This window comes from Actinomadura sp. NPDC048955, assembly GCF_040649435.1.
In the GTDB taxonomy this organism is placed as follows: domain Bacteria; phylum Actinomycetota; class Actinomycetes; order Streptosporangiales; family Streptosporangiaceae; genus Spirillospora; species Spirillospora luteofluorescens.
The window spans coordinates 56,875-114,545 of record NZ_JBEZJI010000015.1 but is presented as its reverse complement, the minus strand read 5'-3'; the positions used below and the strand labels follow the sequence as shown (position 1 = coordinate 114,545).

The window sequence follows — 57,671 nt, the reverse complement described above, 5'->3', positions numbered from 1 at the left end:
GGACGATGAGGCCCAGCGGCGCCACCCACTCGGGCAGCGCGGGACCGGGGAGCGCGGCCGTGCACGCCTCCGCCAGCTCCGCGCCGCCGCCCACGCCGAACGCGGAGGCGCCGGCGCCCCGCACCCTGCGGGCCAGCGCGACGGTGCCGGGCAGCGTCGGGCCGGAGTCGGCGGCGACCAGCAGCGCCGGGGTCTGCGCGTCGACGACGGCGATCGGACCGTGCAGCAGGTCGGCGTACGACAGCCCCATGGCGTGCAGGTAGCACGCCTCCTTGATCTTCAGGGCCAGCTCCAGCGCGGTCCCGAACGCGATTCCGCGTCCGGAGACCACCGTACCCGGCACCTTCGCCAGCGCCTCGACGATCTCCGGCAGCGCGGGCGAGGCCTCGGTCAGCGCGATCATCCGGGCGACCTCGTCCGGGACGCGGCGCAGGTCGTCCTCGGCGACGCCCGCGCCGAGCCCGAGGCCGAGCACCGACAGCGCGGCGAGCTGCGTCGTGTAGGTCTTGGTGGCCGGCACCGCGATCTCCGCGCCCGCCTGGGTGATCAGCGCGACCTCGGCGGCCTCGGCGAGCGGCGACCCGGCGCCGTTGGTGACCGCGACCGTCCGGGCGCCGCAGTCGCGCGCCCAGTCGAGGGTCTCGACGATCTCCTCGGTCTTGCCGGACTGGCTGATCGCCACGGCCAGCACGCCGGACAGGTCCAGCCGGCGGCGGTAGGCGGTCGCGATGGACGGCGCGGCGAGTGTGGCCAGCCGGCCGGCGTGCGCCTCCACCAGGTAGCGCCCGTACACCGCGGCGTTGTCGGACGACCCGCGCGCGACGAACAGCACCTGCCGGGTCTCCCGCGCCAGTGCCGCGATGTCCGGCACGCGCGGGAGGAGCGCGTCGATCGTCCGGCGCAGCGCGTCCGGCTGCTCACCGATCTCGGCGCGCATCTGACTGGTCATGATCCCCCTCCGAAGACTTCCTGCCCGTTGACCCACGTCGCAAGCGCCCGGTGGTCCGGCCCCAGCCAGACCAGGTCGGCCGCGGCGCCGGGGGCGATCCTGCCGAGATCGGGCCGGCCGACGAGGTCGGCCGGGATCCGGGTCGCGGCGTCGACCGCGTCGGCGGGGTCGACGCCGAGCGCGACGGCGTTGCCGACCGCCTCGTCCAGCCGGAGGCCGGAACCGGCGATGGTGCCGTCGGCGCGCAGCGGCGGGCCCTGCTCGGGCATGGTGATGGGCTCGCCGCCGAGGTCGTAGGTGCCGGGCGGCATCCCGGCGGCCGAGGCCGCGTCGGTGACGAGCACGACCCGTCCCGCCGCGGCCCGCAGCACCAGCGTCGCCACCTCGGGGCCGACGTGGTGCAGGTCGAGGATGAGCCCGGGGCTCAGCCGCTCGTCGATGAGGGCCTGGACGGCCACGCCCGGGTCGCGGTGGTGGACGCCGGTCTGCGCGTTGAAGACGTGGGTGACCTTGCGGGCCCCGGCGCCGGCCGCGGCGGCGACCTGCGCGGCGGTGGCGTCGCTGTGCCCGACGCTGACCAGCACTCCGGCCGCGGTGAGGGTGCGGATCGCCTCCAGGGCGCCGTCCCGTTCGGGCGCGAGGGTGACGAGCTTGACCAGGCCCGTCTCCAGCAGGGTCGCGATGTCGCCGGGCGCCGGGTCGGTGAGGTGGGCGGCGTTGTGCGCGCCCTTGCGCTTCTCCGACAGGAACGGGCCTTCGAGGTGGACGCCGAGGACGCGGGCCCCTGGCGGCAGGTCCGGCAGGAGGTCTCGGGCGCGGCGGAGCGCCTCGGCCTGCGTGCTCACCGGGGCCGTGATGAAGGTGGGGAGGAAGGCGGTCACGCCGGTCTCGGGGAGGCGGGACACGACGGTGCGCCAGCCGTCCTCGGCGGCGTCCACCATGTCGTGGCCGTAGTAGCCGTTCACCTGAAGATCGACGAGCCCGGGCGCGAGCAGGCCGACCGGGAGGTCGACGTCGGGCACGTCGTCCGGTCGCCCCTCCCCGGCCTCGGTGATCACTCCGTCCGCGACGCGGACGTGTCCCGGGGACACGACGCGGTTGGGGCCGGCCGGCGGGGTAAGGATCATGCGGTCGGCTGTGATCAGCAGGGATGCCATGGGGGCGCGCTCTCTGTGACGCGATGATCGCGGATGAGTTCCTCCGGATACCAACTGGTCTAGTCCGGACTAGACCAGTACGCACCATACTCCACGAATCGGAGGGAGATGAAGATGCGGGGCGAAACTTCGTACGGCGACCGACCGCCACGGGAGTTCCGGCCGCCGGGGCGCGGGAGACGGGAGCCGGAAATGGTCATGACGACCCGATCGGAACCGGAGGCGCCGTCCGGCGCCCCGCCTGACCTGCGACTTTGTCGATCTTGACGTCGCCGCGGCGTGATCGGGCCGTTACGGATTCGTGCATTGACATGCCTTTCGATGCTGTGGTCTAGTCCGGCCTAGACCAGTACGAACCAAATCGAATACCGTCGAACAACCGACCAGCCCACCCATCCGTCGAAACCCGGCGAATCCCATCGATCCGGCCACCGGCCATCGAGGACACCCCCGTGACGACCATCGACCCGCACAGTCCGGTACCGAAGTACTTCCAGCTCCGCGCCATCCTGCTCGACCTCATCGAGAGCGCGGAGCTGCCCGTCGACGCCCCGATCCCCTCGGAGCGCGAGCTGTGCGTCCGGTACCGGCTGTCCCGCATGACCGTCCGGCAGGGCGTCGACCAGCTGGTGTCCGAGGGGCGGCTCTACCGCGTCCCCGGCAAGGGCACCTTCGTCGCCCGGCCCAAGATCGAGATGCCGCTGCGGCTCGTCTCGTTCACCGAGGACATGCTGGCCCGCGGGCTGCGGCCCGGCGCCGTCGACCTGGACCGGCGCACGGTCCCGGCGGACGCGCGCCTCGCCCGCATCTTCGACGTCGAGCCGGGCACGCAGATCCACGTCATCGAGCGGCTGCGCACCGCCGACGGCGAGCCCATGGCACTCGAACGCGCGCATATCCTGGCCTCGCTCGCGCCTGACCTGCTCGATCGCAGGCTGGCCGACCGCTCCCTGTACGGCGTCCTCGAAGCGGTCTACGGGCTCGTCTTCGACGCGGGCGACCAGACCATCGACGCCAGCCTGGCCGACGCCACCGACGCCAGGCACCTGCAGATCGCCCGGGGCAGTGCCGTGCTGCTCCTGCAAAGGCGCTCCTACACCGGAGGAGTGTGCGCCGAGCTGGGCGTGTCGACCTACAGGGCGGACCGGTACCAGATCCACACGGCCCTCGGAAATCCCCCGCCGCACTCCTGAAACCCCTGAGGAGGAACCTCGCGATGACTGCGACAACAGTGGACTCCGCGCCGGGCCGAGGGTCGAGCGCCCTCGCGGTGCTGCAGCGGATCGGCCGCAGCCTGATGCTGCCGATCGCCGTGCTGCCCGCCGCCGCGCTGCTGCTCCGGTTCGGCCAGCCCGACATGCTCGGTGAGGACGGCCTCGGCTGGAACCGCGTCGCCGAGGTCGTCGGCGGCGCCGGCCAGGCCCTGTTCAGCTACCTGCCGCTGCTGTTCGCGGTCGGCGTGGCGATCGGGTTCGCCCGCAAGTCCGACGGCTCCACCGCGCTCGCCGCCGTGGTCGGGTACCTGGTGTTCGACCAGGTCTCCAAGATCATGTTCTCGCACAGCGACGAGCTCAAGGGCAACGTGCTGATCACCAAGGTGGTGGACGGGGCGCCCAAGGAGGTCATCGACTTCGGGGCCAAGAACCCCACCGACGTCCTCGGCGGCATCCTCATCGGCGTCGTCGCCGCGCTGCTCTACCAGCGCTTCTACCGGGTGAAGCTGCCCACCTACCTGGCGTTCTTCGGCGGCCGGCGGTTCGTCCCGATCATCACGGCGCTCGCCGCCCTGGTGCTCGGCGTCCTGATCGGCTTCATCTGGCCGGTGTTCGGCAGCTGGCTGACCGACTTCGGCAACTGGATCACCGGCGCGGGCGCGGCCGGCGCCGGCATCTACGGCGTCATCAACCGCCTGCTGCTGCCGTTCGGCCTGCACCACATCCCGAACTCGCTGATCTGGTTCGTGTTCGGCTCCTACAACGGCCCCGACGGCACCGTGCACGGCGAGATCAACCGGTATCTGGCCGGCGACCCGCACGCGGGCGGCTTCCTCGCCGGGTTCTTCCCCGTCCTGATGTTCGGCCTGCCCGGCGCGGCGCTCGCCATCTGGCGCGCCGCTCCCCCGCACCGCCGTCCCGCGGTCGGCGGCATCATGATCTCCGCCGCGCTCACCGCGTTCGTCACCGGCGTCACCGAGCCGATCGAGTTCGCGTTCATGTTCGTCGCGCCCGTCCTGTACGGGGTGCACGTCGTCCTCACCGGCATCTCGATGGCGGTCCTGGAGGCGGCCGGCGCCCAGCTCGGCTTCGGCTTCTCCGCGGGCGGCATCGACCTGCTGCTGAACGCCTCGAAGGACAACACCAAGGGACTGTGGCTCATCCTCGGCATGGGCGTCCTGTACTTCTTCCTGTACTACTTCATCTTCAAGTTCCTGATCACGAAGTTCAACTTCGCGACCCCGGGCCGCGAACCCGAGGACGAGGAGTCGACGGCCGTCGACGCGGGCGCCGACCCCGAACTCGCGGGCGGCAAGAAGAAGAGGAACCGCAAGGGCACCGCCGAACCGCAGGACTCCCCGGCCGGCTGAGCCCTCCCGTGAGTCCCGGGCCCCGCACCCCGTGACTCGCTCCCGAAGGCGGCGGGACGCACTTCGCGTCCCGCCGCCTTTCCATTCCCGTTACGGGAGCGGCCGTATGCGGTCAGGACGTATTTTCCACAAGCTTCGTGACTCCTGTTTCAAAAAGCGATTCAGGAGGTTTCATGGTGCAGCCGGCCAGAACCGGGGCAGTTCGATTCGTTCAGTACCGCCCGGCGCCTCCCGTGAACGGAGCGCTGGCGTTGCGGCCCGCGGCGGGGCCCGCCCTACGAGGGCCGGGGCTGCGGCTCGTCCGTCCGGCGGCCGGGGAGGACGCGGAGGTCCAGGCCGTCGCGGAGGCGGCCGTGCGGCTCGCCGTGGAGGTGCTGGCCGGGGCGCGGCCCGCGCACCAGCTGTCGCTCGTCGCCGTCCCGGCCGTGTGCAGGGAGATCGCCGCGCAGCTCGGCCGGAGGGCGCGCGGCGGGCGGGTCGTCCCGCCGAAGGTGCTGTCGACGCGCTCGCAGCGTCCCGCGCCCGCGGTCGCCGAGGCGGTCGCGCTGGTGGTCATGGCGGGACGCGTCCACGCGCTGGCCCTGCGTCTGGAACACGCGCGGGGACGGTGGCGCTGCACGGCCCTGGAGACGACCGCGCCCTGATGCGCGGGAACGGGCCCTGATGCACGAGAGCGGGCCCGGCAGACGGAAAGGGGCCTGGCATGCGGAAGCGGCCTCCCGAGGCGTCGGGAGGCCGCTTCAGCGCGTTCCGTGCGTACTTCCGGGCGCCCTACTTCGCCTTGCTGCGCGGGTCGCCGTGGCAGCGCTTGAACTTCTTGCCGGAACCGCAGGGGCACGGGTCGTTGCGGTTGACGTCCGCGTACTCGTCCGCGGTCTCCTCGCTGTGCCGCTCGACGCCGCCCTCGCCGTCGACGGTCGGGGCCGAGTACTCCAGCTTCTTCGGACGCTTCGGCTCGTCGAGGCCCTTCGCCTTGATCGCGACGGCCTCCTCGGCCTCCTCGACCTCGTCCTCGCCGGCCTTGTCCATGTCCACCGCGGGGGCGGACTTGGCGACCGACACCGGCTCGGCGCCCACGACCGGGGTCTCCGGCTGGTCCTCGACCTCGACCTCGAGGTTGAAGAGGTAGCCGACCGACTCCTCCTTGATGCCGTCGAGCATCGCGTTGAACATGTCGTAGCCCTCGCGCTGGTACTCCACCAGCGGGTCGCGCTGCGCCATGGCCCGCAGGCCGATGCCCTCCTGGAGGTAGTCCATCTCGTAGAGGTGCTCGCGCCACTTGCGGTCCAGCACCGACAGCACGACGCGGCGCTCCAGCTCGCGCATGACCTCCGCGCCGAGCTCCTCCTCGCGCTTGTCGTAGGCCGCCAGGGCGTCCTCGCGGATCTTCTCGGCGAGGGTCTCGGCGTCCAGGCCGGAGATGTCGCCGCCGACGTCCTCGACCAGCTCGTCCACCGTGATCGAGATCGGATAGAGCTGCTTGAACGCCTTCCACAGCTTGTCGAGGTCCCACTCCTCGGCGAAGCCCTCGCCGGTGGCGCCCGCGACGTACCCGGCGACGACCTCGTCGATCATCCGGCGGACCTGCTCCTGCAGGTCCTCGCCCTCCAGCACCTTGCGGCGCTCGGCGTAGATGACCTTGCGCTGCCGGTTCAGCACCTCGTCGTACTTCAGGACGTTCTTACGCATCTCGAAGTTCTGCTGCTCGACCTGGCCCTGCGCCGACTTGATCGCATTGGAGACGATCTTGGACTCGATCGGCTGGTCGTCCGGGATGTTCAGCCGGGTCATGATCGCCTCGACGCGGGCCGAGTTGAACAGCCGCATCAGGTCGTCCTCGAGCGAGAGGTAGAACCGGGACTCGCCCGGGTCGCCCTGCCGGCCGGAGCGCCCGCGCAGCTGGTTGTCGATGCGCCGCGACTCGTGCCGCTCCGTCGCCAGCACGTACAGGCCGCCGGCGTCGACGACCTCCTCGTGCTCGCCCTTGACGTCCTCCTTGGCCTTCTCCAGCGCCTCGGGCCAGGCCGCCTCGTACTCCTCGGGCGTCTCCAGCGGCGACAGGCCGCGCTGGTGCAGCGCCAGGTCGGCGCGGAAGTCGGGGTTGCCGCCGAGCATGATGTCGGTGCCGCGCCCCGCCATGTTCGTCGCGACGGTGACGCCGCCCTTGCGGCCCGCCTCCGCGACGATCGCCGACTCCTTCTCGTGGTGCTTGGCGTTCAGCACCGCGTGCGGGATGCCGCGCCGCTTGAGCATCTTGCTCAGCCGCTCGGACTTCTCCACCGACGTCGTGCCGACCAGGACCGGCTGGCCCTTCTCGTGCCGCTCGGCGATGTCGTCGACCACGGCCTCGAACTTGGCCTGCTCGGTCTTGTAGACGACGTCCGCGACGTCCTGGCGGACCATCGGCTTGTTCGTCGGGATCGGCACCACGCCGATCTTGTAGGTCTTGTTGAACTCCGCGGCCTCGGTGTCGGCGGTGCCGGTCATGCCGGACAGCTTGCCGTAGAGGCGGAAGAAGTTCTGCAGGGTGATCGTGGCGAGCGTCTGGTTCTCGTCCTTGATCGCCACGCCCTCCTTGGCCTCGATGGCCTGGTGCATGCCCTCGTTGTAGCGGCGGCCGTGGAGGATGCGGCCGGTGAACTCGTCCACGATCAGGACCTCGCCGTTCATGACGACGTAGTCCTTGTCGCGCTTGTAGAGCTCCTTGGCCTTCAGGGCGTTGTTGAGGAAGCTCACCAGCGGCGTGTTCACCGAGTCGTAGAGGTTGTCGATGCCGAGCCAGTCCTCGACCTTCTCCACGCCGGACTCGGTGACGCCGACCGTGCGCTTCTTCTCGTTCACCTCGTAGTCGCCGGGCCCGTACTCGTCGACCTGCCCGGCCGTGCTGACCAGCTCGGCGCGCTTCAGCCGCGGGACGATCTTGGCGAACTCCGAGTACCACTTGGAGTTCTGCTCGGCCGGACCGGAGATGATCAGCGGCGTGCGGGCCTCGTCGATGAGGATCGAGTCGACCTCGTCCACGATCGCGAAGTTGTGGCCGCGCTGGACGCACTCCTCCAGGCTCCACGCCATGTTGTCGCGCAGGTAGTCGAAGCCGAACTCGTTGTTCGTCCCGTAGGTGATGTCGGCGTTGTAGGCCGCCCGGCGCTCGTCCGGGGTCATCTGCGGGAGGATGACGCCGACCTCGAGGCCGAGGAACTGGTGGATGCGGCCCATCCACTCGGCGTCGCGCTTGGCCAGGTAGTCGTTCACCGTGACCACGTGGACGCCCTCGCCCGCGAGGGCGTTGAGGTAGGCGGGGAGCACGCAGGTCAGGGTCTTGCCCTCACCCGTCTTCATCTCGGCGATGTTGCCGAGGTGCAGCGCCGCGCCGCCCATCACCTGGACGTCGTAGTGCCGCTGGCCGAGCACGCGCTTGGCGGCTTCGCGTGCGGTCGCGAACGCCTCGGGCAGCAGCTCGTCCAGGGTCTCGCCGTCGGCGAGGCGCTCCCGGTACTTGTCGGTCAGCTCGCGCAACTCGGCGTCGCTCATCTCGAGGAAGTCCTCCTCGATCGAGTTGACCTGATCCGCGAGCTTCTTGAGCTTGCGCAGAGTTTTTCCCTCGCCCGCACGAAGGATCTTGTCGATGACTGGCGGCACTCTCGAAGGCTCCTTGCAGATCGTGGGTCACCGCTCCAGGCGGCGCGCACACCACACGTACGATGCCCATCGTAGGCGAGACCCAGAATGGTCTAGGTCACTCCGGAGCGCAATCCACAGAGCGCCCCGTTTGACTGTCAGGGCCCCGGAGAAGATGTCTCACACCTCAGGAGGGAGCCGCTATGTCTGAAGAATCGCACGGTTCGCACGCCGGCCGGCCGAGTTCGTGGATCGCCGTCACCGTCATCTTCATCGGTTTCGTGGTCGGCGGCGTCGGGCTCTGCCTGGGCCCCATGTGGATCATGTTCTGGGTCGGCGCGGGCATCGTCGTGCTCGGCATGCTCGTCAGCTGGGCCGTCCACCTGTTCTCCGACGTCGTCGTGGACGCGCCCCGCGTCATCCCCGAGATCGTCGACTACTCGCTGTTCGGATCCCACTCCGACAAGCGACGCGGCGGCGACGCCGGCGAGGTCCTGGACGTCCCCGTGGCCACCGACACCCAACAGGCCCCCCACGGCTGACCGTCCCCACGGCCACCCCACCACAAGCCCCCGCCCCCACGGGGGCTCCCTACTTTTGGCAACTCCACCCCCCGCCTCACCTCAAAGCCAGGCCCCGACCCCACCGAACGCCAGACAGGCGAGACGCCGGACAGGCCGGACGTCGAAAAGACCGGGCCTCCGACGGGCTGGACCTCAAACAGGCCGGACCTCAGACGGGCTGGACCTCAGACGGGCTGGACCTCAAACGGACCGGATGTCAGACGGGCCGGACCCCAGACCGGCCGGGCCTTAGACGGGGGCCGTAGTGGTGAGGGCGGTTTTGAGTAGGTCGGCGGGCAGGGTGGTGCGCTCTACGCGGACATCGTCGCAGCCCACCCACTCCGCGGCGCGCCACAGGGCGGTGGCGAGAGCCGTCGCCGACGATTCCGTGCGGGCGGCGGTGCGGGTCGCCCACGGCTCCATGGACACCTGGCGGGCGATGAGCGTGCGGCCCTCCCGCGCGGGGTCGACGCGTCCGATGAGGCGCCCGCCGGCCAGGAGCGGCATCGCGAAGTAGCCGTGGACGCGCTTGTCCTTCGGGACGTACGCCTCCAGGCGGTGGTCGAAGCCGAAGACGCGCGAGGCGCGGGCGCGGTCCCAGACGAGGGAGTCGAAGGGCGAGAGCAGCACGGTGGCGTGCCTGCCCTTGGGCGCCGACTCCAGCGCGCCGGGGTCGGCCCAGGCCCGCTGGGTCCATCCGGCGACCTCGACGGGCACGAGCCCGGTCGCCTCGATCACGCGGTCGACCTGGTCCTGCTTGATCCGGTAGTAGTCGGCCAGGTCGCCGCGGGTGGCCACGCCGAGGGCCCGCCCCGCGCGGGCGACGAGGGCGGTGAGGCAGGCGTCGTCGTCGAGGTCCAGCGCGAGAAGGTCGCCGGGGACGGCGCGTTCGGCGAGGTCGTACACGCGGCGCCAGCCGACCCGTTCGACGCAGACGACCTCGCCGATGTCCAGCAGCCACTCGATGCCGATCTTGTGGTCGCTCCAGTCCCACCAGTCGGCGCTCGCCTTGGCGCCGCCGAGCTCCTTGGTGGTGAGGGGGCCGTCCGCGCCCAGCCGTGCGCGGATCTCGTCGCAGACGCCCTCGGGCACCTTGTGCCACCGCCAGCCGCGGCGCACGTAGGCACGGCGCCGGAACGCGAACAGCGGCCAGTCGGCCATCGGCAGGATGGACGCGGCATGCGCCCAGTACTCGAACGTCCCACCCGCACGCGAACCGCCCGAGACCACCCCAGCGCCCCCAGCGCTCAAGCCATCAGAAACCGAACCGCCGGGAGCCTGACCGCCGGAGGCGGTATCGCCGGAGGCCGGGCCGTTGGGGGCTGGGCGGTCATCGGTCGGCCCGGGGGTCGGCGCGGGCTTCGCGGAGCGGCGCGTTCCAGGCCTGGTGGCGCGGCGCGCGCCCCAGTAGGCGGCCTCGATCCTGTCGCGGCCGACCGCGCCGAGGCGGGCGTAGGGCACCAGCTCGTGGGATCGGGCCAGGACCGAGATCGTGTCGAGCTGGACGGCGCCGAGCCGTTCCAGCATCGCCGGCACGCCCCCCTTGGGGCGCGCCCCCAGGAATCCCTGGGCGCGCAACTGGATCCGCCGTGCCTCGTCCGCGCTGAGTTCCACCACGTCGGCGATGCTACGACACAACACCGACAAAACCGGATTGCCGGTTGCCTCGACTCAGGTGATCTCGAGGAGTTTTTCGCGGACGGCGTAGACGACGGCTTCCATCCGGGAGTGGAGCTGGAGCTTCTCCAGGATGTTGCGCACGTGGTTCTTCACCGTGTTCTCGGAGATGAACAGCTCGCGCGCGATCTCGCGGTTGCCGAGGCCGCGGGCGACGAGGCGCAGGACCTCCATCTCGCGCTCGGTGAGGCGGGGCGCGGGGACCTGCTGGGTGCGCTCCTCGCTGCGCTTGGCCAGCGAGGCGAACTCGGTGATGAGCTTGGACGCCATCGACGGGCTGATCAGCGACTGGCCGCCGTGCACGGCGCGGACGGCCTGCGGGACCTCGTCGATCGAGATCTCCTTGAGCAGGTAGCCGCTGGCGCCGGCCTTGATCGCCTCGAAGAGGTCCTCCTCCTCGTCGCTGATGGTCAGCATGACGATCTTCGCGCTGGGCGCGGCGTCCTTGATCGCGGTGCAGGCCTCGATGCCGCTGCGGCGCGGCATCCGGATGTCCATGAGGACGACGTCCGGCAGCAGGTCGCCGGCCATCTCCACGGCCTGCTGGCCGTCGCCGCCCTCGCCGATGACCTCGATGTCGTCCTCGCCCTGCAGGACCATCTCCAGGCCGCGGCGGAACAGCGCGTGGTCGTCGACGATGAGCACGCCGATGGGGTCTGCCGCTCCGGTCGGCGCCTTCGCCTCCCGGCCGGCGGGGGCGGTGCCGGCGCCGGACTGGCGGGGTACCGCCGCGGCGTCGCGAGTCTCGGGCTTCTCGCTCACCAGAGTCGCGGCGTGGAGGAGACGCCGCTTCCCCCCTTCACTATTCAGCGATATGGAACTGCCGGAGGGTCGTTCTCCTACGGGTCGTCCTGGGAACCTACGGGGTCCGGGGACGAACCCGGGGGATTTCGGACCGGGGTGTCTCCCGGTTAACCGCCGCGCGCCCCGGGAGGTTCCCGGGACGCGCCGCGTCGCGGTCGGCCGGTGCGCCTTTTCAGATCATGACATGGTTCGGGCGGTGACGTGACGCGAGTACCGCATCACTCTTCGACAAGCCTGATGACTCCGTAGTCCCAGCCTCGCCTCCGGTAGACGACCGAGGGGTGCCCCGTGGACTTGTCGCGGTACAGGAAGAAGTCGTGGCCGACGAGCTCCATCTCGAAGAGGGCCTGTTCGATGCCCATCGGCTCGGCCTGGTGGAACTTCTCGCGGACGACGAGGGGGCCGTCGCCGTCCATGGGGATGGGGACGAGGTTCTCCTCCGGCGAGACCGCCACGGCCTCGGCCTCCGCGGCCGGTGCGGGCTGCTCGGCGGGCTCGGGCGCGACGGCGGGGAGTGCCTCGGGGAGCGTCTCCATCGTGGCGAGCTTGGCGCGGCCCTTGCCGCCGTGGTTCTTGGCGCCGTGCCCCTTGCGCCGCTCCGAGTCGCGGCGGAGCCGCGACTCCAGCTTGTCCAGCGCCAGATCGAGGGCTCCGTAGCGGTCGTCGGCGGCGGCCTCGGCCCGGATCACCGGGCCGCGGGAGCGGATCGTGAGCTCCACTCGCTCGCGCTGGTCGGCAAGGCGCGGGTTGCGTTCCTCTGAGACCTCCACGTCCACGCGGATGACCTTCTGGTCGAGCCGCTCGATCTTGGCGAGTTTGTTGTCGACGTGCCGACGGAACCTGTCGTTGACGTCGGTGTGCCGGCCCCTCACGGTGATGTTCACGTGGGACCCCCCTTCTCCCGGTTACGTTTCCTGCCCGTTCCGGGGCCCCTGACGGCCCCGTACGGGTACCAAAGGACGGTGGGTCGCACCCGCCCGGCCGACCTGGTCTTCGTCCCCACATCCGCCTGCTGAGGGGCTCGCGGCGCTCTCGCCACTACTGCCCTTCTCCCGGTTCGGGGGATGTCGGATCCCTCGACGGGGCAGGACTTACCTCTAAGGCGCACCGTGATCGGTCGACGAGAAGTCGCCTTACGTGGGCCGTTTCGCCTGCGCCTGGCATCGGCTAGCCGGATCGTCTGCCGTGCCCCTGACGGGCACTGCGATCCAACGCAACCACGGACCCGGGCGGGTGCCATGTCAGGAACGCTAACCCCTTACGCCACGAATGTCAGGGGGGTGCGGCGAGGAAAAACTCACTGACCGTCATCGTTGACTGCCTCAGCGGGGTCTACCGCCGCCCCCGCGAGGGGCCGTCACGGACACGAAACCCTTGTGTGCAAGCCGCTCACAGGCCCAGCGCCCGCCCAGGTCAGGTGGGACTGACTCCCCGGTGAGTTTCCGAAATCTCTGCTGCCCCATGTCCCAATGTGACTCGATTAACTTCACACTGTCCCCCTACACCACACAGGTCCGACAACTTTCACTACGCGGAGTCACCAGAGCCGGTGCCGGGGCGTCGCCGCGATGGTCGCCGCTCCGGCCACGTCAGCGCCGGCGGCCCGCAGGGCCCGCGCGGCCTCGGCGAGGGACGCGCCCGTCGTGACCACGTCGTCGACCAGGACGACGCTGCGCCCGGCGACCTCGGCACGCACCTCGATGGCCCCCGCGACGTTGGCGGCGCGTTCCCTGGCGGAGAGCCCGGCCTGGTCGGCGACCCGCCCCCGCTGCCGAAGGGCGCCGAGCGAGGTCACGGGGACACCGCTCGCGCGGAGCCGCTGAACCGCGACGTCCACCGTCCCCCGCAGGGGGTCGTGGCCGCGTCGACGCACGGCCCCGCGCCCCGACGGCACCCACACCACCAGCGGCGGGTCGGGGCCGGACGGGAGGGCCGCATACACGGACGTCGCCAGAGCCTCCCCCAGAGGGACGGCGAGGGCCGCACGTCCGCGCTCCTTGTAGGAGGCCAGGATCGTGCGGAGCGGCCCCTCATAGGCCGCCACGGTCCACGGAGGGGGCAGCCCGGCGGGCGCCTGCCCAGCGGGGCGCGCATCCGCCCGCAAGGGCCGTGCGCACGCGTCGCACAGCAGCCCGGGCCGATGCCCGCACCCGGCGCAGCATTGCGGAAGAAGCAGGTCGATCAGATCAGCGAGAACACCCATGCCCCCGACGATGCCGGACGCCCCCGCCTCCCGCCCCGGCTCCCCGAACTGTGGATAACTCTCCGTGATCAAGGAGGCCCCGAGCGATCGGCGGACCGCCCCGACGCTTCGGCGTGTCGCGGACGTCCCGGGGACGGGTCAGCCGGGGTAGGAGGGGTCCTTGGCGGGGGTGGGGCAGATCCAGGCGCTGTAGGAGTTGCTCGGGGAGCGCTGGCGGCAGACCTGGTCCTTCCCGGAGGAGCGGGTGCCGATGAGGATCGGGGCGCCTGGCGCGGCGGCGATCGTGCGGGGTTCGCCGAGGGAGCCGACGCCCAGGGACGTGATGGCGCTGCCGCTGATCGGCATCAGGAACGGCAGGGTCTGCGAGTCGCGCTTGGCGCGGCCGAGGACGGCGAGGGTGCCGTAGTCGCGCCAGGCGAGGTCGACGGCGTCCTGGAGCTCGGAGCTGACGGGCAGGAACGAGCCGACGTCCACGGCGCCGCCGGAAGACTGGACGATGCGCCCCACCTGGACCTGGGGGCGGCCGTCCACGCGGGCGATCACCGCCGCGCGGACGCCGTCGCGGGCCACGCGGAAGGCGAGGACCTCGCGGCCGCCCAGGCCCCAGTGGGCGGCGCGGACGGGCGGTTTGCCGCGCTTGCGCACCCAGAGCGAGGACTCGTCCTTCTTCGTCTCCACGACCCACAGGGTGCCGTCGTGGCTCCAGGTCGGCGCGGTGAAGCGGGCTCCGGGACGCGCGGTCAGCAGGAGGCGGGGCGCGGGCTGGCCGGTGACCGGGGCGGCGACCAGGACCTGGCTCTCGTCGGCGCTCAGACCGGCGAACTCCTGGTGGTCGGGGGCGACGGCGGGACGGGTGAGGCGGCCGGCGGCACCGGTCACGACGGGCTGGGCGCGGTCGCTCTCCAGGGTGCCGAGGAAGCCGGAGGGGCCGACGACGTAGGCGCTCTGCTGGACGCCCTCGGAGGGGACCTGGCCGTCGGGCGAGTTGCCCTCCCAGCCGTTCACGGGCTGCGTGGCGTCGGTCCCGTCGGGGGCGACGGTCCTCCCCTCGATCGACAGCCGCCACGACTTGATCTCCGAGAGCTGCCGCATCGTCCACGAGAGCTGCGCCGACATGCGCTCGACGTCGCCGCCGCGGGCCTGGCCCGTGAGGTCGACGGTCGCGACGTCCTTGTCGATCTGCACGGTGCGCCGGAGCCGCGTGCCCTCCGGGAAGGCGGTGTCGACCGCGCCGTTCAGCCAGGAGGTCGGGCCGGTCAGCAGGGCCTGGACGAGCTGGGTGGGCAGCGTCTGACGGTTCACGACGGGCAGGAAGATGCCGTTCGGGACGAGGGTGCGCCGGTCGGGCGCGAAGAAGTACAGGTTGACGGTGCGCATGGCGCGCTCGACGTCGTCCTTGGTGAGCAGCAGGCCGGCCTTGTCGTCGCCGGGGATGCCGGTGATGCGCCAGACGCCCTGCGGGGTGCGGGTGAGCTGGAAGGTGGCGTCGAGCGCCTTCGGGGAGGCGGTGTACTGGCCGTCGGCGGTGATCGTGCCGAGTTCCTCGCCGGTGACGCGGACGGTCGCCTGGTCGGCGGACGACTTGATCACGTGCGGGTCGGTGATGCGGCTCGCCAGCACGGTCACGAAGGGCCGCAGGCCGGGGTTCCAGGACGTCTGGCCGGACAGGTACTGCTTGGCGACCTTGTGGCCGTCGTCGAAGCTCGCGGACGCGGAGAGGAAGCCCGAGACGATCTGGGCGGGCCCCCACTCGGGGCGCGGCTTCACCGGGATCAGCCGGACGTAGGGGTCGTCGACGCGCTCGGCGCGCTCGGCGGGCTTGCCGGAGACGACCTGCCCGCCGCTCGGGACGTTCGCGCAGCCGGCGCCGCCCAGGACCAGGACGGCGGCGGCGAGCAGGCACGTGATCCGCCGGGTTCCCGCGCAGGGGCTCATTCGCCGGCCTCCAGCTCCGCGAACAGCGGGCGGGCGTCACCGGCTCCGGGCGGGACGAGCGGCAGCGGCGAGCCCCGCAGTTCGGCCCCGGCCACGCGCGGCAGCGAGAGGCGGAACTGGGAGCCCGCGCCGGGCTCTCCCCACGCCTGGAGCCAGCCGCCGTGCAGCTGCGCGTCCTCGCGGGAGATCGACAGGCCGAGCCCGGTGCCGCCGGTGGTGCGGGCGCGGGCCGGGTCGGCGCGCCAGAAGCGGTCGAAGACCATCTGCCCCTCCCCCGGTTTCAGCCCGACCCCGTGGTCGCGGACGGCGACGGCGACGGCGTCGCGGTCGGCGCCCACGGAGACGACGATGTCCTCGCCCTCGCCGTGCTCGACGGCGTTGACGAGGAGGTTGCGCGCGATGCGCTCGACGCGGCGGCGGTCGACCTCGGCCATGCAGGGCTCGCCCGGCAGCTGCAGGATGACCTTGCTGCCCTTGCGCTCGGCGAGGCCCTGGATGTCGCCGACGACGCGCAGGACGAGGTCGCGCATGTCGAGGGACTCGGCGTCGAGCGTCGCGGCGCCGGCGTCGTGGCGGCTGATCTCCAGCAGGTCGGCCAGGAGGGACTCGAACCGCTCCAGCTGGCTCTGCAAAAGCTCCGCGGACCGCCCGACGGACGGGTCGGCGAAGCCGTCGCGGTTCTCGTAGAGCATGTCCGCGGCGATCCGGATCGTGGTCAGCGGGGTGCGCAGCTCGTGGGAGACGTCGGAGACGAACTGGCGCTGCACCTGCGACAGGTCCTCCAGCTCGCCGATCTTCTCCTGGAGGTTGGCGGCCATGTCGTTGAAGGAGCGGGCGAGCCGGGCCAGGTCGTCCTCGCCCCGGACCCGCATGCGCTCTTCGAGGCGTCCGGCGGCGAGCCTCTGCGCGCCCTGGGCCGCGAGCCGGACCGGGATGACGACCTGCCGCGTGACCAGGGACGCGATCGCGGCCAGCAGCAGCACCAGGACGATGCCCACTCCGGCCAGGGAGCGGCTGACGTTGGTGAGGGTCTGCTGCTCCTGCGTCAGCGGGAACAGGTAGTACAGCTCGAACTGGCCGGTCTTGCCGCCGACGATGAGGCCGCGCTCGTCCGAACGGTCTCCGATGTAGGAGAGCTTGCCGTAGGTGTAGGCGCGGGACCCGGCGGGCGCGTTCTTCAGCTCCTCGCGGAGCCGCTTGGGGACGCTCTCCTGCCGCAGTTCGTTGGTGGTGTACCCGTCGAAGTACTGCTCGGTCGTGTCGCGGATGTAGACCTCGTAGAGCCCCGATGGCCCGCTGCGGGCCTTGAGCCGGTCGATCGTCGAGTTCAGCCTGCTGCCGTCCCCCGTGGAGTTGCCCAGGTCGCGCTGGACCTGCGCGAGGCCGTCGTCCAGCTGGAGGCGGGCCGCCTTGACCTTGCCGTCCATCAGCGCGGACGACACCTGCTGCATGAGGAACGCGCCGAGGATCGCCACCACGATCGCCGAGATGAACAGGGTGGACGTGACGACGCGGACCTGGATCGACCGGCGCCAGCGCAGGTAGCCGGTGCGCGCGGCGCCCTGCAGGACGCGCCGGACCGCGCCCAGCCCGCGCCGGACGAACCGCTTCGCCCTCCTCATGTCGACGTTCATGGGAGGTCCGCGAGGCGGCGCGGCGGTCCGGCGGGGCGCTGGTCGGTCATCGGCGTGTCAACGGGCTGCGGGACGCCGTCAGGCCGGGCCGGCCTTGTAGCCGACCCCGCGCACGGTGACGACGATCTCCGGCCGTTCCGGATCCTTCTCGATCTTGGCGCGGAGCCGCTGGACGTGCACGTTCACCAGCCGCGTGTCGGCGGCGTGCCGGTAGCCCCAGACCTGCTCCAGCAGCACCTCGCGGGTGAAGACCTGGCGGGGCTTGCGGGCGAGGGCGACGAGCAGGTCGAACTCCAGCGGCGTGAGCGGGATGTGCCGGTCGCCGCGCTTGACCGAGTGGCCGGCGACGTCGATGGTGATGTCGCCGATCTGCAGGGTCTCGGGCGCCGGCTCGTCGGTGCGGCGCAGGCGGGCGCGCACGCGCGCGACCAGCTCCTTGGGCTTGAACGGCTTGACGATGTAGTCGTCGGCGCCCGACTCCAGGCCGAGGACGACGTCCACGGTGTCGCTCTTGGCGGTCAGCATGACGATCGGCACGCCGGACTCGGCGCGGATCTGCCGGCACACGTCGATGCCGTCGGCTCCCGGCAGCATCAGGTCGAGCAGCACGAGGTCGGGCCGGGTCTCCCGGAACGCCTCGAGCGCCTTGTCGCCGTCGTGGACGAACGACGGCTCGAAGCCCTCGCCCCTCAGCACGATGCCGAGCATCTCGGCGAGCGCGAGATCGTCGTCGACGACCAGTACACGTCCTCTCATGGCCCTCATCGTCACAAGTCGGGGTTCGGTGGAGTGGGGCGCGATGCTCCGGCGCCACCTCGCCAGGGAGAGTTATGCCTTGGCGTGCAAGGTTACCCGCGTTTGCGTCGTACGGCGCTCCCCCGCATCGTCCGGGCGGCCCGCCATGGTAGGCGCGACTCCGGGAACGGGCGCAAGATTCACACCGCGCCCGTGACAGGATGACCTGACCGGCGGCCACGTAACGGCCCGGAACGGGCCAGATCGGACGCGCCGCCGACCCGCCGGAGAGCGCAGGGGAGACGGGATGCCGGGACCGGACGGCTGGGACGACGGCGCCGACGCCACCGATGTGGCGCGGGGCGTCCCGTTCCGTCCCATGTCCATCTCGGAGATGCTGGACGGGGCGATCGCCGGGATCCGGCGCAGGCCGCGCGCCACGCTGGGCCTGTCGGTGGCGGTCAGCACGGTGATCCAGGTGACGAGCTCGGTCGCCGCCTACTTCTTCATCGGCGACGAGGCCCGCGACGAGGTGACCCCGGACGTGCTGATGGAGTCGCTGGGGGCCCAGCTGACCCTGACGCTGCTGGGGCTGGTGCTGTCGGCGTTCGGGATCCTGCTGCTGGCGGGGCTGGTGGCGCCGATCCTGGGACGCGAGCTCGTGGGCATGCCGATCGGGCCGGGGCAGGCGTGGCGGGACGCCCGCCCGCGCCTCGGACGGCTGGTCGGCACCGCGGCGGCGGTCATGGGCGTCTCGCTGGGCGCGCTGGCCCTGCCGGTCGTGCCGTTCTTCCTCCTGATCGCCGGGGAGCGCCCGGCGTTCGCGGTGCTCGCGGGGTTCTTCGGTTTCCCCGTCGGCATCGGGCTGATGGTGTGGCTGTACATCCTGTTCGTCCAGGCGGTCCCGGCGGTCGTCCTGGAGCGGCAGACCGTCGGCGGCGCGCTGCGCCGCGCGACGACCCTCTCCAAGGGGCGCTGGTTCCGGACGTGCGGGACGCTCCTGCTGGCCCTGCTCGTGACCGTGTTCATGGGCTTCTTCGCATTGCGGATCCCGTTCCTGTTCGCACAGTTGATCTTCTTTGAGGACTCCTCCGGCAGCGGGCCGACGATGGGCGCGCTCGCGGTGGACACCGTGGGGCGGATCGTGAGCTGGTCCGTGGTGATGCCGTTCGACGCGGGTGTGATCGCGCTGCTCTACATGGACCGGCGGATGCGCCGGGAGGGCTTCGACCTGGACCTGCGCACCCGGGGGCGGTCGGCCGCCGCCGTCGCCGGGGAGCGGGCGGCCGCGGGAGAGCGGGACGCCGCCGAGCAGGACGAGGGGTTCATCGACCTGTGGCGGACGGGCCCGGCGCACGCCGGCCCGGCGCAGGCGCGTCCGTGGACGGGAGCGGGCACGTGATCCTGGATCCGATCGGCCGCGACGAGGCCCGCGAGATGGCCCGCCGCGAGCTGGAGAAGCAGGTCTACCAGCGCGACAAGCCGTCCTGGCTGGAGCGGGCCTGGGACGACTTCGCCGAGTGGCTGCGCCATCTGTTCGAGAAGGCGCCCGCCCCGGAGTCGCAGGGCAGCGGCGGCGGGTGGACGTCCATCGCCATCGTCGTCGTGATCGTTCTGGTCGCGGTCGCGCTGGTCGTGTGGCTGATGTGGGGGCGCCGCAACCCGCGCTCCCGCAAGGACCCGCTGCTGGAGGACGTGCCGTCCACCGCGCTCGACCACCGGCAGGCGGCGGAGCGGCACGCGGAGGCCGGGCAGTGGGCCGAGGCGATCCGCGAACGGCTGCGCGCCATCGCCCGCGACCTCGAGGAGCGCGCGGTGCTGTCGGCGCGGCCGGGCCGGACCGCCGACGAGCTGGCGGCCGAGGCGGGCGAGGCGGTGCCCGCGCTGGCCGGGGAACTGGCCGCGGGCGTGCAGATCTTCGACGACGTCTGGTACGGGGACCGGCCGGGCACTCCCGAGGGATACGCGCGGATGAAGGAGCTGGACGAGCGGCTGCGCGCGGCGCGGCCGAAACCGCTGGAGTCCGACGACCTCACCCTGGCCGGAACCGGCGACGAAGGGGGGCCGCGGTGGTGACGGCCTCCCCGCCGCGCGGCGCCCGGCCCGCCGCGGAGGCGTCCGCCCGGCAGGTCGCGGGGCGCCGCTGGCGGTCGGCGCGCGGCGTCGTCGCGACGGTCGTCGCGATGATCGTGGTCGCGGTGGTGCTGGCCGCGCTGCGCCCCTCCGCGTCGGCCGAGGCGCTCGATCCGGAGTCGCCCAAGCAGGACGGCAGCCGGGCGCTCGCGGAGATCCTCCGGCAGCACGGCACGCCGGTGACGGTGGCCCGGAACACCGGCGACGCCCTGAGCGCGGCCGGACCGGGCACGGTCCTCGTGGTGACCCGCACGGAGCGGCTCACCGAGGAGGACCTGGAACGGCTGAGCGGCGTCCCGGCCGACGTGCTGCTCGTCCGGCCGACGTCGTTCGCGCTGGACGCGTTCGCCCCGCAGGTGCGCAGGCGGGGCCCGTCGACGCAGGAGGTCGCCGGGCCGGGCTGCGACCTGCCCGTGGCGTCCCTCGCGGGGCCGGTCGACTTCCACGAGTCGGAGACCTACGAGGTCGCGGGCACGGGCACCGCCTGCTACCGGACCGACTACGGCGACGCGAGGCTCGTCCAGGTCGGCACCGGCGCGCACACCGTGACGGTGCTCGGCTCGGCCGCGCCGCTGACGAACCGGCGGCTCACCGAGGAGGGCAACGCCGCCCTGGCCATGAACCTCGCCGGTGCGGGCACGTCGGCGGTCTGGCTCGCCCCGGACCTGCCGAAGGCGGGCTCCGGCGCGGGGCAGCGGTCGCTCGGCGACCTGCTGCCGTTCGGCGTGAAGCTGCTCATCCTCCAGCTGCTCGTCGCGGTGCTGCTGGTGGCCCTGTGGCGGGCCCGCCGCCTCGGCCCGGTCGTGGCGGAGGCGCTGCCCGTCGTCGTCCGGTCCGCCGAGACGGTCGAGGGCCTCGCCCGCCTGTACCGCGCGGGCCGCGCGCGCGACCGGGCCTCGGACGCGCTGCGCTCCGGCGCCCGCGAACGCCTCGTGCCGCTGCTCGGGCTCCCCCGCAGCAGCGCGCAGGATCCCTCCGCCGCGCAGGAGATCGTCACGGCGGTCGCCCGCCGCACGGCGTACGAGGAGACGTACGTCGGAGCGGCCCTGTACGGTCCTGAACCCTTGGACGACGCCGGGCTGATCGCCCTCACCGACGTCCTCGACGACCTGGAAAGGCAGGTACGCCAGTCTTGAACCCCCCTGTAGAGCTCGGGAAGGACGACGTGCCCGGCGGCGCCCCCGGCGGCGCGGGGCCGGGTACGATCTCCGAGGACGCCCGGCGCCAGGCCGAGACGGCCCGCGCGGCGCTCGCGGCCCTGCGCGGTGAGGTCGCCAAGACGGTCGTCGGCCAGGACTCCGTGGTGACCGGGCTGGTGATCGCGCTGCTCTGCCGCGGCCACGTGCTGCTGGAGGGCGTCCCCGGCACGGCCAAGACGCTGCTCATCAAGACGCTGTCGCGGGCCCTCGACCTGGACTTCAAGCGCGTCCAGTTCACCCCCGACCTGATGCCCGGCGACGTGACCGGCTCGCTGGTGTACGACAACCGGACGGCGGAGTTCGATTTCCGCGAGGGCCCGGTCTTCACCAACCTCCTGCTCGCCGACGAGATCAACCGGACGCCGCCCAAGACGCAGGCCTCCCTGCTGGAGGCCATGGAGGAGCGCCAGGTCTCGGTGGAGGGCACCGCGCGCCCCCTGCCCGACCCGTTCGTGGTGTGCGCGACGCAGAACCCGATCGAGTACGAGGGGACCTATCCCCTGCCCGAGGCCCAGCTCGACCGGTTCCTGGTCAAGCTGTCGGTGCCCGTCCCCACGCGGGACGAGGAGATCTCCATGCTCCAGCGGCACGCCGCCGGGTTCGACCCCCGCGACCTGTCCGAGGTGAAGCCGGTCGCCGGGGCGGCCGAGCTGGCCGCCGGGCAGGCCGCCGTCAGGACCGTGCACCTCGACCCCAAGGTCGCCGCCTACGTCGTGGACCTGTGCAGGGCCACCCGGCAGTCCCCGTCCCTGCAGCTCGGCGTGTCGCCGCGCGGTGCGACGGCGCTGCTGGCCACGTCCCGCGCCTGGGCGTGGCTGTCGGGCCGCGACTACGTCACGCCGGACGACGTGAAGGCGCTGGCCAGGCCCACGCTGCGGCACCGCGTCCAGCTGCGTCCCGAGGCCGAGCTGGAGGGCGCGACCGCCGACGGCGTGCTGGAGGGCATCCTCGCCCACGTCCCCGCCCCGCGCTGATGGCGCTGACCGGGCGTCTCGGGCTGCTGGCCCTCCTCGGCGCGATCGTCCCGCTGCTCGCGCCGAGCTGGTGGACGCTCTTCGCGGTGTGGGGCGTCCTGCTCCTCGGCGTCGCCGCCGACCTCGCCCTGGCCGGGAACGTGCGGGCCCTGCGCTTCCACCGCGCCGGCGACACCAACGTGCGCCTCGGCGAGACGGCCCAGGTGGCGCTGATCGTGGAGAACCTCGGCCGGCGGCGCCTCAAGGCCCGGCTGCGGGACGTGTGGCCGCCCAGCGCGGGCGCCACGCCCCGCATGGTGAAGGTGGACGTGCCCGCCGGGGAGCGGCGCCGCGTCGAGATGACCCTGACGCCCACCCGCCGCGGCGACCGGAAGGCCGTCACCGTCGTCGTCCGCTCTGTGGGGCCGCTCGGGCTCGCCGCGCGGCAGCTCTCGCGCCCCGCGCCCTGGACCGTCCGGGCGCTGCCCGCGTTCCCGTCCCGCCGCCACCTGCCCGCCAAGCTCGCCAGGCTGCGGGAGCTGACGGGCGCGCACGTCGCGCTGATCCGCGGACAGGGCACCGAGTTCGACTCCCTGCGCGAGTACGTGGACGGCGACGACGTCCGGTCCATCGACTGGCGCGCCACGGCGCGGCGCGGCGACGTGGTCGTGCGGACCTGGCGCCCCGAACGCGACCGCCGCATCTACCTCGTCCTCGACACGGGCCGCACGTCCGCGGGCCGCGTCGGCGACATCCCCCGGCTCGACTGCTCGATGGACGCGGCGCTGCTGCTCGGCGCCCTGGCGTCCCGCGCGGGCGACCGCGTCGACCTGCTCGCCTACGACCGCCGCGTCCGCGCCCGCGTCGAGGGCGCGTCCCGCACCGACCTGCTGCCCGCGATGGTGCACGCCCTCGCGCCGCTGGACCCGGAGCTGCTCGAATGCGACGCCGCCGGCATGGTGTCGACGCTGATGGCGCGCGTCCGGCAGCGGTGCCTCGTCGTGCTGCTCACCGACCTGAACACCGCCGCGATCGAGGAGGGGCTGCTGCCCCTGCTGCCGCAGCTCACCGCCCGGCACCTCGTCATGATCGCCGCGGTGTCGGACCCGCGCGTCGCGGAGATGGCGGAGTCCCGCGGCGACCTGGCGTCGGTCTACGACGCCGCCGCCGCCGAACGGTCGAGAGCCGAACGCCGCCGCCTGACGGCCGAACTGAGAGGCCACGGCGTAGAGGTGGTGGACGCCCCACCGGCGGAAATAGCCCCCGCCCTAGCCGACGCCTACCTAGCTCTAAAAGCCCAAGGCCGCTTGTAGGAACCCCAGCCTCACCGCGACCACGCAACAACCCCAAAAACTCGCGATCGTGTCCGAAGGCAGATTCGAGCGAAGCAAGAATCTGATCGCGAAGCGAGCCGCCAGGCGAGTCGAAGCGATGCGAGCGATCGCCCGCGTTTCTCGACGATGGAGGGCCTTCAAGGCCCGAAGGAGGAGAGAAATGCTAAGCAGACACCGGTACCAGGTCTGGGTGGAGGTCTGAGTCGCCGGTTTCGCCTTGGCGGACGGCTCGGCGGCCCAGGACGATCACGTAGGCGAGGAACGCGGTCTCGGCGATGACGCCGATCGTGATGCGCAGCCAGGTGATGTGGACCCAGCCGGTCACGAAGCCCTCGATGAGGCCGGACACGAGCAGGACCGCGACGAGGCCGAGGGCGATGCTGACGGCGGCGCGGCCCTCCTCGGCGAGGGCCTGGCCGCGGCGGCGCGGGCCGGGATCGACGATCGTCCAGCCGAGCTTGAGGCCCCCGGCACAGGCCAGGTAGACGGCGGTGAGCTCCAGCAGGCCGTGCGGGAGGATCAGCCCGAAGAACACGCCGCCCTTGCCGTAGGCGAACATCAGGCCGCCGCTGATCCCGAGGTTGACCTGGTTCATCAGCAGGACGTACACGGTCGGGATGCCTAGGAGGATCCCGAAGATGAGCGCGGTCGCCGACACCCAGGCGTTGTTGACCCACACCTGGAATGCGAACGAGGACGCCGAGTGCTCGGTGTAGTAGTTCGCGAAGTCGTGCTCGACGAGTTCGCGGATCTCGTCAGGCGTCCCGATGGTCGCCTGGACCTCCGGGCTGTGCACGACCCAGATCGCTAGGGCGAGCGACAGCAGGTTGCCGAGGATGGCGCTGCCGAGCCACCACCACCGCATCCGGTACGCGGCCGCGGGGAACGACACCGTCGCGAAGCGGGTGACGTCGCGCCAGAGGGGCGCCTGCGCGCCGCCCACCGCGGCTCTGCCGCGCGCCACGAGCGACGACAGCCGTCCCACGAGCTGGGGGTCGGGCGAGCTGGACCGGACGACCGACAGGTGCGTCGCCGTGCGCTGGTAGAGATCGACCAGTTCGTCGGCTTCCGCGCCGGTCAGCCTGCGGCCGCGGTTGATGAGCCGTTCGAGGCGCAGCCATTCGGCGTTGTGCGCGGCCACGTAGGCGTCGACGTCCACCCGGCGAGACTAACGCCTCGGTCCGCCGAACCGGCACAATGGTCAGTCCGCCCGCATCGGAGGACAGGACATGGCCGATCTCGTCACCGGCGAGGCCGTCGCGCTCGACATCCGGGTCGCGCGGCTGGCCAGCCGTGCCTGCGCCGTCCTCCTCGACCTGCTCTTCCAGGCGGTGCTGCTGAACATCGTCGTCTACGTCACGGCGATGACCTCGCTGGTGGCCGACGACGCCTGGACGGTCGGGCTGACGCTGCTCGCCGTCGTCGCCGTGATCGTCGGGTATCCGTGCGCGTTCGAGACGCTGTCGCGAGGGCGGACGCTGGGCAAGATGGCCGTCGGGCTCCGCGTCGTCGGCGACGACGGCGGGCCGGTCCGGTTCCGGCAGGCGCTGGTGCGGGCGCTCGCCGGGTTCATCGAGTTCTGGCTGTTCTACGGCTCGCCGGCGCTGATCACGTCGTTCTGCAACCGGCGCGGCAAGCGGCTCGGCGACCTGTTCGCCGGGACGATCGTCATCCAGGAGCGGGTGCCCGCTTCGGCGCTGCTGGGTCCCGTCGCGGTGATGCCGCCGCAGCTCGCCTGGTGGGCGCGGAACCTGGAGCTGTCGCTGCTGTCGGACGAGCTGGCGATGACGGCCCGCCAGTACCTGTCGCGGTTCTGGGAGCTGCTGCCGGAGGTCCGTGACTCGCTGGGGCAGCGGATCGCCTCGCAGGTCGTGGCGGTGGTGAGTCCGCCACCGCCGCCGGGGGTGCGGCCCGAGATCCTGCTGTCGGCCGTCCTCGCGGAGCGCCGCCATCGGGAGGAGCTGCGGCTCGCCGAGCGCCGGGCGCGCCGGATGCGCCGTTTCGGCCTTCCCGCCTGGGGCGCCGCGCCCGCGCCCGTCCCGGCGATGGCGGTGGCGGGGCCCGCGCCGTACGGCCCGCCGCGGCAGGGGCCTCCCGCGCCGCCGCCGTTCAGCGCTCCCCAGCCCGGGCAGCCGCGGTTCCTCCCGCCCAACGAGTACGGCGCCGGGCCGTACCAGAACGTCCTGAACCCGCCCCGGCCGCCGGTGCCGTATCCGGCGGGGCCCGCGGGCGGTCCGCCGCCGCAGGGCCCGTATCAGGGCTACTGACAAGATTGTCAATAACGGCCGCGGCTCCTAGAATCCGAAGAAATTTCAGGTTCAGGAGGCGGCATGCGCGTCCGTACTGCCCTCGGCCGGGTCGCCCTCGCGGCGCTCACGGTGACTTCACCGGCCCTGACCGCGGCGCCCGCCCGCGCACAGACGGTGCCCCTTCCCGCCATCACCGACGACCAGGGCAGGACGCTCCTCCTGCACGGCCTCAACACCGCGGGCAGCGCCAAAGGTCCGGACGGGTTGCCGTGGGTGAAGCGTGAGGACGTCGTCCGGGAGGCCCGCGAGCTGGGCACGAACTCCGTCCGGTACCTGGTGCAGTGGAAGAACGTCGAGCCGGAGCCAGGCCGCTACGACGACGCCTACTTGGACGATGTCGCCGAACGTGTCGCCTGGTACGGCGAGCAGGGCATGCACGTCATCCTCGACATGCACCAGGACATCTACGGTCCGGCCGCGTGCGAGGGCTCCGGTAACGGCGCCCCTGCCTGGGCCACCTTCACCGACGGGCTGCCCTGCACACCGCAGGACCCGTGGGTGCTGACGTATCTCCAGCCCGGAATCCTGCGCGCCTACGACAACTTCTGGAACAACACCGGCAAGCACCCGGAACTGGTGCAGCGCTACACCGCGATGTGGCAGCACGTCGCGCGACGCTTCTCCCGCGTCCCTGCCGTCCTGGGCTACGACCTGATGAACGAGCCCTTCGGCGGGACGCGCCAGTTCGGCTTCTTCGAGGGCCCGATCCTCACGCCCTTCTACCAGGGCATCGTCAACGCGATCCGCAAGGTGGACGGCGACAACTGGGTGTTCGTCGAACCTCAGGCGCTCGGCCCGAACGAGGGCGCGGAAACGTCCCTGGGCGCCGTTCGGGACCCGCGCCCCAGTGGGCCCCGGATCGTCCTGGCACCGCACTTCTATCCGGGTGGGGTCGACCTGGGCGGCTCCTATGACGGCGTGGCGAAGATGCTCGTCCAGGCTCAGTTCACGCTCTGGAAGCGGAACATGCCCGCCGCCGCGCGGCGCCTGAACGCGCCGATGTGGCTGGGCGAGGTCGGCGGCATGGGACAGGACGCTCCAGGCGCCGCAGACTTCACCGGCGACTGGCTCACCATGGCGGACGAACTCGGCATCGGCTGGGCGTACTGGTCGAACGACCCGGGCTCGTCCGGAATCATCGACGGGAAGGGCAAGCCGACCCTCTTCGCGAAACTGCTCGCCCGGCCCTACCCGCGCGCGGTCGCCGGCTCGCTCACCAGCGTCACCCACACGTCCGGGACGCTCACCGTGACCTGGCGCAACAAGCCCGGCGTGGCAGGCCCCACGGAAATCTGGTTCCCCTCCGTCCCGAAGGTCACCTCGACCGACCGGGACGGGACGTGGCGGACGTCCTGGGACGCGACCCGCCACGTCCTGTCGGTGTGGGCCGACCCTGGAACGCCGTCCCACACCGTCACGGTGAAGCCCTAGCCCGGCAGCGAGCGCAGCTTCTCGGTCAGCGTCGGGCGCAGCTTCTTCAGGCACAGCACCGGCCGGAAGGCGCCCTCGCTGGTCATGTAGTTGGTGGCCTCGGCCGGGCACTCCTTGGTGGTGGCGACCCTGCCGACGACCTTCGCGATGGCCTCGCTGGACTCGCACTGGGCCTTGCCCAGGTCACCGACGTTGAACGAGGGGTCCTCGATGCAGTCGCCCGGGGACAGCACGCCGCCGCCCGGGCCCAGGCACAGCACCGGGTTCGCCGCGTTCCCGCCGCCGAAGGACCGCAGCTTCATCGTCTCCAGCGTCTTGGCCGGGCACGCGTTCTCCGCGCCGACGCGCGCGATCACCTTGCCGTACCAGTCCGGCTTGGAGCACGGCTGCTCCTTGCCGAAGCCGATGGAACCGCTGCTCACACAGTCGCCCGCCGAGAGGAACGCCCCGCCCGCGCCCGGGTCGCCCGGGTGGGAGCCCTTGAGGTTGCGCACGCAGGCCTCGTAGTAGGTCTTGTCTTCCTTCTTCTCACGAACGTTCGTGAAGCCGTCCGTGCCGCTCGGGCAGTCGGGCTCGGCACGCGAACCGAACTGGAAGGCCGACGCCTCCTTCTTGCCGACGACCTTCACCACCTTGGCCTTCGCCTTGGCGTCGTCGCAGCTCACCCGGAGGCTCGGCGGGATCCTTTTGCCGTCGTCCATCCCGAACCCGGTGTCGACGCACTGCTCGGCCTTCACCGGGCCGGTCGGCGCGCCCGCCCCGTTGAGCGCCAGGAAGGCCACGCCCGCGAGCACGACCACGCCCGCCACGGCCACGGCCACCCACACGATCGGCGAGGGACGCTTCGCCGGCGGCGGGCCCGGCGGTCCGGCGGGCGGGAACGGTCCACTCATCGGCGGGCCGGGCATCGGCGGGCCGGGCATCGGCGGCCGCCCCTGCCCGTGCCCCTGGCCCTGGCCTTGCCCCTCCGGAACCTGCCCGTACACGACACAACCCCCCACACCTGATCTTGTCGGACGAGTACGAGAAGATACCGCACGCCAGGTCAGGGCAGGTTCGGCGGGGATTCCAGGGCGGTGAGCTCGATGCCGGGCGCGGCCAGCACGACGTCCCCCGCCAGGTGCACCGACTCGACCTCGCCCGTGGACAGGTCGGTCACCTCGTACTCCGTCACCGTCAGCGGCCCGGTGTCCGTCTCGTGGACGGACGTCCCCGCCAGCCGCCAGCGCCACAGGGCCGTCAGCGCCGACAGCGACGTCCCGCTCAACCGGACGAGACGGACATCGCTCTGCGCGCCCTCGTCCAGTTCCAGGGAACGGGCGACGGCGACCAGGAACCCCGGCGAGTCGTGAAGGAAGCCCGACGCCCGCTCACTGTGCTCGGTGCCCGTCTCACCGGCCGCGCGCACCCAGGCCAGTTCCTGGCCGGTCACGCCGCCGCGCACCCACCAGCCGGGCGTGACGACCTCGACGCGGATCTGGCGCCAGCGCGCGTCCACGACGAGGTCGACGCGGACGCCGTCGGGGCGCGTGGAGGTGTACCGCCACCCGCCGGGCCCCGGTGCGCACTGGAAGCGCTCCTCAAGCCCGTCGTCGAGGTGCAGGTACGTTCCGGCGGGCACGGCTCAGGATCCGATGCGCCAGGAGTGCAGGTAGTCCTCCTGGTCCGGGGTCAGCAGGTCGATGGAGACCGACATCGAGGCCAGCTTGAGCCGCGCGACCTCCGTGTCGATCTCCTTCGGCACGTCGTGGACGGCCGGAGACAGCGACGCGTGGGATGCGGCCAGCCACGCGCACGTAAGGGCCTGGTCGGCGAACGACATGTCCATCACGGCCGCGGGATGCCCCTCCGCGGCGGCCAGATTGACGAGACGGCCCTCCGCGAGCAGCACCAGGCGCCGCCCATCGGCCAGCACGTACTCGTCCGTCTGCGGCCGGATCCCGTGATGCACCTCCACGGCCATGTCGCTGAGGGCCCGCACGTCGATCTCGACGTCGAAGTGCCCGGAATTCGCGAGGATGGCCCCGTCCTTCATCACGGCGAGGTGGTCGGCGTTCACCACGTCGCGGTTCCCGGTGACCGTGATGAAGACGTCGCCTTGCACGGCGGCCTCCGCCATGGGCAGGACGGCGAAACCCTGCATGGTCGCGTCCAGCGCCTTCACCGGGTCGATCTCGGTGACGACGACGCGGGCGCCGAGGCCCCGCGCCCGCTCGGCCAGGCCGCGCCCGCAGTAACCGAACCCCGCGATCACCACGGTCTTGCCGGCCAGCAGCGTGTTGGTCGCGCGCACGATCCCGTCGAGCGTCGACTGGCCCGTCCCGTACCGGTTGTCGAACATGTGCTTGGTGTCGGTGTCGTTCACCGCGACCACGGGGAACTTCAGCGCGCCCTCGCGGGCCATCTGGTGCAGCCGGATGACGCCCGTCGTCGTCTGCTCGCACCCCGCCTTCACGGTGCCGAGCAGATCCGTCCGGTCGGTGTGCAGGGTGTTGACCAGGTCGCACCCATCGTCCAGGACGAAGTCGGGCCCGGTCTCCAGGGCCTGGTGGATGTGCGCGTAGTACCCCTCGCGGTCGGTGCCCGCGCGCGCGAACACCTCGGCCCCGTACTCCTCCACGAGCGCCGCGGCGGTGTCGTCCTGCGTGGACAGCGGGTTGGACGCCGCCAGCGCCACGCTCGCACCGCCCGCCTGAAGGGTGCGGATGAGCCCGGCGGTCTCGGTCGTGATGTGCATGCACGCCGCGACCTTCAACCCGTCCAGCGGCCGCTCGGCAGCGAACCGCTCCCGGATCTGCCGCAGCACCGGCATGCTCCGATCGGCCCACTCGATCCGCTTGACGCCCTCATACGCCAACGACCGATCCGCGATATCGCTCATCCCCACACCCTTACGAAGTAACTGCCGGACGGGAGAACCCCCCGTCCGGCAGTCCCAGAACACTCCCACTCCCCGGCCCAGCCGTGCCACGGCGACCTCGGCCACCACAGCAACCCCGCGACCACCTGAGGGGCCGCGATCGCGTCCGAAGGCAGATTCAAGCGAAGCAAGAATCTGATCGCGAAGCGAGCCGCCAGGCGAGCCGGAGCGATGCCAGCGATCGCCCGCGTTTATCGACGATGGAGGGCCGCCAGGCCCGAAGGAGGAGAAAAACGCAATTAATAACGGTAGTGGTCGGGCTTGTAGGGGCCCTCGACGTGGACGCCGATGTAGGACGCCTGCTCCTTGGTGAGCTCGGTGAGCTTGACGCCGAGGGCGTCGAGGTGGAGGCGGGCGACCTTCTCGTCCAGGTGCTTGGGCAGGACGTAGACGCCGATCGGGTACTCGTCGGTCTTGGTGAACAGCTCGATCTGCGCGATGACCTGGTTCGTGAAGGAGTTGGACATCACGAAGGACGGGTGGCCGGTGGCGCAGCCGAGGTTCATCAGGCGGCCCTCGGCGAGGACGAGGATGGAGTGGCCGTCGGGGAAGCGCCACTCGTGCACCTGCGGCTTGATCTCGATCTTCTCGATGCCCGGGGTCTTCGCGAGGCCGGCCATGTCGATCTCGTTGTCGAAGTGCCCGATGTTGGACACGATCGCCTGGTGCTTCATCCGGGCCATGTGCTCGGCCGTGATGATGTTGAAGTTGCCGGTGGTGGTGACGAAGATGTCGGCGCGGTCGACGACGTCCTCCAGGGTGGTGACCTGGAAGCCGTCCATCGCGGCCTGCAGCGCGCAGATGGGGTCGATCTCGGTGACGATGACGCGGGCGCCCTGGCCGCGCAGCGCGTCGGCGCAGCCCTTGCCCACGTCGCCGTAGCCGCAGACGACGGCGACCTTGCCGCCGATCAGCACGTCGGTGGCGCGGTTGAGGCCGTCGATGACGGAGTGGCGGCAGCCGTACTTGTTGTCGAACTTCGACTTGGTGACCGAGTCGTTGACGTTGATCGCCGGGAACGCGAGGGTGCCGGCCTTCGCCATCTCGTAGAGGCGGTGGACGCCGGTGGTGGTCTCCTCGGTGACGCCCTTGATCGCGGCGGCGGCCTCGGTCCAGCGGCCGGGGGTCTCGGCGATCGTGCGGCGCAGGGTGTCGAGGATGATGCCCCACTCCTCGGGGTCGTCCTCGGTGGCGGTCGGCACGGCGCCCGCCTTCTCGTACTCGGCGCCCTTGTGGACGAGGAGCGTCGCGTCGCCGCCGTCGTCCAGGATCATGTTGGGGCCGGTGCCGTCCGGCCACCGCAGGGCCTGGTCGGTGCACCACCAGTACTCTTCGAGCGTCTCGCCCTTCCACGCGAACACCGGGACGCCCTTCGGGTCGTCGACGGTGCCGTCCCTGCCGACGACGATCGCGGCGGCGGCGTGGTCCTGGGTGGAGAAGATGTTGCAGGACACCCAGCGGACGTCGGCGCCGAGATCGACCAGCGTCTCGATCAGCACGGCCGTCTGGATCGTCATGTGCAGCGAGCCCATGATCTTGGCGCCGCGCAGCGGCTTGGCGGCGGAGTACTCCTCGCGCACCGCCATCAGGCCCGGCATCTCGTGCTCGGCGAGCCGGATCTCCCGGCGCCCGAAGTCGGCCAGCGACAGGTCGGCGACCTTGTAGTCCATGCTTTCGTTGCTCCCTTGGTCATGTGCGCGCCGTCGGGTACGCGAGGTCGTGACGGGCGAGTGCACGGCCGCGTCAACGGGGGCGAGTCTACGGGCGGTGCGTACCCCAAGGCACGGCCGGGGAGGACTTTCTGACACTGATTTGTCAGAATTACCGCCATGCGTATCACGGAGGCCGCCCGGCGGCTCGGCACCTCGCCCCGGATGCTCCGCTACCGGGAGGCCCTCGGGCTGCTGCCCGTCACCCGCGAGGCCGCCCTCAGCAGGCGCGGCGGCGGCCACCGCCGGTTCGGGGACGCCGAACTGCGCGCGGTGGCGCTGGCCCTGGCCCTGGAGAAGCGCTACGACATCGGCCCCGCCGAACTGGCCTTCGGCCTGCGAGTCCTGGCCGAACCCCAGGTCCAGGCCCACGTACGCGAACTGGGCGAACGCATAGGCCGCCTCTCCGCCCCACCCACCCGAGCCCTGGACTTCGAAAAGGAAAAAGCCCTACGCCTCCTCCGCCGCCGCTGAGTGTTTATTGCTTTTCTCTCCTCCTTCGGGCCCTGAGGGACCTCCATCGTCGAGAAAGCGGGCGATCGCTGGCATCGCTCCGACTCGCCTGGCGGCTCGCTGCGCGATCAGATTCTTGCTTCGCTCGAATCTGCCTTCGGACGCGATCGCAACCGTTGGGGTTGTTGCGGGGTTGCTGCGGTGGCCGAGGCTGCTGGGATGGGGAGTCAGCTCGCGCTTTCGCCTGGGACTACTACGCCGGATTCGTAGGCGAGCATGACTGCCTGGGCGCGGTCGCGGAGGCCGAGTTTGGTGAAGACGCGCGCCACGTGCGTCTTGACCGTGTGCTCGCTGACGAAGAGGCGCTGCGCGATCTCGCCGTTGGACAGGCCGCCCGCGATCAGGACGAGCACCTCGGTCTCGCGGGCGGTCAGCGTCGACAGCTCCGACGGCGCCTGCGGGCGGCTGCGCCGCTGCTTGGTGAACTCGCGGATGAGCCGGCCCGTGACCTGCGGGGCCAGCAGGGAGTCGCCGCGCGCCACCACCCGGACCGCCGAGACCAGCTCGTCCGCCGTCGCGTCCTTCAGCAGGAAGCCGCTGGCGCCGACGGCGAGCGCGTCGTAGACGTACTCGTCGACGTCGAACGTGGTGAGCACCAGGACCCGGACGTTCTCCGAGCCGGGGAGCGCGAGGATGCGGCGGGTGGCCTCGATGCCGTCCATGCCGGGCATCCGGATGTCCATCACGACGACGTCGGGACGGCGGTGCTCGGCGAGCGCGACGGCCTCGCGGCCGTCGCCGGCCTCGCCGATCACGGTGATGTCGTCCTGGGCGGCGAGCAGGGCGGCGAACCCGGCCCGCACGATCGTCTGGTCGTCGACGATCAGCACGTTGATCACAGCGACCGCCCGAGGGGCGGGGGGACGCGAGGGTCAGGGGCGGCCGGGCGGCGCCTGCGAACCGTGTCCACGGATGGAATTCCCCTCACTCGTCACCGGAAGCTCGGCCTCCACCAGGAACCCGCCCTGGGTGGCGGGACCGGCGGAGAACCGCCCGCCCAGCATGGTCGCACGTTCCCGCATCCCCACGAGGCCGTGTCCGCCACCCGAGGCGGCCCCTTCCAGGCGGGTGCGCCCGGGGTCGGCCGGGGGCGGGCCGGCGGGGTTCGGTCCACCTGTACGCGAGCCGGGGTCCTGCGGGTTCAGGACCTGGGTGGGCGCGGAGGCGCCGCTGTCCTGGACGCGGACCGCGAGCCGGTCGGGCAGGAACGTCAAGTCGACGCGGACGCCGGAGCCGGGCGCGTGCCGCCGCGCGTTGGTCAGCGCCTCCTGGACGATCCGGTACGCCGACAGCTCCACCGTCGTGGACAGGGCGCGCGGGTCGCCGTGCACGGCGAGGTCGACGTGGCCGCCGGCGCCGCGGTGCTGCTCGATCAGGTCGGGCAGCCGGTCCAGGCGCGGCTGCGGGGAGTTCGCGGCCTCCGGTTCGGGCGTGGCGTCGGCGCGCAGCACGCTGAGCAGCCGCCGCATCTCCACCAGCGCGTCCCGGGCCGTCTTGGCGATCTCGGTGTAGCCGGCGCGGGCCTCGGGCGACAGGTCGTCCATCGTGTACGGGGCCGTCTCCGCCTGCACGGCGATCATGGAGACGGAGTGCGCGACGACGTCGTGCAGTTCCCGCGCGATGCGGGCGCGCTCCCGCATGACGGCCTGCTCCCGCTGGACGGCGGTGAGCCGGGTGAGGGTCTCGTTGGTGCGCTCGGCGGCCTCGGCCTCCGTCCGGCCCGCGGACTCCACGACGCGCCGTGCGTCCCCGAGGCCGATGGCGGCCAGGACCGCGACGATGGGCGCGGGCCAGGGGATGTCGTCGAGCGTGCCGGTCGCGAGGTAGACGACCCCGAGGGCGGCGACGCTGCCGACCGCGAGGACGCCGGTCGACTGGCGGGGCAGCCGCCGTCCCAGCGCGTACAGCGTGTAGAGGGCCGCGAAGCTGGTCGTGACGAGCAGGATCTGCCCGGTGAGGAGGCTCGCGGCGACGGCGCTGAGCACGACCGCCGCGACGGCGCGCAGGTTCTCGCGGCGCCACACGAGCGGGAACGTGGCCGCGACCGCGAACCCGCCCGCCAGGCTGATCGGGGAGTCGACCCGCGGCGCCAGCTCCGCCAGCGCCGCGATCGTCAGGGCGAGCCCGGTCAGCGGCGCGAAGTACCAGGCTTCGACGACCTCGCGCCAGGTGTTGATCCAGCGGGGCAGCGGCGCCGTCTGCCCGGGCGGGGCCCCGGGACCGCGTCCCGCCCCGCCGTTCAGCCGCGCGCCGAGCCTGACCGCGAGCGGGCGCAGGAGGGTGCCGACGCCGGTGAGGATCCACAGCAGCAGTTGCCCGACCCCCGCCACGATCCGGCCGGACAGCCGCCACGCGTGGTGCGCGACGGCTGGGCCGAACCCCGCGGGGCCGGGTCCGGTCCGGGCCTTGTCATCGGTGGTCACTCCCCCATACTGACCGTTGAGTCGGGCCATGGCCTCACCTGGCGGGTGTATGCGGATCGCGGGGATCCGCCTGGAGTACCACCCGCGTTCCCTCCTTGAGGGGGACGTGCGGACGAGTGCCGCGAACGTAGTGTCTTAAACGTGACCGCGACGGTGGCCATCGCCGACGTAGGGGGTTCGGCGGGGCCGCCGCGGTCACACCAGAACCGCCCGGTTTCAGGGGTCCGGGCGGGGAGGCATGGGAAAGCACCTCGCCGGACGGCCGCGGCTCGCCTCCTCGGAGGCACTCGCCGGTCTCGCCTGGGCTGGGGTTCGGCCGGCGCCTGCGGCGGCCGCCCGGTGAGGGGTCCCGTGTCGGGCGCGGCCCGTGGAACGGGCCGCGCGGAACGTCCCGGTCAGGACGACGCGGGAGTCTCCGGCTGCGCCTCCAGGGCGTGCGCCCGGGACGGCTCGTCCAGCGCCGGCTCCAGGTAGATGAGCTTCGCCTCCGGGATCTGCGCCCGGACCCTCGCCTCCGCGGCGTCGATCCCGCGCGCCACGTCGGCGGCCGTGTCGTCGTGGTTGACGGCGATCTTCGCGGCGATGAGCAGCTCGTCGGGGCCCATGTACTCGGTCCTGATGTGGATGAGGTGGTCGACCTCGTCCACCGACTCCAGCGCCTCGATGATCCGCCGTTCGGTCTGCGGGTCGACGCCCTCGCCGATCAGCAGGCTCTTGGTCTCGATCGCCAGGATCGTCGCGACCGCGCCGAGGAGCAGCCCGATCGCCACGGTGCCGACGCCGTCCCAGATGCCGTCGCCGGTGGCCACCGCCATCGAGACGCCGAGCAGGGCGAGGATCAGGCCGACGAGGGCGGCGAGGTCCTCCAGCAGCACCACCGGCAGTTCGGGGGCCTTCGCGCGGCGGATGAACTTCCACCAGGACTGCTCGCCGCGGACCTGGTTCGACTCCTTGATCGCCGTGCGGAACGAGAACGTCTCCAGGATGATCGCGATGATCAGCACCGCGAACGCCCAGATCGGGGCCTTGACCTCCTCCGGGTGGGAGATCTTGTGGTAGCCCTCGTAGAGCGAGAACGCTGCTCCGACGGTGAACAGGACGACCGCGACGACGAACGCGTAGAAGTAGCGTTCTCGCCCGTAGCCGAACGGATGCTGGGGGGTGCGGTCGCGTTCGGACCGCTTTCGGCCGAGCAGCAGCAGCCCCTGGTTCCCGGAGTCGGCCACCGAGTGGATGGACTCGGCCAGCATCGACGACGAACCCGTGAACGCGAACGCGACGGCCTTCGACGCCGCGATCCCGAGGTTGGCGGCCAACGCGGCGACGATGGCCTTCGTTCCACCCTCAGCACTCATCTACGCAATCCTCGCTCTGAGCTCTTGTACGGCAGGCTCGGACGCGGGGTCCACGCCGAGCGCGATAGCCAAGTAAACCGCGACATAGTCGGCCAACGCGATCAGCGACGCGATCCTCTCCAGCGGATGGTCGCCCTCCGCCCGCATCTCGGTGACCGCCACGCCCCGGTCGCGGGCCAGCGCGGCGGCCGCCTCGGCCCGCGCGCGCGCCCGCGGATGCTCCTCCGCCTCCCGCAGGCTGACCAGGTGCAGGCCGTGCTCCGGCTCGTCCAGCCGGTCGCGGAAGAAGTCGTCGGGATCGGCCGGGGAGCCTGCCCGCGCGAAGAGGCCGTCGAACACCGCGACCTGGTTCTGGCCGGCCTCCGGGAGCTCCCCGAAGACCGCCGGGTACTTGGCGTTCTCGTTGAGCTGGGAGCACATCCGGTACGCCGCCGCGACCGTCAGGTCGGTGGAGCCCCACACCAGCGGCACGTCGCCCGCCAGGTCGAGCGCGAGCCGCTTGGCCGGGTTGACGAACGGTTCGCTGGACGGACGGCACCGGTGCGCGACGTCCTCCAGCAGCGCCGCCGCGGACTCCAGCACGGCGTCGGGGACGTCCGCCAGCCGCAGCGCCCGCGCGGCGAGGAGCAGGGGGATCGTCAGGCCCCACAGGGTGGAGCGCGGCCGCCCGGCGGACCGGACGGGCACGAAGACGCCGCGGCTCCTGCCGGCGAGGTCCGAGAGCGGCGAGTCCTCCCCGCCGACGGCCAGCAGGCGGCAGCCGCGCCGGGCGGCCTCCGCGGCGACCTCCAGGGTCTCCTCGGCGGCTCCCGAGGCCGAGACCGCGACGACCAGGTCGGCCGCGCCCACCCAGCCGGGCAGCCGGTGGCCGCGCACCGTCGAGATCGGGACGGCGCAGCCCGTGCCGCACACCGCCGCGAGCACGTCGCCCGGGGCGGCGCAGGAGCCGGTGCCCACGACCACGATCGCGCGGGGGCGGCCGTCGTCGGCGAGCCCGGCGACGCCGGCCTCCGCCGCGGCGCGCCGCGCCTCCCGCACCTGCGCGGCCGACGAGGCGACCTGCCGGAGCATCCCGCCGGGATCGGCCGCCTCGGCCGCCTCCGCGCTCTCCAGCCGCGAGGGGTCGAGGGAGACGCTCACGGGGCGGGGGTCCGCGCCTCGTCCACGAGGAGGACGGGGATGTCGTCGCGCACCGGGTAGGCGTAGCCGCAGGAGCCGGTGCACACGAGCTCGTCGGCCTCCTCGTCGGCGCGCAGGTCGCCGCCGCAGTTGGGGCAGGCCAGGATCTCCAGCAGCCAGGAGTCCAGCTTCATCGTCATGGCAGCGTCACATCTCCCTTGCAGTCACTTTTCGCCGGCCCGGTCACTTCTCCCTGACCAGGGCCAGGACCTCGTCGCGGATCGCCGCCATGGTGTCCTCGTCGCCTGCCTCGGCGTTCAGGCGCAGCAGCGGTTCGGTGTTGGACGGCCGCAGGTTGAACCACCATCCGGCGGCGCCGTCGCGCACGGTCAGCCCGTCCAGCTCGTCGACCTCGACGCCGGACCGCCCGGCGAAGGCGTCCCTGACCTTCGCGGCGGCCGCGTCCTGGTCGTCGACCTCGCTGTTGATCTCACCGGACGCGGCGTAGCGGGTGTACTCGCCGAGCAGCTCCGACAGCGGCCCGTCCTGCTCCCCGAGGGCGGCGAGGACGTGCATCGCCGCCAGCATGCCGGAGTCGGCGAACCAGAAGTCGCGGAAGTAGAAGTGCGCCGAGTGCTCGCCGCCGAACACCGCGCCGGTCTCGGCCATCGTCTGCTTGATGAACGAGTGCCCGACCCGCGTCCGGACGGGCGTCCCGCCGTGCTCGGCGATGATCTCCGGGACGGCCCTGGAGGTGATCAGGTTGTGCACGATCGAGGAGCCCGGGTGCTTGGCCAGCTCCCGGGTCGCCACCAGCGCCGTGATCGCGGACGGGGAGACGATCTCGCCGCGCTCGTCCACCACGAAGCAGCGGTCGGCGTCGCCGTCGAAGGCGAGGCCGATGTCGGCGCCCGTCTCGCGGACCTTGGCCTGCAGGTCGCGCAGGTTCTCCGGCTCGATCGGGTTGGCCTCGTGGTTGGGGAAGGTGCCGTCCAGCTCGAAGTACAGCGGGACCAGGTCGATCGGCAGGCCCTCGAACACCGGCGGGACGGTGTGGCCGCCCATGCCGTTGCCCGCGTCGACGACGACCTTGAGCGGGCGGATGGACGACAGGTCGACCAGCGTCTTGAGGTGGTCGGCGTAGCCCTTGAGAATGTCGCGCCGCGTGACCGTGCCCGGCTCGCCGTCGAAGGCGGGGACGCCCTTCTCGATCATGTCGCGGATCTCGCCGAGGCCGGTGTCGCGGCCGACGGGCCGGGCGCCGGCGCGGCACAGCTTCAGCCCGTTGTACCTGGCCGGGTTGTGGCTGGCGGTGAACATGGCGCCGGGCAGGCCGAGGCTGCCGCTGGCGTAGTAGAGCATGTCGGTGGAGCCGAGCCCGGCCTCGATGACGTCCGCGCCCTGGGACGTGGCGCCGCGCGCGAACGCCTCGGCCAGCGGAACCGACGACTCCCGCATGTCGTGGGCGGTGACGACCGCGCTCGCCCCGGTGACGCGGACGAACGCCGCGCCGGCCGCCTCGGCGGTCGCGGGGTCGAGCTCGTCCGGCACCACGCCGCGGATGTCGTACGCCTTGAAGATCTTGGCGAGGTCGCCCACTCCTGCTCCTGTCCGAAGAACCGTGCGCGGAAAACGGCAGGCTCACGAGCCTACCGGGAAGGGCGGGGGCGACCCGCCGGGGCGTCGGACCGGGGATCGGGGCCGGGGACGGGCCCCGCGATCACTCCTGGCCGGGCTGCGTTCCGGCGGGTTCGGAGCGGAGCACGCGCAGGTGGCCGCGGCGGCCGACCTCGGTGCCCTGGCCGACCGGCTCGTGCCCGGACCCGGGGGCGGGCTTGGCCGCCTCGCGGACCGCGTCGGCGAGCGCCTCCAGGTCGTCGGCGCTGGGCTCGGACTCCTCCTCGACGGGGAGCCGCACCAGCTCCCACCCCATGGGGGCGGTGAGCCGTTCGGAATGCTCGGCGCACAGGTCGTAGCAGTGCGGCTCGGCGTACGTTGCGAGCGGCCCCAGGACCGCGGTGGAGTCGCGGTAGACGTACGTGAGCGTGAACACTGCGGGCGCCTTGCAGGCGGTGCGGGAGCAAGTGCGGACGGGGCTCACGATGGCTGACCGTACCTCCCCCCACCCGGCTCCGCCACCACCCCGGCGCACGTGTCGCCGTTACCGGGCGATTTCCTTGGTAACAACTACATTCCGTAATGACCCGCTGCACGGACTGTTCCGGACAGGGCCTTCCGTGGGGTCCGCCGTGCGAGCGGAGGTACTCTTGGGGCGTGCGATCCCGTGTGGCAGGCGTACGCCGCCGCGACCGGCACGGTCGCGGCCTCCGTGGTCCTCTGACGCCCCCGCAGGCGCCGGTCTCACGTACCCGGGCGGAACGGTTCGCCGACCTCGTGGACGACGAGGTCCGGCGGCTCGGTGCGCGCTGGGGCCGCGAACTGGCCCGGGTGGAGTTCACGGTCGAGCAGGTGCCGGAGGTCGAGCCCCGGTTCGACGGGCCCGTCCCGCTCGGCCAGACCCTCCCCGGCGACGGCGGTCGGCCCGTGCGCATCGTCGTCTACCGCCGTCCCGTCGAGGCCCGCGCCGCCGACGAGGCCGAGCTCTCCCAGCTGATCCGCGAGCTGCTCGTCGAGGAGGTCGCCGACCTGCTCGGCCTCTCCCCCGAGTCCGTCGACCCCAGCTACGACACCCCCGACGACTAGTTTCGACAGTCCCGGCCCACTTCGCTCGCCTGGCGGCTCGCTACGTGACCGGTACTGGGCGAACGCGGCATCGCTTCGCGATCTGCCCGGCTCCGCTCGCCTCCGGCCTCGCTCCACCGGCCAGCTCACGCGTTCGCGCGCTTGACCGAGGCGGCTCCGAGACAGGCACTCGCGTCGGGGTCAGTTCGGCGTCAGGGCCGTTTGGGAGTCGGCGGTGTCCGGGAGGCGCAGGGTCGTGGGGGCCGGGACGATCGGCAGCACGGTGAACAGGTAGCCGTCGCCCTTGCCTTTGGCGAGGACGCGGGACGCGTAGACGGGCGCCGAGCCGGGCCTCGGAGTGATCACCGCGCCGAAGGAGGCGTCCGCGCCGGTGCCGGGTGCGGCGAGCTCGGTCTCGACGGTGCGTCCGGCGGGGACGTCGACCTGCCGGGGAGTGCCGGCGCCCTGCGCGTTCATGGTCGTGACCTGGACGCTCGCCGCGCCGGACGGGGCGGTCAGGGACAACGACGAGTCGAAGCGGTTGTCGGCGACGACGCCGGGCGCGGACGCGCCGAGCGGCGGCGTGGCGGTGCCGTAGGCGACGTCGGCGCCCCGGTCGGCGGCGAAGCCCGCGAGGATGGGGCGGTCGGCGACGAGCCGGACCGCCGCGGCCTTGCCGGACAGGGCGCCGTCGAGGGCGACGGACGTCACCGTCTTGCCGGGAGCGTCCAGGACGTCTTGGCCCTGCGGGGCGAACGCGCCGTCCGCGGTGATCACCTGGACCCTGATCTGGGCGTCGGCCTCGCCGGGGACCGCGACCAGCAGGCGGCGCCCGCCCGAGCCGCCCGGCACGCCGGGCACGAGGGCGGTGGCCGCGGGCGCGGGCGACCGCGGCAGCCACTCGACGCCCTTCTTCTCACCGATCCGGACGCGCAGGGACGCCGCGACGCGGCCGCTGGTGGTGCGCACGCGCAGGGCGAGATCGGCGGCGGTCTTCACGATGTCGCCGAGCCCCTCGGGCGACCCCCCGATCTTCACGACGCGGGTGGTGTAGGGCTCGACGGGTGTGCCGCGGCCCTCGGTGGTGTCGAGCGGGCCCTCGCCGGACAGGGCGGAGACGTCGACGGACGCGGGCTGCGCGTCGACGTTGGTCAGGTAGAGGTCGAGTTCGTCGGCGGCGACAGGCCCGGGGCCCATGAACCACAGGTCGGTGCCGGGAACCTCGCAGCGGGCGCCGGCGAGGCCGCGGTCGTCGCCGCCGTCCCAGTAGGTGGTCTGCTCCGCCTCCAGGCCGCCGGCGATGGGGCCGGTGGCGCGCAGGGTGTAGGAGTCCTCGCCGGACTTGGTGTCCTTGCCCCAGCCCTGGCCGGGCGTCGTCATGGACCCCAGCGGCGATCCGCCCTTCGTCGGCGTCAGGTCGACGCGCCCGCCGCCCTTCCTCCCGGCGAGGGACTGGACGGCGAGGCGGCCTCCCTCGTGCCCCGGGCAGACCGCCACGGCGTGCGTGACCGGCGCCTCGCGGCCCTTCTCGGACGCCTCGCCCGGGCGGGAGAACGTCGCGGCGCCGTAGAGCGCGGCGACGGCGACGAGCATGAGGGCGGCGGTGGCGTAGCGCATGCCGAGGAAGCGCAGGGCCTTGTCCATCAGGACACCTCCTCGGTGCTGGGTTCCTCCGCCGCCTCCGGTGGCTCCGGCGGTTCCGCGGGCGCGGCGGGCGGCAGCTCGCGCTGGACGCGGGCGCGGGGCACGCGCGGCGCGCGGCGCCGTCCCCGCCGTCCGCGGCGGCGGCGCTCCTTCTCCGCGGCGAGCATCAGCGTGTCGGACTGCGCGCCCGGCAGCGCCAGCACGGCCACCAGCAGGACGGCGATCCCCTGGATCACGACCCAGATGTGCCGCATCGTCATCGACCGGGTCAGTTCGAACTCGCCTCCGGCGGTCGGGACATCGTACCCCTGCGCCCAGCCGTCCACCGTCCGCGCCTTGACGTCGTGGCCGTTCAGCGCGGCCCGCCACCCGCCGTCGGCGGGTTCGGCCAGGAGAAGCGTTCGCGGGCCCGTGCCAGGCGGGAGCTGCACGCGGGCGTCGACGCGCCCGGCGGATAGGGGCGTGACCGTTGAGCCTTGCAGAAGCATCAACCGGGCGGACGTCGCCTGGAGTCGCCACACGGCGAACGTGCCCGTGCGGCTGAGACGCGTCAGTTCGGGGGACGCGTCCAGGACCTTGGTGAGCGGATCGGTCGCCGGGTGCGGCACCAGCAGGTACTGGACGCCCATCCGCGTCAGAGCGGGCCCGTCGTCGCCCTCCCGGCCGACCGCCAGACCGGCGACGAGGTCGTCCATACGGTCTTGGGCCCGGCCCTCGACGACGACCTCCGACTCCCCCAGGCGGGGACGCGCGCCCCTGAGGACCGTGTAGGAGACCCGCCCGGTCTGCTCTCGGTGCAGGACGAGCGTCCTGACTCCGCCGGTCCCCTGGACGAACTGGGGGACGGTGTCGGGGTCGAGCCGCCCCACTGGGCCGCCCGCGCCGCCGGCCACCCAGAGCGCGGCCGCCAGGACGGGCGCCGTGAGCGCCGCGGCGAGCACGGCCGCCCCGCCCGCCTTGTAGATCAGGTGATTGCCGGCGAGGGTCTCGGTGGCGCGCTGCACGGCGGCGGTGGCGGCCAGCAGCAGCCCGGCGCCCGCGAACAGCAGCGCGACCCCGGGCCACGCCGGCGCCTCGTCCGCCCCCTTGGTGACGGTGGCGGCGCTGGTCAGCACCGCGACGAGCAGCCCGAAGACGGCCAGCAGCCAGCCGGCGAGCACGTGGCCCCGGCGGCTGCGGAGCGGCAGCGCGCACACGGCGACCGCGAGCAGCCCGGCGAGCGCCCACCGCGCGGGCGTGCCCGGCCCTCCCGGGTCGAGCGCCAGCAGGTCGGCCGGGGCGGCGGGGGCGAACCGCCGGTGCAGGCCCGCCTCGGTCAGGAACCGGGACGGATGCAGCAGCAGGCCCGCGGTCCACGGGAGCGTGAGCAGCGGCGGGACGCCGAGCGCGATGGCCAGGCCGCGCAGGCCCTGGCGCCCCGGCCGGTCCAGCAGCGCCCGCACCATCCCGGCGGCCAGCAGGGCGATCGGCCAGATCAGCGGGACGAAGGACATCGCGACGGCGAGCAGCAGCGCGACCGTCCAGGTGGCCCGCCCGGCGCGCTTGCGGCGCGTCCGGGCGTCGAGCGCGGCGGCCTCCGACCGGGGGAAGCCGTAGAAGCGGGCGGCGTGCACGGCGATCAGCGGCAGGAGGACGAGGACGACGCAGGTCCCGATCCGCCCGCCCGCGACGGCGCCGGTCGCGGCGGGAAGCAGCGCGTACACGGCGGCGAACCAGGCCCGGACGGCCGAGAGCGGGACGCGGCGGCCGGACACGCGGGCGCGCCGTCCCGTCCGCGGCGCCTCCACCACCAGCAGCCGCGACGCGCGGTAGGCGGTGAGCCCGGCCAGCGGGACGCTGCCGAGCAGCAGGACCGACACCGCCAGCCACGGCTTGCCGAACGCCGCGGTGGACAGCACGGCCAGGACCCCGACGTACGGGGGGCTGCCCGCGTCGGTGCCGAGCCCCACCGGGTGCCAGCCCGACAGGTACTGCGCCCACAGGTCGCTCGCGCCGCCCCACACGGGGACGAGCGCGCCGCCGCCGAGCCGCCCGGCGGCCGTCGCCAGGGAGCGTTCGGCGGCGACCGCGACGGCGGTGAGGCCGAGCACGACCATCACGCCGGGGCGGGCGAGGAACCGGCGGATCGGGCCGGGCTCGTCGGCCGTGAGGTCGTCGTCCCTGTCCTCGCGGTCGCGCTCGTGGGCGGCGAAGTGCTCCGAGACGGCCTCGCCGGCCCGGCGCAGGACGACCCAGCGCGTCTGGAACCGGCGGACGCTGCGCCGCACGCGCGTGCGGCCCTCGGCGCGGGCGGCCCGCGCGCGCCGGAGCCGGCCGGGCGAGCGCAGCACGTCGCCGAGCGCGCGCAGCTCCTCGCGGGCCATGCCCGGCCGTTTGGTGGCCACCAGGACGAGGGCGTGCGCGAGCGACGCCCACACGTTGCGGACGAGGGCCCGCGGCAGCGCCCCGAGCGGCTGGTTGGCGAACAGGGTGAGCAGCGCGTTGCGGCGGTCGCGGCGGGCGGGGTGCTCGGCGGTCATGCCGATCCCGCGGAGCCCGCGCCGGGACGCCTCCGCGTGGTAGACGACGGCGTCGCTGGCGGTGACGACCCGGTACCCGGCGGCGTGGACGCGCCAGCAGAAGTCCAGGTCGTCGCGGAAGATGCCGTACTCGACGTCGAAGCCGCCGAGCTTCTCCCACACGTCGCGGCGGACCAGCATCCCCGCGCTGCCGACCGACAGGACGTCCCGGACGCCGTCGTGCTGGCCCTGGTCGAACTCGCGCCGGTCCAGGCCGGTGTGGCGGCGCCCGGCGGCGTCGACGGTGACGCCGAGCTCGCGCAGGACGCGGCGATCGTCCCAGTCGCGGACCTTGGGGCCGAGCACCGCCACGTTGGGGTCGGCGTCGGCCGTCCGCAGCAGCCGGTCGAGCGCGTCGCGGTCGGGCGCGCAGTCGTCGTGCAGCAGCCAGATCCACTCCGTGCGGGGCTTGCGGGAGTCCTGGCCCTGGTCGGCGTGGGGGGCGGGGGCGGACTCGTCCTCGGGGACGGGCACGGACGCGGCGTCCTGCCGCAGCGCCTCGGCGATGGCCTCGCCGTAGCCGGTGGTGCGGGGCAGCGTGAGGACCTGGTCGCCGCCGACGACCTCGGCGAGGACGGCGGGTCCGCGGTCGGTGCTGCCGGTGTCGACGGTCACGAGCCGCTGCGCGGGGCGCGACTGCGTCAGCAGCGCCTTCAGCGCCTCCGGAAGCCACCGCGCGCCGTCGTGCGCGACGAGGACGGCGGTGACGACATGGCGATCGAGGGTGGGGGCCAAGGGTGGCTCGATCTGTGGGACGGACGGTGTCGGTGCCGGCCGGACGGGCGGTGCGGGACGAGCGCGCGGTGCCCGGACGGACAGCAGCCGTGCCGGCCCAGGGCCGGCACGGCTGATAACTGTACGCGTGGCCGCGCCGGGCACGCTCCGGATCCACCGAGATCCGGGGACGCGGCCCGTGGGTCAGACGGCCTGCCGCTTCAGCTTCCGGCGTTCCCGCTCGGAGAGCCCTCCCCAGATGCCGAACCGTTCGTCGTGCTGCAGCGCGTACTCAAGGCACTCCGTACGCACCTCGCATGCCCGGCACACCTTCTTGGCCTCGCGAGTGGAGCCGCCCTTCTCCGGAAAAAACGCCTCCGGGTCCGTCTGCGCGCACAGGGCGCGCTCCTGCCAGCCCAACTCTTCGCCGTCTGTGCCGTGCGCCAGCGGGATGACCACCTCGCTCACAGCGCACCTCCCTGCCCGTGGAACCCCCTGGTCAATGCCCTCCCACGAGTTCCTTCCCCCGAGACGGCATTGAAACTACACCGACGAAATTACACGCGTGTAGCAGTGGCCCCGTCAAGCCGGAAGGCATTCCCGGGCGACATAGCGGGTTTTGCCGGGATGGGCATGCTGACCTTTGGATGAAGATCAGTTAATCGGGCGGTCACCGGCGGGACCCCTGCCCCGCCGGAAGATCGTCACTGCGGCGGCGGGGGACGGTTGTCCCGGTACCAGTCGCCGCCCTCCTGGTCGCCGCCCTGCGGCGGGGCGGGCTGGGTGCCCTGCGGGTCCTGGCCGGAGCCGCCGCCGTAGGCACGGGTCCACTCGCCCATGTCCTCCTGCTCGGCGGGCGGCTGCCCCTGCTGCGGGCCCTGCTGGTAGCCGCCCTGGCCGCCGTACTGCTGGTACTCCTGCGGCTGGCCGTGCTGGTCGTAGCCCGGCTGGGCGGGCTGGCCGTACTGCTGCTGCCCGTACTGCTGCTGGCCGTACTGCTGCTGCTCGTACCCCGGCTGGGCGGGCTGCTGCCCCTCACCGGCCTGCTGCCCGTACTGCGGGTACTGCTGGTACTGCTGCTGCTCGTAGCCCGGCTGGGCGGGCTGCCCGTACTGCTGCTGCTGCCCGTACTGCTGCTGGCCCGGCTGGCCCTGCTGGTAGCCGAAGTCGGGGTAGCCGCCCTGCTGCTGCATCTGCGGCTGCGGGCGGGGCGGCTGCATCCCCTTGAAGACCGTGAAGGCGAACCAGCCGCCGACGCCGACGACGGCCAGGTCACCGGCGCCGACCAGGAAGGTCGTGAGCTTGGTCACCGCGCCCGCGTAGTCGGAGTTGGCGAGCATCCCGCTCAGCCAGCAGATCACGCCGAACAGCCCGATGCCGCCGAGAACGCCGAGCGCCCCCATGGTGATCGTCCGCGCCTGCGGGGTCGGGGCGGCGCCCGAGGTCGTCAGCGCGATCGCCAGGGCGACGAGGCCGACCATCGCGACCTGCAGGAAGGTCCCGTCGTTGGTCTGGCCGAGGGCGCGCAGCGTGAAGCTGCCCCCGCCGCCGAGAAGCGAGATGATGCCCGCGAGAAGGTGGACGCCCGCCGCGGCGAGCAGGACCCAGGCGGCCGGTTCGCGCAGGCGCTGGACGGCTTCCTTGTTCACGGTGGCATCTCCAGACTCGGGACCGGGCGTTCTCCGATAGCAGGCAAAGCTTTGCATAGTGTCGCCCGGGGCGGCGACCCCTCTGCTCTCCTCGGGGATCACCGTAGGGTTGGGACCATGAAGATCGTGGCGTTGGCGGGCGGGATCGGCGGCGCCCGTTTCCTGCGCGGGCTCCTGGCGGCCGCCCCGGAGGCGGAGATCACCGTCATCGGCAACACCGGGGACGACATCTCCCTGTTCGGCCTGCGGGTCTGCCCCGACCTGGACACCGTGATGTACACGCTCGGCGGCGGCATCAACGAGGAGCAGGGCTGGGGACGGGCGGAGGAGACCTTCACCGTCAAGGAGGAGCTGGCCGCCTACGGGGTGGGGCCGGGCTGGTTCGGGCTCGGCGACCGCGACTTCGCGACGCACATCGTCCGGACGCAGATGCTGGCGGCGGGCTACCGGCTGTCCGCGGTGACCGAGGCGCTGTGCGACCGGTGGCGGCCGGGGGTCCGGCTGCTGCCGATGACCGACGACCAGGTCGAGACGCACGTGGTGGTCGAGGACGAGCAGGGGCGGCGCGCGATCCACTTCCAGGAGTGGTGGGTGCGGATGCGCGCCTCGGTCCCGGCGCTGTCGATCGCGGCGGTGGGCGCCGCGGAGTCCGCGCCGGCGCCGGGGGTGCTGGCGGCGGTCGAGGCGGCCGACGTGGTGCTGTTCCCGCCGTCCAACCCGGTGGTGAGCATCGGGACGATCCTGGCGGTGCCCGGCATCCGGGACGCGGTCGCGACCAAGACCGTGGTGGGCGTGTCGCCCATCGTCGGCGGGGCGCCCGTGCGGGGGATGGCCGACGCGTGCCTGACCGCGATCGGGGTGGAGACGTCGGCGCGGGCGGTCGCCGAGCACTACGGCCTCGGGCTGCTGGACGGCTGGCTGGTCGACGACGCCGACGCGGACGTGCGGGTGGAGGGCATCGAGGTGCGCTCGCGGCCGCTGCTGATGCGCGACGCCGAGACGACCGCCGCCATCGCGCGGGCGGCCCTGGACCTGGCGGTGGAGCTGAAGCGGGCGGGGGTCGCCGAATGAGCGCGGGACCGAGCGGAGCCGTCCCCCCGCGCAAGATCGAGGTGTTCGGCGTGCCGGGGCTCCCGGAGGTCGCCGAGGGCGCCGACATCGCCGCGCTGATCCCGGACGGGACGGTCGAGGACGGCGACGTCCTCGTCGTCACCTCCAAGATCGTCAGCAAGGCGGAGGGGCGGGTCCTGGTCGCGGACGACCGGGAGAAGGCCATCGACGCCGAGACCGTGCGGGTGGTGGCGCGGCGGACGCACGCCCGCGGCGAGACCCGGATCGTCGAGACGCGGCAGGGGCTGGTCCTGGCCGCCGCCGGTGTGGACGCGTCCAACACCCGGCCCGGCACGGTGCTGCTGCTGCCGGAGGACCCGGACGACTCGGCCCGGCGCATCCGGGCCGGGGTGCGGGAGCGGACCGGCGCGGACGTGGCCGTGATCGTGTCGGACACGCTCGGGCGGCCCTGGCGCAACGGGCTGACGGACGCGGCGATCGGCGTCGCCGGCCTGGCCCCGCTCAGCGACCTGCGCGGCCGCGACGACGCCTACGGCAACCGCCTGGACGTCACGATCACGGCGGTCGCCGACGAGATCGCGGCGGCCGGAGAGTTGGTCAAGGGCAAGCTGGAGGGCGTGCCGATCGCGGTCGTGCGCGGGCTGTCCGGCCTGCTCACGCGAGAGGACGGGCCCGGCGCGCGGGCGCTGGTGCGTCCGCCGGAGGAGGACATGTTCCGGTTCGGGTCGGCGGACGTGCTGGGCGCGCGGCGCACGATCCGCGAGTTCACCGCGGAGCCGGTGGACCCGGCGGCGGTGCGGCGGGCGGTCGGCGCTGCGATCACCGCGCCGGCGCCGCACCACACCACGCCGTGGCGGTTCGTCCTGCTGGAGTCGGCGGGCTCGCGGACGCGGCTGCTGGACGCGATGCGCGACGCCTGGGAGGCCGACCTGCGCCGCGACGGCTTCTCCGACGAGTCGGTCGCCAAGCGGCTGCGGCGCGGCGAGGTGCTGCGCCGGGCCCCCTACCTCGTCGTCCCGTGCCTGGTCATGGACGGGTCGCACGACTATCCGGACGAGCGGCGGTCCCGCGCCGAGCGCGAGATGTTCGTGGTGGCGGCCGGGGCGGGCGTGGAGAACCTCCTGGTCGCGCTGGCCGTGGAGGGGCTCGGCTCGTGCTGGGTGTCGAGCACGATGTTCTGCCGGGACGTGGTCCGCGACGTCCTCGACCTGCCGGACGAGTGGGACCCGATGGGCGCCGTCGGGGTGGGCCACGCGGCCGCGCCCCCGCGCGAGCGGCCGCCGCGCTCCCCGGACGCCTTCATCGAGGTCAGGTGATGGGACAGGGACCGCGGGAATAGACGCGGGTGGGCCCCGGCTTCTACGGCCGGGGCCTTTTCCTTTTCGTCCGTTTCCGGGCCCCGGCGCGGCGCCGAATATGACGATTGGCATAGAGTGCCCGCATGGACGCCCCGAGCTCCGCTCTTCGCCGGGCCCTGGCCCGCGCGCGCGACGGCAAGACACTGGACCGATCCGAGGCCACCACCCTGCTGCGGGCCCGCGGTGCGCAGCTCGACGACCTGCTCGCCCACGCGGCCCGCACACGCGACGCCGGTCTGGAGGCCGCGGGCCGTCCCGGCGTCATCACCTACAGCCGCAAGGTCTTCATCCCGCTGACCCGGCTGTGCCGGGACCGCTGCGGGTACTGCACGTTCGCGACCGTCCCGCACCGGCTCGACTCGCCCTATCTCAGCCCCGACGAGGTGCTGGACATCGCGCGGCGCGGCGCCGAGCTGGGCTGCAAGGAGGCGCTGTTCACGCTCGGGGACCGCCCCGAGGACCGGTGGCGCCCGGCCCGCGAGTGGCTGGACGCGCACGGCTACGACGACACCCTCTCGTACGTGCGCGCGATGGCGATCCGGGTCCTGGAGGAGACCGGGCTCCTGCCGCACCTGAACCCCGGGGTGCTGACCTGGCGCGACTTCCAGCGCCTCAAGCCGGTCGCGCCGTCCATGGGGATGATGCTGGAGACGACCGCGACGCGGCTGTTCAGCGAGCGCGGCGGCCCCCACTTCGGGTCGCCTGACAAGGACCCGGCCGTCCGGCTGCGGGTGCTGGAGGACGCGGGCCGCACGAACGTGCCGTTCACGACCGGCATCCTCATCGGGATCGGCGAGACCGTCGAGGAGCGCGCGGACGCGATCTTCGAGATCCGGCGGACCATGCGCGAGTACGGGGCGATCCAGGAGGTGATCGTCCAGAACTTCCGCGCCAAGCCCGACACGAAGATGCGCGACACCCCCGACGCCGAGCTGGAGGAGCTGGCCGCGACGATCGCGGTGACGCGGCTCGTCCTCGGCCCGAAGGCGCGCGTGCAGGCGCCGCCGAACCTCGTCGCCGAGCAGTACGCGCTGATGCTGCGCGCCGGGATCGACGACTGGGGCGGGGTGTCGCCGCTGACGCCCGACCACGTGAACCCGGAGCGGCCGTGGCCGCAGATCGACGAACTGGCCGCCAGGACCGCCGGGGCGGGGTTCGCGCTGCGCGAGCGGCTCACGATCTACCCCGAGTACGTGCGGCGCGGCGAGCCGTGGCTGGACCCGCGCCTCACCGCGCACGTCGCCGCCCTCGCCGACCCCGCGACGGGGCTGGCGCGGGAGGACGCCGTCCTGGAGGGACGCCCCTGGCAGGAGCCCGACGGCGGGTTCGAGGCGTCCGGCCGCACCGACCTGCACACCGAGATCGACACGACGGGCCGCACCGCGGACCGGCGCGACGACTTCGACGAGGTGTACGGCGACTGGGACGCGCTGCGCGAGCGCATGGCCGCCCCCCAGCGGTTCGACGCCGACGTCAAGGCCGCTCTGGCCCGCGCGGAGAAGGACCCCGCGGGGCTGTCCGACGACGAGGCCCTGGCCCTCCTGCACGCCGAGGGCCCGGAGTTGGACGCGCTCGCCGCGCTCGCCGACGGCCTGCGGCGCGACACCGTCGGCGACGAGGTCACCTACGTCGTCACCCGGAACATCAACTTCACGAACGTCTGCTACACCGGCTGCCGGTTCTGCGCGTTCGCGCAGCGCCGCACGGACGCCGACGCCTACACGCTGTCCCTGGAGCAGGTCGGGGACCGCGTGGACGAGGCGTGGGAGGCGGGCGCGACCGAGGTCTGCATGCAGGGCGGCATCCACCCGGACCTGCCCGGCACCGCCTACTTCGACCTCGCCCGCGAGGTGAAGCGCCGCGCGCCCGGCATCCACCTGCACTCCTACAGCCCGATGGAGGTCGTGAACGGCGCGTCCCGGACGGACCTGTCGATCCGGGAGTGGCTGGAGGCGGCGAAGGAGGCGGGCGTCGACTCGCTGCCCGGGACGGCCGCCGAGATCCTCGACGACGACGTGCGGTGGGTGCTGACCAAGGGGAAGCTGCCCACCGACCAGTGGGTCGAGGTCGTCACCACCGCGCACGAGATCGGCATCCCGACGACGTCCACGATGATGTACGGGCACGTGGACACCCCCGCGCACTGGGTCGCGCACATCAGGCTGCTGCGGTCGATCCAGGAGCGGACGGGCGGGTTCAGCGAGTTCGTGCTGCTGCCGTTCGTCCACCACAACTCGCCCATCTACCTCGCGGGGCTGGCGCGGCCGGGGCCGACCGCGCGGGAGAACGTCGCCGTCCACGCCCTGGCGCGCATCCTCCTGCACGGCGCGATCCCCAACATCCAGACGTCGTGGGTGAAGCTCGGGGACGAACTGTGCACGCGGGTCCTCCAGGGAGGGGTGAACGACCTCGGCGGAACCCTCATGGAGGAGACCATCAGCCGGATGGCCGGCTCGGAGAACGGGTCGTTCAAGCCCATCAGCGAACTGGAGGCGATCGCGGCTCGCGCGGGCCGTCCCGCCAGGCAGCGCACCACCCTCTACGGCGACGTCCCCGCCGAGCGGCTGGAGGCGTCCCGCCGCACCGACGGCATCGGCCACTTCGGACGGCAGGGTCTCACCCTGACGCCGGTGACGCGCCCCGTGTGACCGGCCCGCCGACCTGCGAGGCCGTCGCGGAAGGCCCGGTCAGGGCGCGCCGCGGCGGCAGCTCGGGCGCCGCTCGACCAGCAGGTCGGCCGAGCGGCGCAGCTCCCGCAGGACGGCCGTGACCGACGGCCGCACCTCCGCGCCGACGCGCGTCCACATGACCATGCGGCGGTCCACGGGGGCGTCCGCGACGTCCCGCACGACGATGCCCTCCTCCCGCTCGGCGAGCGCGAGGTCGGGCACCAGGCACACCGCGCCGCCCTGGGCGACCATCGCGAAGATGACCATCAGGTCGTTGGACCTGTAGCGGACGTCGGGCCGGAACCCGCCCAGCTCCACGCACGTCCGTTCGAGCAGGTCGGCGTGGTTGGTGCCGACGTGCCCGGTGGCCCACGGGCATCCGGCCAGGTCGGCCATCCGGACCGGCCCGCCCGGCCCGGCGAGCGGATGGCCCTCCGGCATCCCGACCCGCATGATCTCGGTGACGAGGACCTCGGAGGTCAGCTCGGGCCGGCGCGGGCGCGGCAGGTGCGAGTACTCGTCGGTCAGCACGACGTCGATCTCCTGGAGCACCAGCGCCTGGAGCACCCGGTGGAACTCCTCGTCCAGCACGTCCACCGTGAGGTCGGGATAGGCCTCCGCCAGCCGCGGCAGCGCGGGCGCCAGCACGTGCAGCAGCGCCGTCTGGAAGCCGACGAGCCGCACCACGCCCGCGACGCGGCCGCTCGCGGCGAGCGCCGCCTCCTCGGCCCGCTTCGCCCGCGCCAGCAGCACCTCGGCGTGCTCGACGAGCACCTCGCCCGCCTCGGTCAGCCGCAGCCGCCGCCCGGCCCGCTCGACCACCGGGACGCCGATGTCCCGCTGGAGCTGCGCGAGCTGCTGCGACACCGCGGACGGCGTGTAGCCGAGGGAGTCGGCGACCGCGGCGAGCGTCCCGCGCAGCTTGAGCTCGCGCAGCACTCGCAGACGTCCGAGATCCAGCATGGTGAAGCGATTCTTACACAATCCCTACAGAAAGCCTCGCTGGACCTGAACGTTGGACGGAGTCAAACTGTAGGTGCGACGGAAAGAGGCGGAGACCCCGGCCCCTCCGATCGCCCCGCGCGGGAACGCCTCCACTGCGATCCCAAGGAAGAAGACCATGCTGTACGTACTCGGCCTCATCATCGCCCTCGCCGTTCTCGGCCCCCTCTTCGGCGCCGACAGCCGGGACGGCCTCGACTGGGCCCCGAACCACTTCTGGCTGCGCCGCCGCACGGCGAAGGCCCCGGTCAGAAGGACCGGTAGTCCCGAACGGGCAAACGGGGGCCGCGCCTCGGCGGGTGCATCCCGGACGATTCCAGCAGCCGGGTGACCCGGTAGCGATGACCGGCGTAGGGCTCCAGCAGTTCCAGCATCCCGGCGTCGTCGACCTTGCGGCCCGCCAGCGCCCAGCCGACCAGGCCGGGCAGGTGGTAGTCGCCGACGGAGACGGCGTCGGGATCGCCCACCGCGCGCTGCCTGACCTCGGCGGCCGTCCACACGCCGATGCCCGGCAGCGACCGCAGCCGCGCCTCGCCCGGGTCCTCCTCCAGCCGCCCCGCGACCCGCGCCGCCCCGATGATCGTCCGGGCCCGGACGGCCTCCAGGCCGGACCGGTGCCACTCCCACGAGGGAATCCGGATCCACACCTCCGGCGGCGGCGGGACCCGCAGGTGCGGGGCGCCGGGCGCGGGCTGCCCGAACCGGCGCAGCAGGTAGGCCCAGGCGCGCCACGCCTCCTGCCCCAGCACCTTCTGCTCCATCACCGCGGGCACGAGCGCCTCGAAGACCCGCCGCGTCCGTCCGATCCGCAGCCCCGGGCGCTTGAGCACCTGGTCGCGGACGACGTCGTGCCGCGCGACGAACCCGTCCAGCTCGTCGGCCGCCCCCAGTAGCTCGGGCACCCCGTCCAGCAGCCATTCGGCGCCCGGCCCCCAGGCCGTGGCCTCGACGGCGTCCCCGGCCCACCCGACCCGCAGCGTGCCCGGCCCGCCGGGGGTGTGGGACGTCCGCCAGACGGACCCGTCCCGCTCGAACCGGCACGCCGGATCGCGCGCCCCGCGCCGATGCGGCGCGAGCGCGTCCTTCAGATCCAGCTCCCACGGCGGCCGCCACATCCGGACCCGGCCGGGGAGGCGCCCAGCGGTCGCCTTCCCGGCCACCCCGGGCGACGGTTCAGCAACACTCAACGAGCCGACTCTCCCTGCTTGACACGCCCCTCGAGACCCGTCGAGGCCCTTGCGCACGCCCGCGCCTCGACGGTCTCGGCCACCAGTCTGCCACCGCCCCGCACCCGGACTCCCCACCAGGGACGCAAAACATAAATGTCGCCATAAAACGAAATTCTTCCTTATTGCTGCTGCAAGGCTTTACGCATTCATTACCCCCTCTCCCCGCCTTGCGCTATTTTGTGATTACAAAATGGCTGTTAATCTGCCGGGCAGCACTACCCCCCAAAAAAGGAAGAATTCATGGCGAAATTGCCATTCCGGGCATCGCTGGTCCTCGCGGCCGCGTGCACGGCCCTGCCCATGGTCGCGACGCCCCCCGCGCACGCCGACGCCGGCGTCGTGTACCGAAGCTGCCAGCAGGTCCGCCAGAACTTCCCCACCGCGCCGAACGGCATCTACCTGCTGCACAATGGCGCGAAGCTCTTCACGGTGTACTGCGCCGACATGGCGACGGCTCCCAAGGAGTACGTCACGCTCGAAAAGACCGGGCAGTCCGAGAATTACTCGCAGTACACCGCCGGCGGCGCGTCCCCCGGCACGAACGTCAGGACCCGCTTCACCCGGCTCCGCCTCGACCCCGCGACGTTCATCGTGGACATCGGCGACCTGAAGTACGCGTCGTCCACCGGCTCGCTCAGGCACAGCGGCTCCACGACCGTGACGAGCATGCCCTACGCCGTCGCGATGTCGTGCACGAACACCCCCGTCGGCGAGGGGAACATCGATCTGCGCGGCACGTCCGTCAAGGTGGACAACACGTTCGCCACGAGCGGTTTCAACCCCTCGGGCTCGGCGACCGTCAGCCCGAGCGCGCAGGTCGTCACCCTGCGCGGCGGCGGCTCCTGCGGCTGGATCATGCCGACCCCGGTCCGCTACAACCCGTTCAACCCGAGCCCGGGCATGCCCAACCTCAAACTGGACTGCGCGAACCAGATCCGGAGCGCACGCCAGATCTGCCTCGTCCTCGCCGGAACCGCCAGGAGCACGGTGCAGGTGACCAGGGAGGGCTCCCGCCTCCTGGTGCGCCTGCGCCCCGGCGGCCGCACGGTGGCGGTACTCGGCCTGGACGGCCGGGTCCGTTCCCTCCGCTGACCCGCAACACACACGAGCCCGCCTTGCGCCTCCCCGCGCAAGGCGGTCTTGCTTTCGCTCGTCTCAGTCGTCGGCGGAGAAGCGGATGGCGGTCGGCGGGAGTTCGATTCCGGGCCAGACGCGGACGCCGCAGCGCAGCTCGTTGCCGGGACCCACCACGGCGCCGTCACCCAGCACGACGCCGTCGAGGACCGCGCCGGGGCCGACCCGGGCGCCCCGGCTGAGGACCGAGTCGCGGACGGTGGCGCCCTCGGCGACGTAGGCGTCCTCCAGCAGGACGCTTCCGATCACGGTGGCGCCCGCCTCGACGACGGCGCCGCGGCCGACGGTGGTGCCGCCCCGCACGACCGCGCCCGGCGCGACCCGCGCGCCCGCGAGGGCGAGGCGCTCCCCGGGCTCGCCGGGCATGGCGGGCGAGGCCAGGGCGCCGAGGACGAGGTCGCGCGACCCCCGGACGAAGGCCTCGGGGGTGCCGACGTCGAGCCAGTAGCCCGACTCGACATAGCCCATGACCACCGCGCCGGAGGAGATGAGCGACGGGAACGTCTCGCGCTCGACGGAGACCACCTCGTGCTCGGGGATCGCGTCGATGGCCGACCGGCGGAACACGTAGCAGCCCGCGTTGATCTGGTTCGTCACCGGATGGGGCGTCTTCTCAAGGAACGCGGTGACTCGGCCGTCGTCGGCCGTGGGGACGCACCCGAAGCGGGACGGGTCGTCGACCTCGGTGAGGTGGAGGGTCACCTCGGCGGCGGCGGCCTCGTGCACCTTCACCTGGGCGCGGACGTCGTGGCCCGACAGGATGTCGCCGTTCAGGATCAGGACGGGGTCGTCCGGGCCGCAGGTGAGGGCGCGGGCGGCGTTGCGGATGGCGCCGCCGGTGCCGAGCGGCTCGTCCTCGCTGACGTAGGCGAGGTCGACGCCGTAGGCGCGGTCGCCGAAGGCCGCCTCGAACATCTCGGCGCGGTAGGACGTGGCGAACACGATGCGCTCGACGCCCGAGGCGTGGGCGCGGGCCAGCTGGTGCGCGAGGAACGCCACCCCGGCGGTGGGGAGCAGGGGTTTCGGGGTGGAGATCGTCAGGGGGCGCAGACGGGTGCCCTGACCGCCCACCAGGAGGATCGCTTCCACTCGGTTCCTTTCGCCGGGTTGGAAGCGAGCCTAGTGGGTGCGTGCGGCGGCGTACTGGTCCACGGCGCGCTGGTAGGAGGCCATGTGCGCCTCCGCGGACGCCGACCAGGAGAACCGCTCGGAGCGGGTGTGGGCGGCGTCGGCGAGCTCGGCGCGGCGGGCCGGGTCGTCGATCAGCGCGGTGAGGGCGGCGCCGATGCCGTCCGGGTCGGGCTCGGTGTAGGCGACCGCCTCGCCGCCGACCTCGGGGAGGGGGCCCCGGTGGGTGGTCAGGACCGGCGCGCCGCAGGACATGGCCTCCAGGACGGGCAGTCCGAAGCCCTCGCCGCGGCTCGGGAGCGCGACGACCAGGGCGCCGCCGAAGAAGCCGGGCAGGGCGGGCCAGGGCAGGTAGCCGGGGCGCAGGACGCGCAGCTCCAGCGGGACGGTGGCGAGGGCCGCGTCGATCTCGTCGTCCCAGCCGCCGCTGCCCGCGAGGACGAGCGCCGGGGCGTCCTCGCGGCCGGCGCAGGCCCGCACCCAGCCGCGGATCAGGTTCGGGACGTTCTTGCGCGGCTCCAGCGCGCCCAGGTAGGCGATGTAGGGGCGGCCGTGCAGGCCGAGGCGGTCGGAGACGTGCTTGACCTCCGGCTCGGACGGCCGGTGGAAGACCTCGTGGTCGACGCCGTGGTAGGCGACGTCGATGTGGGACGGGTCGGCGCCGAGGATGCGGACCAGCTCGTCGCGCGTCGCGCGGGACGGGGCGATCAGCCGGGTCGCGCGGCGGGCCGCGGTGCGGGTCGCGGACTTGATGTAGGAGGTGCGCACCGGGTCGTGCAGCTCCGGCTCGGCGAACAGGGTGACGTCGTGGATCGTCACCACGGTCGGCAGGCCGGCGCTCACCGGCATCGTGTAGGTGGGCAGGTGGATGACGTCGGCGGCGACGCGCCGGGCCACGTGCGGCAGGCCCGACTGCTCCCAGGCGAGCCGGGTGGCGCGGTGCGAGAGCGTCGCCGGGCCGGCGACGACCTGCGCGCCGGGGGCCAGGCCCTCATAGCGTTCGGCGTCCGCACGCTGGCAGGCGACGGCGAGGTCGGCGCCCTGCCGGTGCAGGGCGCACAGCAGCCCGTCCACGTACCGGCCGAGCCCGCCGCGGTCGGCGGGCACGGCGGTGGCGTCGAGCAGAATCCGAGGCGCCACGGTCCACTCCCCCATCCAGCGCGCGGTGGCGTAGATCACCCTTTACCCTCCGAGCGTACGCCCGGAAGGCGCCAACTCGCCGGATCTCGTTCCACGCGATTCATCGTGAGGGGCCCTCCCCACACGGCCACCTCTTACGCGCCCGGCGCTCTTTTCCGGGCCCGGACCAGGACGATGCTGCCGCGCTCGTTCGGCGCGGCGCGGTCGGCGAGGGCGACGAGCGGCGTGAGCGGAGCGGCCGCGTTGAAGCCGACCTTGCCGCCGTAGGTGGAGAGGGACAGGTAGAGGCGCTCGGTGGCGGCCGTGCGGAACTGGTAGCTGTGGCCGACGAGGTCCAGGCCGCGCTCGTCCATCAGCTTGCTCAGGCTGTCGTGGGTGTAGGTGTGCTGGACGTGGTACTTGGCCTTGTGCGCGTCGCGCAGCTTCGGCCAGGCGT

Annotated in this window: 48 protein-coding genes (2 of these 48 only partly in view); 17 read left to right on the top strand and 31 right to left on the bottom strand. The window is 72.7% G+C overall.

Features of this window, described 5'->3' with window-relative positions; all coding sequences use genetic code 11:
* Together AB0C84_RS17385 and nagA are read right to left on the bottom strand one after the other, a co-directional pair.
* On the bottom strand, positions 1-949 hold the 5' portion of the coding sequence (locus tag AB0C84_RS17385; RefSeq protein ID WP_361066887.1) for an SIS domain-containing protein. It extends 92 nt beyond the left edge of the window; 949 of the gene's 1,041 nt are visible here — the first part of the coding sequence; it begins with the start codon at positions 947-949; its stop codon lies beyond the left edge, outside the window.
* Entirely contained in the window at positions 946-2,106 is a 1,161-nt protein-coding gene (nagA, locus tag AB0C84_RS17380; protein ID WP_361066884.1) for an N-acetylglucosamine-6-phosphate deacetylase, read from the bottom strand. Before nagA ends, AB0C84_RS17385 begins: the two co-directional genes overlap by 4 nt.
* A 452-nt stretch (positions 2,107-2,558) precedes the next feature.
* Between nagA and AB0C84_RS17375 the strand changes: the two genes are divergently transcribed.
* The 3 genes from AB0C84_RS17375 (at position 2,559) to AB0C84_RS17365 (ending at position 5,334) form a co-directional block, all read left to right on the top strand.
* Positions 2,559-3,299 (top strand): GntR family transcriptional regulator, encoded by a 741-nt coding sequence (locus AB0C84_RS17375; protein WP_361066881.1) that lies wholly within the window; start codon positions 2,559-2,561, stop codon positions 3,297-3,299.
* A 23-nt stretch (positions 3,300-3,322) separates the two neighbouring features.
* The gene (locus tag AB0C84_RS17370) at positions 3,323-4,690 is read left to right on the top strand and encodes a PTS transporter subunit EIIC (protein WP_361066878.1); all 1,368 of its coding nucleotides are present in this window, start codon (positions 3,323-3,325) and stop codon (positions 4,688-4,690) included.
* A 233-nt stretch (positions 4,691-4,923) separates the two neighbouring features.
* Positions 4,924-5,334, top strand: coding sequence for an Rv3235 family protein (locus AB0C84_RS17365; protein ID WP_361066875.1), 411 nt, complete (start codon positions 4,924-4,926; stop codon positions 5,332-5,334).
* A gap of 127 nt (positions 5,335-5,461) precedes the next feature.
* Here the strand turns inward: AB0C84_RS17365 and secA are convergent, their stop codons facing one another.
* Positions 5,462-8,329: a preprotein translocase subunit SecA gene (secA, locus tag AB0C84_RS17360; RefSeq protein WP_361066872.1), complete on the bottom strand. Its 2,868-nt coding sequence runs from the start codon at positions 8,327-8,329 to the stop codon at positions 5,462-5,464.
* Between the two features lie 182 nt (positions 8,330-8,511).
* On the opposite strand from secA, the gene AB0C84_RS17355 reads away from it, so the two are divergent.
* A complete protein-coding gene (locus AB0C84_RS17355; protein ID WP_179846190.1) occupies positions 8,512-8,850 on the top strand; it encodes an HGxxPAAW family protein in 339 nt (112 codons plus the stop codon).
* A 270-nt stretch (positions 8,851-9,120) separates the two neighbouring features.
* Here AB0C84_RS17355 and AB0C84_RS17350 read toward each other — a convergent pair whose 3' ends face one another.
* The 7 genes from AB0C84_RS17350 to mtrA form a co-directional block, all read right to left on the bottom strand.
* Complete coding sequence (locus AB0C84_RS17350; RefSeq protein ID WP_361066868.1) at positions 9,121-10,488, bottom strand: crosslink repair DNA glycosylase YcaQ family protein; 1,368 nt, start codon at positions 10,486-10,488, stop codon at positions 9,121-9,123.
* A gap of 54 nt (positions 10,489-10,542) precedes the next feature.
* On the bottom strand, positions 10,543-11,199 hold the full coding sequence (locus AB0C84_RS17345) for a response regulator transcription factor (RefSeq protein ID WP_308206517.1): 657 nt from the start codon (positions 11,197-11,199) through the stop codon (positions 10,543-10,545).
* 371 nt (positions 11,200-11,570) lie between these two features.
* Positions 11,571-12,236, bottom strand: a complete 666-nt coding sequence (gene raiA / locus AB0C84_RS17340) for a ribosome-associated translation inhibitor RaiA (protein WP_258942753.1) — start codon at positions 12,234-12,236, stop codon at positions 11,571-11,573.
* 653 nt (positions 12,237-12,889) lie between these two features.
* The gene (locus tag AB0C84_RS17335; protein WP_361066865.1) at positions 12,890-13,555 is read right to left on the bottom strand and encodes a phosphoribosyltransferase family protein; all 666 of its coding nucleotides are present in this window, start codon (positions 13,553-13,555) and stop codon (positions 12,890-12,892) included.
* A 138-nt stretch (positions 13,556-13,693) separates the two neighbouring features.
* Positions 13,694-15,490: an LpqB family beta-propeller domain-containing protein gene (locus AB0C84_RS17330; RefSeq protein ID WP_258942751.1), complete on the bottom strand. Its 1,797-nt coding sequence runs from the start codon at positions 15,488-15,490 to the stop codon at positions 13,694-13,696.
* Entirely contained in the window at positions 15,487-17,124 is a 1,638-nt protein-coding gene (mtrB, locus tag AB0C84_RS17325; protein WP_258942750.1) for an MtrAB system histidine kinase MtrB, read from the bottom strand. The genes AB0C84_RS17330 and mtrB overlap by 4 nt, the downstream gene beginning before the upstream one ends.
* A 78-nt stretch (positions 17,125-17,202) precedes the next feature.
* Positions 17,203-17,880: an MtrAB system response regulator MtrA gene (gene mtrA, locus AB0C84_RS17320; protein WP_021598338.1), complete on the bottom strand. Its 678-nt coding sequence runs from the start codon at positions 17,878-17,880 to the stop codon at positions 17,203-17,205.
* A 286-nt stretch (positions 17,881-18,166) separates the two neighbouring features.
* Here mtrA and AB0C84_RS17315 point away from each other — a divergent pair, with 286 nt between their 5' ends.
* From AB0C84_RS17315 to AB0C84_RS17295, 5 genes are all read left to right on the top strand, one after another.
* Positions 18,167-19,261 carry a hypothetical protein gene (locus tag AB0C84_RS17315; RefSeq protein WP_339155370.1) on the top strand — a complete coding sequence of 365 codons (1,095 nt, stop codon included), beginning with the start codon at positions 18,167-18,169 and terminating at the stop codon, positions 19,259-19,261.
* Positions 19,258-19,935 (top strand): DUF4129 domain-containing protein, encoded by a 678-nt coding sequence (locus AB0C84_RS17310; protein ID WP_179846184.1) that lies wholly within the window; start codon positions 19,258-19,260, stop codon positions 19,933-19,935. Before AB0C84_RS17315 ends, AB0C84_RS17310 begins: the two co-directional genes overlap by 4 nt.
* Positions 19,929-21,128, top strand: a complete 1,200-nt coding sequence (locus AB0C84_RS17305) for a DUF4350 domain-containing protein (protein ID WP_361066859.1) — start codon at positions 19,929-19,931, stop codon at positions 21,126-21,128. The genes AB0C84_RS17310 and AB0C84_RS17305 overlap by 7 nt, the downstream gene beginning before the upstream one ends.
* A gap of 68 nt (positions 21,129-21,196) precedes the next feature.
* Positions 21,197-22,165 carry a MoxR family ATPase gene (locus AB0C84_RS17300; protein ID WP_361066964.1) on the top strand — a complete coding sequence of 323 codons (969 nt, stop codon included), beginning with the start codon at positions 21,197-21,199 and terminating at the stop codon, positions 22,163-22,165.
* Entirely contained in the window at positions 22,165-23,457 is a 1,293-nt protein-coding gene (locus AB0C84_RS17295) for a DUF58 domain-containing protein (protein WP_361066856.1), read from the top strand. The genes AB0C84_RS17300 and AB0C84_RS17295 overlap by 1 nt, the downstream gene beginning before the upstream one ends.
* Before the next feature lie 184 nt (positions 23,458-23,641).
* Here the strand turns inward: AB0C84_RS17295 and AB0C84_RS17290 are convergent, their stop codons facing one another.
* Positions 23,642-24,637: a stage II sporulation protein M gene (locus AB0C84_RS17290; protein WP_361066853.1), complete on the bottom strand. Its 996-nt coding sequence runs from the start codon at positions 24,635-24,637 to the stop codon at positions 23,642-23,644.
* Positions 24,638-24,707: 70 nt separating this feature from the next.
* Here AB0C84_RS17290 and AB0C84_RS17285 point away from each other — a divergent pair, with 70 nt between their 5' ends.
* Positions 24,708-25,745 carry an RDD family protein gene (locus AB0C84_RS17285; RefSeq protein WP_361066850.1) on the top strand — a complete coding sequence of 346 codons (1,038 nt, stop codon included), beginning with the start codon at positions 24,708-24,710 and terminating at the stop codon, positions 25,743-25,745.
* A 63-nt stretch (positions 25,746-25,808) separates the two neighbouring features.
* Complete coding sequence (locus AB0C84_RS17280) at positions 25,809-27,218, top strand: cellulase family glycosylhydrolase (protein WP_361066847.1); 1,410 nt, start codon at positions 25,809-25,811, stop codon at positions 27,216-27,218.
* Here the strand turns inward: AB0C84_RS17280 and AB0C84_RS17275 are convergent.
* The 4 genes from AB0C84_RS17275 to ahcY (AB0C84_RS17260) form a co-directional block, all read right to left on the bottom strand.
* Positions 27,215-28,204, bottom strand: coding sequence for a hypothetical protein (locus AB0C84_RS17275; protein ID WP_361066844.1), 990 nt, complete (start codon positions 28,202-28,204; stop codon positions 27,215-27,217). The genes AB0C84_RS17280 and AB0C84_RS17275 overlap by 4 nt on opposite strands.
* 59 nt (positions 28,205-28,263) lie before the next feature.
* Positions 28,264-28,839 carry a hypothetical protein gene (locus AB0C84_RS17270; protein ID WP_361066841.1) on the bottom strand — a complete coding sequence of 192 codons (576 nt, stop codon included), beginning with the start codon at positions 28,837-28,839 and terminating at the stop codon, positions 28,264-28,266.
* 3 nt (positions 28,840-28,842) lie between these two features.
* Positions 28,843-30,099 carry an adenosylhomocysteinase gene (gene ahcY, locus AB0C84_RS17265; protein WP_361066838.1) on the bottom strand — a complete coding sequence of 419 codons (1,257 nt, stop codon included), beginning with the start codon at positions 30,097-30,099 and terminating at the stop codon, positions 28,843-28,845.
* A 278-nt stretch (positions 30,100-30,377) separates the two neighbouring features.
* Positions 30,378-31,808: an adenosylhomocysteinase gene (ahcY, locus tag AB0C84_RS17260; protein ID WP_361066835.1), complete on the bottom strand. Its 1,431-nt coding sequence runs from the start codon at positions 31,806-31,808 to the stop codon at positions 30,378-30,380.
* A 159-nt stretch (positions 31,809-31,967) separates the two neighbouring features.
* On the opposite strand from ahcY (AB0C84_RS17260), the gene AB0C84_RS17255 reads away from it, so the two are divergent.
* Positions 31,968-32,321, top strand: coding sequence for a MerR family transcriptional regulator (locus AB0C84_RS17255; RefSeq protein WP_361066832.1), 354 nt, complete (start codon positions 31,968-31,970; stop codon positions 32,319-32,321).
* 206 nt (positions 32,322-32,527) lie between these two features.
* Here AB0C84_RS17255 and AB0C84_RS17250 read toward each other — a convergent pair whose 3' ends face one another.
* The 7 genes from AB0C84_RS17250 to AB0C84_RS17220 all read right to left on the bottom strand — a co-directional run bounded on the left by AB0C84_RS17250 (position 32,528) and on the right by AB0C84_RS17220 (position 39,358).
* Positions 32,528-33,199, bottom strand: coding sequence for a response regulator transcription factor (locus AB0C84_RS17250; protein WP_339155378.1), 672 nt, complete (start codon positions 33,197-33,199; stop codon positions 32,528-32,530).
* Between the two features lie 33 nt (positions 33,200-33,232).
* Positions 33,233-34,783, bottom strand: a complete 1,551-nt coding sequence (locus AB0C84_RS17245) for a histidine kinase (protein ID WP_361066829.1) — start codon at positions 34,781-34,783, stop codon at positions 33,233-33,235.
* A gap of 395 nt (positions 34,784-35,178) precedes the next feature.
* Positions 35,179-36,138: a cation diffusion facilitator family transporter gene (locus AB0C84_RS17240; RefSeq protein ID WP_179846172.1), complete on the bottom strand. Its 960-nt coding sequence runs from the start codon at positions 36,136-36,138 to the stop codon at positions 35,179-35,181.
* On the bottom strand, positions 36,139-37,278 hold the full coding sequence (locus AB0C84_RS17235; protein WP_361066825.1) for an SIS domain-containing protein: 1,140 nt from the start codon (positions 37,276-37,278) through the stop codon (positions 36,139-36,141). It abuts the gene before it with no gap.
* Complete coding sequence (locus AB0C84_RS17230; RefSeq protein WP_089315918.1) at positions 37,275-37,457, bottom strand: Trm112 family protein; 183 nt, start codon at positions 37,455-37,457, stop codon at positions 37,275-37,277. Before AB0C84_RS17230 ends, AB0C84_RS17235 begins: the two co-directional genes overlap by 4 nt.
* 43 nt (positions 37,458-37,500) lie before the next feature.
* Complete coding sequence (locus tag AB0C84_RS17225; protein ID WP_361066822.1) at positions 37,501-38,856, bottom strand: phosphomannomutase/phosphoglucomutase; 1,356 nt, start codon at positions 38,854-38,856, stop codon at positions 37,501-37,503.
* A 121-nt stretch (positions 38,857-38,977) separates the two neighbouring features.
* The gene (locus AB0C84_RS17220; RefSeq protein ID WP_179846169.1) at positions 38,978-39,358 is read right to left on the bottom strand and encodes a DUF3499 domain-containing protein; all 381 of its coding nucleotides are present in this window, start codon (positions 39,356-39,358) and stop codon (positions 38,978-38,980) included.
* 173 nt (positions 39,359-39,531) lie between these two features.
* Between AB0C84_RS17220 and AB0C84_RS17215 the strand changes: the two genes are divergently transcribed.
* A complete protein-coding gene (locus AB0C84_RS17215) occupies positions 39,532-39,960 on the top strand; it encodes a metallopeptidase family protein (RefSeq protein WP_361066819.1) in 429 nt (142 codons plus the stop codon).
* Positions 39,961-40,140: 180 nt separating this feature from the next.
* Here AB0C84_RS17215 and AB0C84_RS17210 read toward each other — a convergent pair whose 3' ends face one another.
* From AB0C84_RS17210 to AB0C84_RS17195, 4 genes are all read right to left on the bottom strand, one after another.
* On the bottom strand, positions 40,141-41,583 hold the full coding sequence (locus AB0C84_RS17210) for a DUF5719 family protein (protein WP_361066816.1): 1,443 nt from the start codon (positions 41,581-41,583) through the stop codon (positions 40,141-40,143).
* Positions 41,583-44,876 carry a glycosyltransferase family 2 protein gene (locus AB0C84_RS17205; protein WP_361066813.1) on the bottom strand — a complete coding sequence of 1,098 codons (3,294 nt, stop codon included), beginning with the start codon at positions 44,874-44,876 and terminating at the stop codon, positions 41,583-41,585. The genes AB0C84_RS17210 and AB0C84_RS17205 overlap by 1 nt, the downstream gene beginning before the upstream one ends.
* A gap of 183 nt (positions 44,877-45,059) precedes the next feature.
* The gene (locus AB0C84_RS17200) at positions 45,060-45,323 is read right to left on the bottom strand and encodes a WhiB family transcriptional regulator (protein ID WP_021594342.1); all 264 of its coding nucleotides are present in this window, start codon (positions 45,321-45,323) and stop codon (positions 45,060-45,062) included.
* Between the two features lie 236 nt (positions 45,324-45,559).
* Positions 45,560-46,504, bottom strand: coding sequence for a hypothetical protein (locus AB0C84_RS17195; protein WP_361066810.1), 945 nt, complete (start codon positions 46,502-46,504; stop codon positions 45,560-45,562).
* Positions 46,505-46,621: 117 nt separating this feature from the next.
* Here AB0C84_RS17195 and cofD point away from each other — a divergent pair, with 117 nt between their 5' ends.
* The 3 genes from cofD to AB0C84_RS17180 all read left to right on the top strand — a co-directional run bounded on the left by cofD (position 46,622) and on the right by AB0C84_RS17180 (position 51,581).
* Positions 46,622-47,575: a 2-phospho-L-lactate transferase gene (gene cofD / locus AB0C84_RS17190; protein WP_179846164.1), complete on the top strand. Its 954-nt coding sequence runs from the start codon at positions 46,622-46,624 to the stop codon at positions 47,573-47,575.
* Positions 47,572-48,891 carry a coenzyme F420-0:L-glutamate ligase gene (locus AB0C84_RS17185; protein WP_361066806.1) on the top strand — a complete coding sequence of 440 codons (1,320 nt, stop codon included), beginning with the start codon at positions 47,572-47,574 and terminating at the stop codon, positions 48,889-48,891. Before cofD ends, AB0C84_RS17185 begins: the two co-directional genes overlap by 4 nt.
* Positions 48,892-49,016: 125 nt before the next feature.
* Positions 49,017-51,581, top strand: a complete 2,565-nt coding sequence (locus AB0C84_RS17180) for a bifunctional FO biosynthesis protein CofGH (RefSeq protein ID WP_361066803.1) — start codon at positions 49,017-49,019, stop codon at positions 51,579-51,581.
* 39 nt (positions 51,582-51,620) lie between these two features.
* Here the strand turns inward: AB0C84_RS17180 and AB0C84_RS17175 are convergent, their stop codons facing one another.
* Both AB0C84_RS17175 and AB0C84_RS17170 read right to left on the bottom strand, forming a co-directional pair.
* Positions 51,621-52,565, bottom strand: coding sequence for a LysR family transcriptional regulator (locus tag AB0C84_RS17175; RefSeq protein WP_339155384.1), 945 nt, complete (start codon positions 52,563-52,565; stop codon positions 51,621-51,623).
* Positions 52,566-52,852: 287 nt separating this feature from the next.
* Positions 52,853-53,791 (bottom strand): DNA-3-methyladenine glycosylase 2 family protein, encoded by a 939-nt coding sequence (locus AB0C84_RS17170; protein ID WP_361066799.1) that lies wholly within the window; start codon positions 53,789-53,791, stop codon positions 52,853-52,855.
* Between the two features lie 282 nt (positions 53,792-54,073).
* Between AB0C84_RS17170 and AB0C84_RS17165 the strand changes: the two genes are divergently transcribed.
* On the top strand, positions 54,074-54,925 hold the full coding sequence (locus tag AB0C84_RS17165; RefSeq protein WP_361066796.1) for a GON domain-containing protein: 852 nt from the start codon (positions 54,074-54,076) through the stop codon (positions 54,923-54,925).
* Positions 54,926-54,988: 63 nt separating this feature from the next.
* On the opposite strand, the gene AB0C84_RS17160 is transcribed toward AB0C84_RS17165, so the two are convergent.
* From AB0C84_RS17160 to AB0C84_RS17150, 3 genes are all read right to left on the bottom strand, one after another.
* Positions 54,989-56,056, bottom strand: a complete 1,068-nt coding sequence (locus AB0C84_RS17160) for an NDP-sugar synthase (protein WP_179846158.1) — start codon at positions 56,054-56,056, stop codon at positions 54,989-54,991.
* 30 nt (positions 56,057-56,086) lie between these two features.
* A complete protein-coding gene (locus tag AB0C84_RS17155; protein WP_361066793.1) occupies positions 56,087-57,235 on the bottom strand; it encodes a glycosyltransferase family 1 protein in 1,149 nt (382 codons plus the stop codon).
* A 134-nt stretch (positions 57,236-57,369) separates the two neighbouring features.
* A protein-coding gene (locus tag AB0C84_RS17150) for a class I SAM-dependent methyltransferase (RefSeq protein WP_179846156.1) crosses the window boundary here: on the bottom strand, positions 57,370-57,671 show its end. Its footprint extends 415 nt past the window's final position; the window shows 302 of its 717 coding nt (coding positions 416-717); its start codon lies off the right edge, out of view — the gene reads right to left on this strand; the stop codon is at positions 57,370-57,372.

Coding starts and splice junctions, on each gene's coding strand:
- nagA (WP_361066884.1), bottom strand. CDS start 2,106: ATGGCATCCCTGCTGATCACAGCCGACCGCATGATCCTTACCCCGCCG.
- AB0C84_RS17370 (WP_361066878.1), top strand. CDS start 3,323: ATGACTGCGACAACAGTGGACTCCGCGCCGGGCCGAGGGTCGAGCGCC.
- AB0C84_RS17355 (WP_179846190.1), top strand. CDS start 8,512: ATGTCTGAAGAATCGCACGGTTCGCACGCCGGCCGGCCGAGTTCGTGG.
- AB0C84_RS17335 (WP_361066865.1), bottom strand. CDS start 13,555: ATGGGTGTTCTCGCTGATCTGATCGACCTGCTTCTTCCGCAATGCTGC.
- AB0C84_RS17330 (WP_258942751.1), bottom strand. CDS start 15,490: ATGAGCCCCTGCGCGGGAACCCGGCGGATCACGTGCCTGCTCGCCGCC.
- mtrB (WP_258942750.1), bottom strand. CDS start 17,124: ATGAACGTCGACATGAGGAGGGCGAAGCGGTTCGTCCGGCGCGGGCTG.
- mtrA (WP_021598338.1), bottom strand. CDS start 17,880: ATGAGAGGACGTGTACTGGTCGTCGACGACGATCTCGCGCTCGCCGAG.
- AB0C84_RS17315 (WP_339155370.1), top strand. CDS start 18,167: ATGCCGGGACCGGACGGCTGGGACGACGGCGCCGACGCCACCGATGTG.
- AB0C84_RS17295 (WP_361066856.1), top strand. CDS start 22,165: ATGGCGCTGACCGGGCGTCTCGGGCTGCTGGCCCTCCTCGGCGCGATC.
- AB0C84_RS17285 (WP_361066850.1), top strand. CDS start 24,708: ATGGCCGATCTCGTCACCGGCGAGGCCGTCGCGCTCGACATCCGGGTC.
- AB0C84_RS17280 (WP_361066847.1), top strand. CDS start 25,809: ATGCGCGTCCGTACTGCCCTCGGCCGGGTCGCCCTCGCGGCGCTCACG.
- ahcY (WP_361066838.1), bottom strand. CDS start 30,099: ATGAGCGATATCGCGGATCGGTCGTTGGCGTATGAGGGCGTCAAGCGG.
- ahcY (WP_361066835.1), bottom strand. CDS start 31,808: ATGGACTACAAGGTCGCCGACCTGTCGCTGGCCGACTTCGGGCGCCGG.
- AB0C84_RS17255 (WP_361066832.1), top strand. CDS start 31,968: ATGCGTATCACGGAGGCCGCCCGGCGGCTCGGCACCTCGCCCCGGATG.
- AB0C84_RS17240 (WP_179846172.1), bottom strand. CDS start 36,138: ATGAGTGCTGAGGGTGGAACGAAGGCCATCGTCGCCGCGTTGGCCGCC.
- AB0C84_RS17230 (WP_089315918.1), bottom strand. CDS start 37,457: ATGACGATGAAGCTGGACTCCTGGCTGCTGGAGATCCTGGCCTGCCCC.
- AB0C84_RS17210 (WP_361066816.1), bottom strand. CDS start 41,583: ATGGACAAGGCCCTGCGCTTCCTCGGCATGCGCTACGCCACCGCCGCC.
- cofD (WP_179846164.1), top strand. CDS start 46,622: ATGAAGATCGTGGCGTTGGCGGGCGGGATCGGCGGCGCCCGTTTCCTG.
- AB0C84_RS17185 (WP_361066806.1), top strand. CDS start 47,572: ATGAGCGCGGGACCGAGCGGAGCCGTCCCCCCGCGCAAGATCGAGGTG.
- AB0C84_RS17180 (WP_361066803.1), top strand. CDS start 49,017: ATGGACGCCCCGAGCTCCGCTCTTCGCCGGGCCCTGGCCCGCGCGCGC.
- AB0C84_RS17175 (WP_339155384.1), bottom strand. CDS start 52,565: ATGCTGGATCTCGGACGTCTGCGAGTGCTGCGCGAGCTCAAGCTGCGC.
- AB0C84_RS17165 (WP_361066796.1), top strand. CDS start 54,074: ATGGCGAAATTGCCATTCCGGGCATCGCTGGTCCTCGCGGCCGCGTGC.